The organism is Nocardia carnea, from assembly GCF_029868325.1.
Taxonomy (GTDB): Bacteria; Actinomycetota; Actinomycetes; order Mycobacteriales; family Mycobacteriaceae; genus Nocardia; species Nocardia carnea_C.
Genome location: NZ_JARWNW010000138.1, coordinates 1 through 51,606, shown reverse-complemented (window position 1 = coordinate 51,606; position 51,606 = coordinate 1). Strand labels below are relative to the sequence as shown.

The following is a 51,606-nucleotide window of genomic DNA, read 5'->3' as shown; positions in this document are numbered from 1 at the left end:
GCGCGGGGCGCGGCCGCGCGCCCCCGGCTCCCCGCCGGGCGCGGCCTGCTGCTGTGTGGAGTCCGGGGTGTTGCGCCTCGACTGTTCCGGCCGGGTCGTGAGAGTCTGCTGGGGTTCCCGGGGACTGGTGTGGCAGGCGGTGCAGTTGCGTTTGCTGAAAAGGAACTGGACCCCCGCGATTGTGATCTGGACCACGGTGAATTCGGCGTGTCGCAACGCTGTCCTGCGTCTTACAGCTGTGAAATCACATCGTTGTGACTCGCAACATCTCGTGTTGTTTCGGAATGTCGGCCACTAGGTGTAGTGTCATCGGTACCCGAAGGCGGCGGTGTGAAGAACCCGCCGGCGGCGGGCGGAACCGGCTCGGACGTGCTGTTTCAGGGCTGGTCCTCGGAGTTTGCGCAGGATCATCCGATCGTGCCGGCACCGCGCCCCACAGGCGGAACACAACCGCTGTGGATCAGTCACGCGGAGGGCTCGACCCGGAGGCGGCGGTCCGTCACCGACGAGACCGCGAGACACCGCACATTGGCACAGGAGAGAGGGACTCGAATGATCACCGTGTACACCAAGCCCGCTTGCGTCCAGTGCAATGCCACCTACAAGGCTCTCGACAAGGCCGGGGTGGATTACGAGGTCATCGATATCTCCGAGAACGCCGATGCCCGCGACTATGTGATGGCTCTCGGCTACCTGCAGGCCCCCGTTGTCGTCTCCGGTGACGAGCACTGGTCCGGCTTCCGGCCCGACCGCATCAAGGCGCTGGCGACCGTAGCCGCCTAGCGAGACCGCGCGCCCGATCCGGTCGGGGACCAGGGGAGGTGAAATGTCCGAATCGCATACCTTGGTGTACTTCTCCAGCGCTTCGGAGAACACTCACCGATTCGTCGAGAAGCTGGATCTCCCGGCGCTCCGGATCCCCCTGCACACCGCGGCCGAAACGTTGCACGTCGACGAACCCTACGTGCTGATCGTCCCCACCTACGGGGGCGGTCGGCACGTCCTGGGTTCGACCCGCTCCGATAAGGAATTCGTACCGCGCCAGGTCGCCAAGTTCCTCAACGATCGGCACAACCGCGCCCTGTTGCGCGGGGTGATCGCCGCCGGGAACACGAACTTCGGCGACACCTTCTGCTTCGCAGGTGATGTGATCTCCCGCAAATGCGGGGTGCCCTACCTGTACCGCTTCGAACTCATGGGAACCGCTGAGGACGTGGCCCGCGTCCGAGAGGGATTGGGATTGTTTTGGCAGCAACAACGACAGCACCAGCAGGTATGACGGCCCGGCTGGAGCAGCCCCCGCAGCGCGAAAGCGTTCCCGGTGAGGTCTTGGACTACCACGCCCTCAACGCGATGCTGAACCTGTACGGGCCGAACGGCGAGATCCAGTTCGACAAGGATCGCGAGGCCGCCAACCAGTACTTCCTGCAGCACGTCAATCAGAACACCGTCTTCTTCCACAACCTCGACGAGAAGCTCGACTACCTCGTCGAGGAGAACTACTACGAGCCCGAGGTGCTCGAGCAGTACAGCCGGGCGTTCGTGAAGAAGCTGTTCCAGCAGGCCTACGACAAGAAGTTCCGGTTCCCGACCTTCCTCGGCGCGTTCAAGTACTACACCTCCTACACCCTCAAAACCTTCGACGGGAAGCGTTACCTCGAACGTTTCGAGGATCGGGTGTGCATGGTCGCGCTCACGCTGGCCGCCGGTGACGAGGTGCTGGCGCGGCAGCTGGTCGAGGAGATCATCGACGGCCGCTTCCAGCCGGCCACCCCGACCTTCCTCAACTCGGGTAAGAAGCAGCGCGGCGAACCGGTGTCCTGCTTCCTGCTGCGGATCGAGGACAATATGGAGTCCATCGGGCGTTCCATCAACTCCGCGCTGCAGCTGTCCAAGCGTGGGGGCGGAGTTGCGTTGCTGCTCACCAATATTCGTGAGCACGGGGCGCCGATCAAGAAGATCGAGAACCAGTCCTCGGGTGTTATCCCGATCATGAAGCTGCTCGAGGATTCGTTCTCCTACGCCAACCAGCTCGGGGCGCGACAGGGCGCGGGTGCGGTGTACCTGCACGCTCACCACCCCGATATCTACCGCTTCCTCGACACCAAACGGGAGAACGCGGACGAGAAGATCCGCATCAAAACCCTCTCGCTGGGTGTGGTGATCCCCGATATCACCTTCGAACTGGCGAAGAAGAACGAGGACATGTACCTGTTCTCGCCCTATGACGTGGAGCGGATCTACGGTAAGCCGTTCGCCGATATCGACGTCACCGAGAAGTACTACGAGATGGTCGACGACAAGCGGATCCGCAAATCGAAGATCAAGGCGCGCGAGTTCTTCCAGACCATCGCCGAGCTGCAGTTCGAATCCGGCTACCCCTACATCATGTTCGAGGATACGGTGAACCGGGCCAACCCGATCGCCGGCAAGATCACCCATTCGAACCTGTGCTCGGAGATCCTGCAGGTCTCCACCCCCTCGGTGTACAACGACGATCTCACCTACGCCCAGGTGGGTAAGGACATCTCCTGCAACCTGGGGTCGCTGAACATCGCCAAGACCATGGACTCACCGGATTTCGCGCAGACCATCGAAACCGCGATCCGGGCGCTCACCGCGGTCTCCGATCAAACGCATATCTACTCGGTGCCCTCCATCGAACAGGGCAACAACTCCTCGCACGCCATCGGCCTGGGGCAGATGAACCTGCACGGTTTCCTGGCGCGGGAACGGATCCACTACGGGTCCGAAGAGGGCCTGGATTTCACCAACATCTACTTCTACACCGTGGTCTACCACGCCCTGCGGGCCTCGAATCGGCTTGCGCAGGAACGTGGTACGCGCTTCGGCGGGTTCCCGGAGTCGAAGTACGCCAGCGGTGAATACTTCGACAAGTACACCGATCAGGTGTGGGAGCCGAAAACCGATCGGGTCGCGCAACTGTTCGCCGACGCCGGGATCCATATCCCCACCCAGGACGATTGGCGGCAGCTGAAGACCGCGGTCATGGAACACGGCATCTACAACCAGAACCTGCAGGCCGTACCGCCGACCGGTTCGATCTCCTACATCAACCACTCCACCAGCTCCATCCATCCGGTGGCGTCGAAGATCGAGATCCGCAAGGAAGGCAAGATCGGCCGCGTCTACTACCCGGCCCCGTACATGACCAACGACAACCTGGACTACTACCAGGACGCGTACGAAATCGGCTACGAGAAGATCATCGACACCTACGCCGCCGCCACCCAGCACGTGGACCAGGGCCTGTCGCTGACACTGTTCTTCAAAGACACCGCCACCACCCGCGACCTGAACCGCGCCCAGATCTACGCCTGGCGCAAGGGCATCAAAACCCTCTACTACATCCGCCTCCGGCAGATGGCGCTGGAAGGCACCGAGGTAGAGGGCTGCGTGAGCTGCATGCTCTGAGCGGACCCCGGAACATATAGTGGCGCGCAACAGCTCCGGAAGCTGGTGCGCGCCACTGCTGTTCGTGGCTCAATCGCCCAGCCACTGCGTCGCATCGAGTCGGAAAGCATTCGATGCGGCGACGGTGCGTAGACCGTCTTCCATCGTACGTAGACGCTGCTCGCCCAGAGCTTCTGCCCACTGCTCGCGCAGCCGGTCGAAGATCGCGGCCGAGAGGGCGAGCATGTCGTATCCGAGCGTGGTGAGGCGAACGAGCCGGCGGCGCGCGTCGGTGGGATCGGCGGCGCGTTCCGCATAGCCGAGGGCGATGAGGCGGTCGACGGTTTTGCCTGCGGCCTGTTTGGAGATGCCGAGCCGGCGGCCGATATCGCTGGCGGTTGCTCCGTCGGGTCCGATCGCCTGCATCGCGAAGCCGTGGGCCGGCCGCGCGTGGGGGTGGCCGCGGCGTGCGAGTTCGTCGTGTAGTTCGTCGATGAGAGTGCGGAATCCGGCCAGGAGGAGCAGCGGGAGTTCGTAGCCTGCCCGGGGGCGGTCCATGTCTTCCCCCGTCATTGCACGACCTTGGCAGGATGGACAACCTGGTTTACCATCATTTCGTCAACCATGTTGTCCATACTAGGAGGTCCCGATGTTCGCCCCGCATACGCTCGAAACCGCCCCGGAGGGATCGCACGCAACGATGGCCGCCATGGCCGCCGGTGGCGGAGCGGTGCCCGACGCGGTCGCCCGGCTGGCCGCCTCACCGGAGCTGCTCACCGGATTCCTGGATATGACCGAGCGTTTCGACCGGTGCACGCTGGATCCGATCGCGCGGGAAGTGGTCATCATGACGGTGGCGGTCCACAACGACTGCCATATCTGCATTGCCATGCATACCCGGAAACTGCGCACACTCGGTGCCCCGGCCGAACTGGCCGCGGCCCTGCGTGCGCAGCGGGCACTCGACGACAAGCGCCTCGAAGCGGTCCGGGTGTTCACCCGCGAGGTCATCGCGACCGCCGGAGCCGTGGATACTCGGGCGCTCGACGCCTTCTCGGCGCACGGCTTCACCGAACGCAACGCGCTCGAAGTCGTCCTGGGTATCGGGACCTATACGATCTCGACGCTCGCCAACCGGCTGGTCAGGGCTGCGTAGGGGTGGCACGTTCGCGGGCGACGGGAGTTCGGTTCGTCCAGCAGACACCGATCGCCCTTCGTGCACGAAAAATCTGGTAGCACCCGATAGCGTCGCGCGCTATGAAGGGTCCATGACGCGCACAATCAGCCAAGCCGAGCTATGCAACGACAGCGCGGATGTTATGGACGCGCTGGAAGCGGGTGAGGATTTCGTCGTCACCCGCAATGGTCGACCTGTCGGCCAACTGCGTCCTTTCACTGCGCGGAACAATCTCACGACGGCCGAGCCGAAAAGTCGACTGGCCAGGTTTGCGGGTACTCCTGACGCTGCGGACGAACTTGCGGAAATCGACGCCGCGTTCGGAGAGGACGAGCTGGATGACTGAATGTCTGGATCCGTTGCCGACGGTGGTCTCCGCTGTGAAAGGCCGGGAGCGTAGTGATTTCCCGATGTACTGTCGGCCGGGGACCGGCCGGCCGAACGAACGGCGGGGCGGCGGATGGTGATCAAGGGGGCACAGTGGCTGAAACCACGCCGGTATTGCCGGTAACCGAACATCGGTTGGACGGTGTTCGGTGCGCGGTGTACGACAGCGGGCCCGCCGACAGCACGGAGGCTGTGGTGTTCGTGCACGGCAATCCGGGGCCGATGGACGATTGGGCGGAGTTGATCCCCGCGGTGGCGGGATTCGTGCGGGTGATCGCCATGGATATGCCCGGTTTCGGGCGATCGGAGCGGCCGCGTGTCTTCGAGCACAGTATTGCGGGGCATGCGCGATACCTGGGCCTGCTGCTCGACCATCTGGGGGTCGAACGCGTGCATCTCGTCCTGCACGATTTCGGAGGGCCGTGGGGTTTGCGGTGGGCACTGGACCATCGCGACAGGCTGGCCGGGCTGGTCCTGATCAACACCGGGGTACTCGACGGCTACCGTTGGCATCGGTACGCGAAGGCCTGGCAGACACCGGTACTGGGCGAGCTTTTCCAGCTGGTGAGCAACAAGCGTGCCATGCATATCGCCCTCAACCGCGACAATCCCGTACCGCTGCCGGACTCCTATATCGACCGGGTCGATCGGTACGCGGACCGGGCGCACAAGCGAGCGGTGCTGCAGCTCTACCGCAACTCCCGCGACCCGGTCAGTGCCTTCCCGGAAATGAACACCGGTATCGCCGAGAACGATCTGCCGGTCTGTGTGATCTGGGGGGACGGGGACCCCTATATCCCCGTTCGGTTTGCGCGACTGCAGCGAAACGTCTTCCCCGAAGCGGAAATCCATATCCTGGAAGGCCTCGGCCACTGGCCGTTCATCGACGATCCGCAGGCCGTTCGCATCCCGCTGACCGCGTTCCTCCGCAGGCACGTGCGCGCATGAATCCACGACTCTGCCCTGTCGCTGCTGCCGGGGAAATGGGGGCTGCGGGGCGTTGCCTGCCGCTGTGAGTATTGGCTCGCTGGACAATGATTCGGCTTTCTCCTTTCGCCGGGCAGCTGGGAGCGCTCCCGGAACGGTCGGGCCCGGGCCGGAACGCGCAGATATGCCGTCCCGTCCGGAGGCCCGGTGTCCCTGGTCTCGTAGGCCGCTGCCGTGGCGCTCAAGACAGCGCCGGAAGCACTTCCCGTTCCAGGAGTTCGATACCGCTGGTGTCGTAGGCGGCTTCCGGGAAGTTGAAGATGGCATAGCCCAGGCCGCGATCGCGGACGGCGGACAGCTTCTCCACCACCTGTTCCGGGGTGCCGACGGCAGCACCGCCGGTGGTCAGGTTGTCGATGTAGGCCCGGGCCTTCTCTTCGCCCAGGACCGGGGCCAGCCGCGCCGCGTTCTCGGAGATGCGCTGCGCGACCTCGGCTTCGGTGGCGCCGATGACGACATTGAAGTTGGCGCTGCGCACGATGGCGTCGAAATCGGTGCCGACATCGGCGCAGTGGTCGCGCAGGATCTCCGATTTGCGGGTGAACTCCTCGGGGTTACCGGCGAAGTTCGTGTAGTTCGCGTATTTCGCGGCGATACGCAGGGTTTTCTTCTCGCCACCACCGGCGATCCACAGCGGGATCCCGCCGTCCTGCACCGGCAGCGGTCGCACGATCGCGCCATCTACCTGGTAGTACTTGCCGTCCAGGGTGGCGGTGCCCGAACTCCACGCCTGCCGGAAGATCTGCACGCCCTCGTCGAGGCGGCCGAGTCGTTCCCCGGCGCTGGGGAAGCCGTACCCGTAGGCGCGCCACTCGTGTTCGTACCAGCCGCCGCCGATCCCCATCTCGGTGCGGCCGCCGGAGATCAGGTCGACGGTCGCCGCGACCTTAGCCAGGTAGGCCGGGTTGCGGTAACTCATCGCCGTACACATCTGCCCCAGCCGCACCCGCGAGGTGGTCGCGGCGAACGCCGACATCAGGCTCCACGCCTCATGAGTGGCTTCCTCGGTGGGCTCGGGGACGGTGTGGAAGTGGTCGTACACCCACAGCGATTCCCACACCGGGTTCGCATCGGCCCGCGCCGCGAGACCCCGCATCACCTCCCACTGCGCGGCAGGTTCGATACCCACCAGATCCAGCCGCCAGCCCTGGGGGATGAAGATTCCGAAGCGCACAGCACTCTCCTCCGTTGTCCGGGCCCGCGGGCCGCACGAGATATACCTCGACCTCCACTCTGTCGGCCGGGCGGCGTCCGGGCAATGATTTCCTGCGGGCCTTGACTGCGACGTAGCGTCACACCCCACGCTTGACGGTATGAGGATCAGTGAAATCGCCGCGGCCGCCGGAACCACCCCGCGCGCCGTCCGCCACTATCACCGGTTGGGCCTCCTCCCGGAACCCGTCCGCCCCGACAACGGCTACCGCGATTACGGCATGGCCGAACTGACCCGGCTCATGCGGATCCGCTGGCTTGCCGACAACGGCCTGCCGCTCGGTGCGGTGGCCGCTGTCTTCGCAAACGAGCACGGTGTCTCGGACACCGACGACCTGCGGGCCGATCTCGCGGCGTTGCAGGAGGACATCGCTCAGCGCATCACCCAGCTCAACCGTAAACAGGAAGGTGTGGCCCGAATGCTGGCCGCGGTGGACGCCGGACGCCGCCTGACGGCGCTCCCGGACGAGGTCGCCGATGCCTTCGACCGGGCCCGCGAGCAGGCCGACGAATCGGAGCGCGCCGCGCTCGACCAGGAACGAGACATGCTGGAGGTCTTCTCCCTCGCCGGTGACACACCCGCCGAGATGTTCACCTGGTTCACCCACGCCCTCGCCGACCCGGCCGCCCGCACCGGCTACCGGCGGCTGATACGCGGCTGGGAACAATTGCACGGCCGCCCGGTGGCGCAATCCGCCGAACTGATCGAGCGGCTGGCGCAGGATATCGCCGCCCAGTTGCGGCGGCTCGATTTCGACAGCGTGGTCGCGGCGACCGCGGATATCCCGCACAGCGCACCCGCGCTGTCGGAGGACACCCTCGTCCCCGACCCCGCACAACGCGAGGCGGTCCGCCGTGCAATGGAACTGCTGACAGACACCAGTGGGGGACCGTCGTGACCGGGCTCGGGAGACGCCTCCGCAACCAGGTCCGGCTGTATCGCGGCCTGTGGCTGTGGCTGCGCCGCACCACCGACCGTGACAGCCGCGAACAGCAGCCGCTCACCGCCGGCCGCGGCGTCCTCGCCCTGCCGATGGCCTTTCTGGCGGCGACCCTGATCGAAGTGGTCGTATTGCATCTGGTGATCCCCTGGGCATGGCTCAGCGTCACCCTGGCTGTGGTTTCCGTGTGGTCCCTGGTGTTCCTGTTCGCAGTGGTCGTCGCCGATATCGCTTATCCGCACTACGTGAGCGGGCAGGAAGTGGTGCTGCGCCGAACCGGTCGCGTGGTCGCCCGGATACCACTCGACCGGATCGCGGCCGTCGCCGAATGCCGCCGCTACAACCACACCGCGACCGCTTTCGAGGACGGCAGACTGTTCCTCGCCGGCCCCGACGGCACCACCGCCGACCTGACCCTGCACGACCCTGTCGCCGTGCACATCGACTCGCTGCTACCCAGTGGCCGCATCACGTCCCAGACGACCCGGATCAGCCTCTTCCTCGACGACCCCGCCTCGCTGCGCACCGCGCTGAACGCGCCGAACACCGCGACGGTCGCGTTGAACGTGCCGACCCGCGCCACCGCACCGGGCACCCGGCCGACCGTGCCGGGCACCCCGCCGGCCGCGGATGTTCAACCGAGCCGGTAGAAACGCCAGAAACCGAAATCCTCGATCGGCAGCACATCGAAACTCGTGAAACCCGCTTCGAGCGCGTAACCCCGTAAGGTCGCGGCCCGCATCACCGTGCCGGTCCCGGCGCTCGGCCCCGGCGGAGGTGTGGTGGTTCCTGGCCACCGGTGCGGGCGCGGCAGATGTCGGACGGAGGGAATTCCGGAAGTCGGATCCGCCGGGGCGCGATCGTACGGTTATCCACGGCGAAGTTGTCACCGGGCCCGGGGCTGATTCAACGCCAGGGTGCTGGTCCGCCGCGAGGAAAACAATTCGCCGGGCGCGGGCGTCCGGCGGACAATGGACCGGAAATGAATACAGGTGAACCGGGACTCGGGATCGATTTCGGCCGAGTGATACAGGGGGCCGCGCTACCCGACGGTGGCGCGGATACCGTCTTCCTCTCGGGCGGCCACGAGGAAGCGATGCGTACGCCGCCCACCGACAACGCCTTCGAGGTACTGAACCGTCTGGTGAGCCGGTTCGAGGGGCGGGCGTGGGTGATTTCCAAATGCGGCCCGCGGGTGCAGGAGCGGACGCGGCAGTGGCTCGACCATCACGACTTCTACGCGCAGACCGGGGTACCCCGCATGAATGTGCGGTTCTGCCGCCGGCGTGCCGACAAGGCGGTGCACTGCGCCGATCTGGGCATCACCCATATGATCGACGACCGGCTCGAGGTGCACGAGGCGCTGCGCGACCTGGTGCCGCACCTCTTCCTCTTCGGGGTTCACAGCGCGACAGTCCCGGCCTGGGTAAACCACAGCCGCACCTGGCCGGAAGCCGAACAGATGATCGCGGCGACCCTCGCGCCCGGACCGGGCCAGTGACCCGGCAGACACGCCCGGGAGTGTGAAACGCCGTGTGACGAACGTTGCGATGCCGGTTTCCCGGCCCGGGGATGTATCCTGCACAAGGATGCGTTCGCATTCATAGACTATTGACCTGGATGAGCGGCGCGTTCCGGCGCGCGGCGGTGACCGAGAAGGAGGTGGTGTTGCAATGCGCAGCGAACCTCCCAGTCGAAGGCCGCGCGGCGCCGTCCTCCCGCGTTTCCGCTAGCGATCTCTGCCGGCGGAGCGGCCCGGTTCGGCGCCTCGCGGTGTGACTTCTTTCGAATCACTCGCAAACAACGCTGTGCCGAGGACTTCTCATGTCGCAGATCGAACTCATCGAAGCGCCGACGACGCTGTCGGAATCCCTCCAGAACGTGGTCGAAAGCCATCGCGTCGACGCCGCGCTGCACTGGCTGGACAATCATCCGCCGCATGTCATCGCCGACGAGCTCGCGCGTATGGACGCGGTCGAGGCCGGCGTGGCGTTCCGCCTGCTCGACAAGGATCTGGCGCTGGCGGTGTTCGAGGAACTCGAACCCGTCGATCAGCAGCAGATCCTGCAGGGGCTGCGTGACCAGACCTTCCGCGAACTCGTCGAGGGGATGGCCCCCGACGACCGTGCCCGCATGCTCCGCGAAGCCCCCGCCAAGGTGGCGAAGAAGGTGCTGGCCGGGCTGAGCCCCCGGGACCGGCGGATGACCGCCGCGCTGCTGGGCTATCCGGAGGGATCGGTCGGGCGGTACATGTCGCCCGAGGTCGTCGCGATTCCGGGCACGCTTTCCGTCGCCGATGCGCTGCGGATCGTGCGGGTCAAAGGCGAGAACGCCGAAACCGTGTACACCCTGCCCGTGGTCGATGCCGGCCGCCGTTTGCAGGGCATCGTCGAACTGCGGGAACTGGTGCTCACCGGCCCCGACACGATGGTCGCGGATCTGGTGGTCACCGAACCCGCGTTCGTCCGTGCCACGGATTCGGCGGAGAAGGCCGCGCGCCTGATGCGCGAAACCAACGACATCAACCTGCCGGTCGTCGACAGCGAGGACCGGCTGGTCGGGTTGCTCACCATCGACGACGCCGTCGAGGTCATCGAGGCGGCCGATAGCGAGGACGTCGCCAAGCAGGCCGGTTCGGCGCCGTGGGAGGGCCACTACATGGCGGCGGGCGTTTTCCAGCTCGCCCGCTACCGCGCGTTGTGGCTGATGCTGCTGCTGGTCGCCGCGACCCTCACCGTCAGCGTGACCGGTTTCTTCGAGACCACCCTCGAACAGGCAGCCCAGCTGGCGCTGTTCATTCCGCTGCTGATAGGTGCCGGCGGTAACGCGGGCGCCCAGGCCGCCACCGCCTGCGTGCGCGCGGTCGCGGTGGGCGAGGTCCGCGGCGGCGACCTATTCAAGGTGATCTGGCGTGAATGCCGGGTCGGCCTGGTGCTGGGCGGGATGCTGTCTGCTGTGGGCCTGGTGATCGGTGGACTGTTCGTAGGCCCGAAGGTCGCGGTGGTCGTCGCGGTTACGCTGGTCCTGATCTGCGCCTGGGCCGCCACCATCGGCGGCACCATGCCGCTGCTGGCCAAGCGGCTGCGTATCGACCCGGCGGTGGTGTCGGCCCCGATGGTCACCACACTGGTGGACGCCACCGGGCTGATCATCTACTTCACCACGGCGAAATTGGTCCTGGGGATCTGAGCAGCCGACTATGCATTACGTAGGGTTTCGCCCTGCGTAATGCATAGTGACCGGCCCGCGGGTGGATCCGCTGCGCGGTGCTGCGGCCCCGTATTCACCGCATATTTTGCGGTGAATACGGAGTATTATCACCGCATGGCCCCCGAATATCGCAGGTACATCTGGCAGCATGCCGATTGGCCTGCGTTCGGGTACGACGCCGGGCGACTGATAGGCCCGCTTGCCGAAGTCGCTCACCAGCAGGGGCGTCTGCTGGGACGCTTCGCCGAGACCGCCGAAGGGGTGAAAGACGAGGCGAGCCTGTCCGTGCTCACCCAGGATGTCGTAAAAACCAGTGAGATCGAGGGCGAACTGCTGGACGTGGCCTCCGTCCGGTCCTCTCTCGCGCGGCACCTCGGCGTGGATATCGGGGCGCTCGCTCCTGCCGACCGGCATGTGCATGGTGTCGTCGAAATGATCCTCGACGCCACCGCACACCACGATCATCCGGTTACGGCGGATCGGCTGTTCGGCTGGCACGCCGCGCTCTTCCCGACCGGATACTCCGGCAGAACCCGGCTCACCATCGGCGGCTGGCGCACCGACGCCGCTGGTCCTATGCAGGTGGTATCCGGTGGTTACGGTCGGGAGCGCGTGCATTTCGAAGCGCCTCCCGCCGCGCGGCTGGACACCGAAATGCGGGAATTCCTGGAATGGGTGAACGCCGACGCGACCGAATCTGCGCTGGTCAAAGCTGGCTTGGCACATCTGTGGTTCGTCACTGTGCACCCGTTCGACGACGGAAACGGACGGATAGCCCGCGCCCTCGGCGATCTGTGGCTGGCCCGCGCCGACCACAGTTCCCGGCGCTTCTACAGTCTTTCAGCGCAGATCCAGCGCGACCGCGCGGCGTACTACCGAATCCTGGAGCGCACCCAGAAAGGCACTCTCGATGTGACGGAGTGGCTCATCTGGTTCCTCGAGACGCTGCGGCGGGCGATCCAGCATTCGGACGAGACGGTCGACAAGGTTCTCCGGAAGTCCCGTTTCTGGCGTCTGCGGCAACCGGCCCGGATGAGCGACCGCCAGATCGCGATGTTGAACCGGCTGCTGGAGGGGTTCGACGGAAAACTCACCACACGGAAATGGGCGATCCTCACCAAATGCTCACCCGACACCGCGCTGCGAGATATCAACGAGTTGGTAGACCTCGGTGTTCTGGAACGCTCGACCTCGGGCGGCCGTAGCACCTCCTATGACTTGGCCGCGTTCTGAGCCGGTTTGCGCCTCACGCTACGTCAGGGTTTACCGTCGGCTCGGTGACCATCACTGTTCTCGACTCCTACTCGGCGATGAAGCAGATCCTGCAGGCACCTGTGGCCGAGCGCGAAGACCTGCTGCGCGCGATGCTCGAACCGACGACCGGGATGTACCGGTACTTTCCGGGCGAGGTCGATCTGGTGGCGTTCCACCGCCAGTCGGCCGGGTTCCCGCTCGATCGCGACGAGCAGCGTTGCCTCAATGCCCTCGAAACGCTCGCGGCGGCCGATGCCTGGAGGCGTATGCAGCGGGCGGTCGACGACGCGGCGGAGGTACTGCTCGCCGCGACGCCCGGATTCGAGGCCCCGGACATCACCGTGCTCCTGGTGCTCGGCGACCCGGGCGACACCAATTTCATGGTTCCGAGCCTCGGCGTCACCGGCTTCGGCGGTATCTCCGGTTACATCACGATCACCCTGTGGCCCTACCCGGAGAACCTGGAACGCCTGGAATGTACTGCGGTGCACGAACTCCACCACAATCTGCGCTACAGCCCCGGCGGTGTGGTGTGGGATCCGATGACGGTCACCGTCGGCGAGCATGTGGTGGGCGAGGGTCTGGCCGACGCATTCGCCCGCGAACTCTACGGTGACGACCTCGGCTATGCCCGTCTCGGCGTGCCCACCCTGCACGACGACGAGGCGTTCGCGAAAGTCGTTTCCGGTCTGGATGTCACCGGTATGCAGAACTTCTCGGCCTGGGTGCACGGCGACACCATTGCCGAGCACCTGGGTGTGACCCCGGTCGGAGTGCCGACGGGGGCGGGATACTCCGCCGGTAACCGGCTGGTCGATGCCTACCTCGCGGAAACCGGAAAGACCGCGGCTCAGGCCCTGCACGCCGGCAGCGCGGAAATCATCGCTACCGCGCTCGCGGCGAATCGGTAGGTGCGGTCGCCGTGGTCCGGCGGTCGTGACCGGTTTCCCGGCGGCAGCACTCGTAGTCTTGATCCGGGACGACAGCACCCCTGGTCTCGAGGTATCGCGTGTTCGAAGGCGGTTTCCGATCAGGGTGTGAAGCGGTGGAATGCCGCCAAACGTTGGCGATGGTATTCGTGATCGTCGTCGTCGTGTTCGATTCCACGCGCTACAGCGATGTCGAAGTAGGCGGCCTCTCTGCGTAGCCGATGCCGAATGAGCTGGCTGACCGAGAGGTCGTCGAGTTCGCCCGCCGTGCCGCCCGCCGCGTGATATGCGGCGACGAAGGCGCGAACGCCGGTAAGGTCACCGCGGACTTCATCGGTGAATTCCAATGCAGCCGAAGCGAGTTCGAGTTCAGGAGGGCCGATCAGGGCTTCGTCCCAGTCGAGAACGGTGGTGACGTGTCCGTTGTGGCACAGGAGATTACCCGCGTAGTAGTCGCCGTGCAGGGGCTGATGGCGGACGCTGCGGGTGAATTCGGCGAGCCAGCGGTCGAGATCGGGGTCGGGCAGGTGCGCTGACGGTGCGCCGTCGAGCCCGATTTCGAGAAACGATCGCCCCGGCCGGGGTGGTGGCCGGTACGTGGCGAGGGCGCGATGTAGCCGGGCAAGGAGGCCTGCGGCCTCGGCGAACTGAACAGGGTCCTCGCCGTCGGCCCACTGCCCGCGGGCCAGTGGCCATACCGTGATCGGATGGCCGGCCACCACGGTGACCGTGGAACCATCGGCGCGGGGTAGCGGTGCGATGGCCTCGGGGACCGAGCGCGCCGCGGCCGCGGCGACGCCGTTGCACCATTCGATTTCGGCGGGATCGCGGTCGGGCGAGCCGATACGGACGACGACCTCGCCGAGACGGTAGGCCGCGGATTCCTCGCCACCGTGTAGTCGTTCGCCGGTTCCGCGGTGGCCCCACTCGGCGGCGACGACGTCCAGAATGTTCTCGGTCAGCGGGATATCGGTGTACACCACGAAGCCACCAGTACCTATACCGGTGGCCGGGGTGCAACTGATTTGTCACACCGCGGTGCGCGTTACGAACCTCGAGGTGCCTTCTTCTGCCCGGAAGCCCGTTGCCTGAAACTGTGCAGGGGCAGAAACGCCCCGGACACCACGTGGAAGGTTGATACGAGTGACTGTCACACCGACAACACTGCCCGGCGGCACCTGGACATCGGGGGGCTTCACGGTCACGAAGTTCGGGTACGGTGCGATGCAATTGGCAGGTCCCGGCGTGATGGGGCCACCGGCAGACCATGACGGAGCGCTGGCGGTTCTGCGCGAAGCGGTCGATCTGGGAATCACCCATATCGACACCAGTGCCGCATACGGGCCCTTCGTCACCAACCAGCTGATTCGCGAAGCCCTGCACCCATACCCGGACGGCTTGCATATTGTGACGAAAGTCGGCGCGAACCGGGACGCGCAGGGTGGCTGGCCGCCGGCACGGAAACCGGACGAGTTGCGCCGCCAGGTCGAGGAAAACTTGGAAACCCTCGGACTCGACGTTCTGGACCTGGTGAATCTCCGCCTCGGCGACGCCGCCGGACCGGTGGCTGGTTCGATCGCCGAAGCGTTCGAGACGCTGGCCGGTCTCCAGCAGCAAGGGATGATTCGTCACCTGGGCATGAGCAACGCGACCGCTGAGCAAGTGGCCGAAGCGCAGCAGATCGCTCCGATCGTCTGTGTACAGAACATGTACAACCTGGCGCACCGGCACGACGACGAGCTGATCGATCGTCTTGCTCGCGAGAACATCGCGTACGTCCCGTTCTTTCCGCTCGGCGGTTTCAGCCCCCTGCAATCCTCGGCGCTTTCCGCCGTCGCTACTCGCCTGGAAACGACTCCGATGGCGGTCGCACTGGCCTGGCTGCTCCAGCGCTCACCGAATATCCTGCTGATTCCCGGCACTTCGTCAGTTGTTCATCTTCGTGAGAACCTCGCCGGCGCGGCCATCGTGCTCTCCACGGCCGACCTCGCTGCCCTGGATGGGATCGCCGGGTAGGTTTCCGGATTACGCGTCGCCAGACCTTGTGGACATGGCTATATCAACGTCTTGCGGGGCGAGCGCGAGTGCAGTTCATTCGGTGGTATTCGGATGTCCTGTACCCGCGTAGGTAATCCATGCTGTTCGGCGAGTGTCGTCGATCAGGTACCAGATGCGGCCGCCGCCGGTTACCTCGTACTGCCAACGTTCCATAGTGGCGCCCTTCCAGGAACCTGAGGCGAGCGTGCCTTTCAGCCGGTGGTGCCGCTCCGGTGAAGCCGTCGATCGTGGGTTGGCACGAATTGTTTCGAAGGCACGGCGCAGATTCGCGGGTGCCTGCTTGGCCAGTTGTTCCCAGCCGCTGCAGGACTCGGTGCATGCGAACCGTAACTCGAACTCAGTGCCCACTGCCGGTGGTGCCGCCCGATCACCACGTTTCGGACTCACTCTCCGGGACCTCCTGGTGCCGGGACCGGGCCGAGATCGCCTTCCGGTTCGCTCGTGAGGAGGTCCAGCAGGGCGGGGTCGGCGTGCACCTCGGCCGTGTGCCGCCACTGCGCGAGCAATGTCGCCACAGGCGCGAGGTTCTGCAGCGTGGCTGCCCCCTGTACGACGGCGACCAGTTCGGTAAGGAACTCGTCGACGTCTTCGTCGGGTAGGAAAACCACCCAGGGAAGCGCGTCGGGTAGCACCTCGCGCACTGCGTCGCGGTCCACACGTCGAACGAGGCCGGCGAGGAGCCGCGCGGTGAAGTCGACGACGACACCTTCCGAGTCGAGCTGTTCGACACGCATCAAAGCCAGGTCGCCGGCGTCGCGCCGGCGCAGTCGGAGGGCGCGAACGCGGTCGAGGAAACCGACGGTGACCGCAGGGCGGTGCAGCAGGTCGCTGAAGGGAACGATGTCGTACGTCGTGCTCATAACATCCACACTACCTCGGATGTCAATCCTTGCAGGTCGCACGCACCGTATCGGCAAAGCCGGCGTTCGCGCGAAGGTGACCGTTTGGACCGAGCGAAGGTGTACCGCTTTCGCTGTCCGGAGGTAGTTGAGTGGATGTGGGCCGGATCAAGAATTGGTCGGAGCGGCTTCTCGGGCTGCGAGACGGAGTGTTTCCAGGTTCAGTTCGGGGATCGAGAATCTGCGAGATATGGCGTGGGTGACGAGATCTGGCTCGGGTAGGGTTCCGTGTTTTCTGAGGTAGTGCGGTACGGAGCCGGGCCAGATCCACACTCCGTCGGTTCGGAAATTGAGGGGTACATCTATGTCCGAGGGGATGAAGATATCCGCTGTGCAACTACGCGCGGCGAGGACGACGGGGGCGGATTCCAGGTAGGACAGCAACGGGGCGAATATATCTCGCGTGGCGGGTGGCCGGTTGACGATGGGCCGGCCATGGTCATCGAACCCGTCGACCGGGCGTGCGTGACGGAAACGGGGGACTGTGGTCACGAGACGCCTTTGGGGTTTGTGCGGTTGCCTTCCAGTTTGCGGCGCAGCCAGTCCGGGGTGTGTTCATCGTCGCGGCGGAAGTAGTCGTAGTCGAGGGCGTAGGCTCCGTCGGTCAGTTGTGGGACGAAGGCCGGTTCGTTGTCGTAGTCGTATTCGATACTGTATTTCCCGGAGCGTTCGATCGTGAGGACCGCGGTGAACCATGTTCCTTTGCCTTTCTGGCGCATTCCGTCGCGGAGCTCTTCGAACATTCCTCGAACCGGCGGGGGAGTAGAAATTCGAATGAATTCTCCGTTGATGGGCTTCCATTCGAAGGAGTTGGAAGTTATCTGCACCGTTCCGAGGTGTACGTGCCTGATTTCATCCCAGGTTTCCGGTGCGTCGTTCACCAGTTCCCTGGCTATACCGCGGACGATCTCGTCCTGTTGTGCGGCATCAAGTTTTCTTCCGTCACGTACCATGATTATTCCTCCATCCTCGGTGGCAGATTGCTATAGCAATTTTCCGCCACCTGTACTCCTTGCACGGTGTATGCTGCGGTGATTCTTATCGGTGTTCTCGAACCACCGTCGTTGGGATCGTATTCGAGTTCTATGCGTACGTTCACCTCGGGTGGTGGGTCTTGACCGAGTATTTCGCCCCAAAGACTTTCCAGACGTCGCCAGTTGTCGAGCGGTGTATTGTCGCCGCCGAGGTCGCGGTTGAGGCTGGTGAGCATCGGCACCATATTTATGGCTTCGCCCGGTCCGTTGAATTCGGTGGCGAAGAGATGCCCCCCGTCGAACGTGACGGCTTGATAGAGGTAGACCTCGGTGTTGGTGGGTGACCGGCCGTATTCGTTCTCGAATTCGGTGATGACCTCCCGGTTTATTCCGGCGTACTCGGTCTGTCCATGGTGTCCGATGCGGGTTTGGTCCGGGCCGCGGCGGCGATCGTCGGATGCGGTGAGATCGAGTGAGCCCTCGGCGCGGACGACACGGCCGTGCTCGTCCGACGAATAGATGAACCGGTTGTCGACGGTGTATACGGCGTCGGGGAACGGCGTGCGCAGGTCGGGGTTGAACCCCTCGCCCTCCATCCGTTGCGCCTCCGTGTTGCGGGTCCGGCGTTCGCCGGAATCGGTGACGACTTCTTGGATGGTTCCGTCGGGGCCGGTGATGAACAGTCCTCGGTCGCGTCCGGACCGGTCGGTGACACGGTAGGCGGTGTCGGGTTCGAGTGGGACCGGGTTGCCGCTGCGGTCCCGTCCGAAAGGCCTGCTCCGCCTCGGCGACAGGGGATCGTCCGGCGTAATGGTGCGTGAGGGACGGCCACTCGTGAGGTCTTCGTAGGGCACCCGGGGGTGCGGATCCTGGGGGCGCCGGAATGCGCTTCGGTCGCGGGCGGATTCGGCATCGAGTGTGCCCGGTTCAGGCGTGCGGGTACTTGGCGGGTGGCCGGTGCCGGCGGGGGTGGTGGTGCCGTCCGGATGGTGGGTGTTCCAGGCGCCGTCGGGTGGGATGCGCGGGTTGCGGGTTCCGGCCGGCCCGGTGTCGACGCCGGTGGTGTAGAGGTTGCCGTCGATATCGGTCCAGGCAGGGGCGGTGGGGGCGAGGACATCTACGCCCAAGTCCCGGGCCAACCGGTCGGCGAAACCGCTTGTGGAGGCGTCGCATCCGATGAGGCGGACGGGGGTGGCGCCGTCCCAGTGGCTCCGGCGGATCAGATCGCCGTATTGCTCGGGAGTGAGGACGCGGTCGCCGACTCTGGCATGTCCGTCCGGGGTGAGATGGACGTCGGCGGTGAAACGATGCGGGTCCCGCGGCACCCGATGTGGGAGGTCGCCGATCGATGGGTCGCCGCGATGGTGCGAGATCCCTGCGGGTGTTCGCTCGGCGTGGTGCGCGTGCAGGTCATCCAGTGACCGGCCGGTGGGGTCACTGCCGGGTGAATCCGGATCGGTCGGTGTGGTCCGCGGCGGCGTGTGGGGTTGATGTGATGAGTTCCAGATCGGATCGTCAGGGCGAGATGCGTTCTGATTCGGTGAGTTCCAGATCGGGTCGCCGGGACGCGGGGCGTTCGGGTGGGAAGGTGGCAACCAACTGTGATCAGAGTTGCGCCCGTCTGTAGTGCGTGCCGGTGCGGTGGGAGTCGGCCGATCGGTGTGGGCGGCCGGTGGAGTATTGCGTGCCGGTGCCGGATTCGATGGGGCTGCTCGGTCCGCTGGGGTGGCCTGGTGCTGTGTTCGGTGCGGCCGGTCGTGGGCCGGGGTGTGATGGCCAGGCCTTGGTTCGGTGTCGGTGGGTCGGGTGGGAATGGGCGGACGGGCAAAGTCGGCGAGGAAGCGGGAGTGGTTGGCGGGGTCGTAGATGTTGTAGTCGTAGCCCGGTGTCTTGGGGCCGGATGGCCGGGGAGAAGGGGCGTTGGGTGGGCGCGCGCTGTCGGGCGTAGCCGGATTGTCGTTGTTTCGTGAGGTGGAGCGGGGTGGGTTCGCCGGTGTGGTGGCGGCCGGCGTCGATGGGGCCGTCTCGGCCGGTGCGGTTGCGCGAGGTGTATCCGCCGGGGTGCCCGGGCCGGTCGTGGGCAGGGGCGGCGCCGTGGTGGAGGCTGATGTCGTTGTGGCCGGGGTTACCGGTGTGGGACCAGGGGTGGCGGTTTCTTGGCTGGTCGAGCTATCGGGGGTTTGCGTCGTGCTCGGAGTGTCCGGGGTGTTTACCGGTGCCGCAGTTTCCGGGCCCAGATCGAGACTCGACGTCGATTGCAGCGGGGGTGGGTCCGCCGGCAGGTTCAGGCTCGAGGTGGGCTGATTCTGGGATACGCCGACATCGGGTGACTGCGGGGTTCCGGTGGGAGTATTGCCGGGCGAGGGAGTTTGGTTGCCGGCCGGCTGTGCTGGTGACGAGTCGGGCGTGCCGGTGCCGGAGGGCTGCGACGCCGAGGACTGTGATGTGCTCGAGTCAGGGGTCTGGGGGATGCCACTGTCGGACGACTGCTGTGACGTGCTCGGGGAGCCGGAGTCTGTTTGCTGCGGGTTTCCGGATTGGGAGGGCGCTGGTGATTCCGAACTGGAGGGGTCGCCTGTCGGCGGCGCCTGGCCGGGGCCGGCGGTAGAGCTTTCCTGGGAGGGTGCGTTCTGACCTTGTTGTGGTTGCTGGGCGGCGGGTTGGTCGCTGGTGTCGGACGGCTGACCGTTGGCCTGCGGACCTGGCGGGTGCCGGCCTTGGGTTTGGGCTGGGCTGTCTGCGGACGCCGGCTGGGTATCAGTCGGCGGGGATTGACTTGTTTGTTGGTCTTGCGGTGGGGTTTCGGTTTCCGGAGCGCCTGGGGATTCGTTCCGGTCCCCGGGGGCACCGGATTCGGCGTCGTCGCCCGGCGGGGTGTCGCGGTCCTGCGACTCGTCGGTCGAATCGTCGTCTGAGTTGTTGTCACCGGCGTCGCTGGAGTTGTTCTCGCCCAGCGTTTCCGTGCCACGCTGGACGCCTGCGGCGGCGGAGGAGGACAGGTTTTCCGGGGAAAGTGCCTGTTCGAGGCTGAATTCGCGGTCGTTGAGGGCGGCGTCGGTGGCTTCACCGGCCACCTCTCCGGCCACTCCCGCGACGGTTTCTTCGGCAGCGTCCTTCGCGGCGTCGGCGAGCGGGTTTCCGCCCTCTGGCCCGCCGGGGACGTTGCGGGTGGTGAGTCCGTCGGGGCCCATGGCGCCGGTGACGGCGCCGGCAGCTGCTGCGGTGAGCGCGGTTTTACCGGCCTCCTTCACATCATCCATCGTGATGTCGTCGCGACGGCCGGCGGCGACCTGGACCGCTTTGATACCCAGGTCGAGAGCGGTTTCTTCCAGGGCTGCCGCCCAGGCGCCGCGAACAGCGGCACGGGCAGCCGCTTTCAGTGCGGCTTTGGAGACGAGTCGTTGCAGGAGTTGTCTGATCGCGGTGCGGACCGCGATACGGGTCGCGGTTTGGGCCACCACCGCTTTTGCTCCCGCGGCCGGTGCTCCCACCCCGGTGGAAGCAGCAGCGAGCAGGATCGCCATTTCGACGGCGAAGATCGCGAGACTGGCGAGGATGACGAGTTTGGTGTGTTCGATATCGGCGGCGCCGTCACCGATCTCGTCACCGAGCGTTTCGATGTGTTCGATCAGCCCGTCGAACGCGCCCTGGCCGTGGCCGAGTTCGGTCCAGCGGTCGGCGATGGCCTGGGCGGTGTCGCCTTCGATCGCGGCGAGGACCTGATCTATCGCATGATTGGCGTCGGGGCCTATCTCCTGTAGATCGGACGCCAAGGTGACCCATGCGGTCTCCACTCGCCGCATCGCTGTCTCGTCACCCTCGGGCCAGTCACCGGCGCCGACGACGTATTTGCAGACCCACTGCAACGCTTCGGGGATCTCGATACCCATTCAGCACACCACCACCGCGATTACCTCCGGTTCCACGCTGCAGTGAGAGCAAGCTCCCGTGCCCACGGAATCGAGCGGCGCATCGCGGGCCCCTCCATGTCGACAGACAGATCCTTCACCCGTATCCGACGTAGCCGGAGGGCAGTTGGTTCCCTCGATCCGAGAAAATCTCCGCGGGCCGACCGAACTTGCGAAGTCTGCCATCCTCGGTGCGGAGTAGGCGAACCTCCCGCAGGATCGTGGGGTGCGGACCGGCCTGTGCGGCGGTTGCGCGGGTTCGTGACCGTCGGTAACGTCTGCCGGGCCGGCAGCAGGGGGCGGAGACGCCGGTCCTCCCCGGGGCCGGACTACTGGTGGTATCGGCGGTGGAGGTCGGCATTGGTGATCGCGGGGAAGCGACGGCTGCTGATTGCGCTGGTCGGTGGGGCGGTGCTGGCGCTGACGGGGTGTGAATCGTCCACCACCGAGGGGGAGGCGACGGCGACGACTCCGAGTATGGCGGCGAGTGTGCCGACGGGGTTCGATCCGTGCACGGATATCCCGCAGAGCGTGCTGGACGCGGAGGGGCTCCGGATGAAGACCGACGACGATTTCGGCGCGGGAGGGGTCGAATGGGAAGGGTGCCAGTGGGCGAAGGTGGATGGCTACGCAGCCAGCATCCAGACCACAAATCTCACTATCCAGATGGTGCGTGACAAGGGCTTTCCCGGCACAGTCGAATTCACGGTCGATGGCAGGCAGGCAATTACTTCACAGCGGCAGGAAACCCACACTGAAGCCGCTTGTAGCGTGAACGTGGAATTGACCGGTGGCAGTCTGGAATTCTCGTTGAGCAACCCGCCGTCTCGCAGTGAAACCGGGCACTTGGACACGTGTGAACTGGCGCGATCGCTGGCCGAAAAGGTGGTTCCGTCGATACCGGCGGGCGCGTAATCGATGGGGTATCCACTCTACTGGGGAGGTAAAGGTAATGAGTGAGGAGCCGGCACCCCGGCCTATGGCCAACATGCTCGCTGCTGCGAACGAAGGACAAGTGACGGTCCAAATGTCGCCAGAGGAATTCATCTACCTTGATCGTGACTGCGAAACTTTCAAGTTGGCGATACAGCAGGTCCAGGGCAGCGCAGAACAGATATCGCAAATGGAACATTGGGGTTTGGGGGAGGCGAACGATGATCTGTATTCGGCGCGGGCAATGGTGGGGCGCTACAAGGTGAAGGCGAAGGGTGCGCCGGATGGAAACGGTGTATGGGAGATAATGGAGCAGCACTATCTGATCGTCGAGGATATCCAGAATGTTTATCGCACCATCCGTGATCGCATAATGCAGGCTGATAGCGAATGGGCGGCCGCATACAACTCGTTGAGCGCCACTCTCCCCGAACGTCCGCCCGTCGGACCTACTCCCGGTCCACACATCCTCCCTGACGGATCCACCAGGTGAATAACGTGCCCGACTATGAGGAACCGATAATCCATGGTGGCGGGGAGGTCCCCGAAGGCTGGGATCACCCCAAGATCAGTAGGGCGTTCAGCCCGCTCGACATCAAAGACGCGACCGATCAGGCAGACAAGTACTGGCAGATGCGGAATGTGTGGGAGGAGGGGGTCGAGACCTTTGTCCGGTCCGCTGAGGCCTCGCTTGCGGAGGCATGGTCCGGACCAGCCGCCGAACAGGCCAAACAAGCGATCAAGGATTACATAGATAAGCATGCCCGTCCGGTGACCCCCGCGCTCGAAATGCTGTCACAAGGTGTTCGCAGTGCAGCTACTTCCATCGAGAATACGAAAAAGGGCATCCCTGAACCGATGGACGCCGGAGATAGTTGGGTAAACAGGACGTGGAACGGGTTCTGGCACGACGAAGAGATCAGTCGGCGAACCGATGAAGCGCGTGAGGCGATGAAGAGCCGATACGTTGAACCGTTCGGGACACTCGATACCCAGATCCCGGTGATTCCCGTCCCGATCGGCCCCACCTCGACCGCCGATATCCCCGCACCCCCGCCCGGCGGCTACAACACCGATACGGGAAACCCCTCGACCACAACCTCGGGCAACCCCAACGGCACCGCGCCCGGCGAAACCCCCACCGGTGAAACGCCGGGCACCACCGAGGAAGAGACGCAGAGCAAAACTCCCGGGGACGACCCGACGACCCCATCGACCACCACATCTCCGGGTGAAACAGCTACCGCACCGGCCGGGACCCAACCACCGACCACGCCCACGGTTCCGGCAGGCACGACGCCGGCTGGGGTCACCACCGGGCCTGGTTCGCCGGGTGGCGCACCGCCTGGAACAGAGACCCCTGGGCCGGGGCGTACGGTCCCTGGTGCCCCGAACGCTGCTCCTGGCGGCCCGGCTGGTGTCGCCGCCGCCACCGGGACCACGGCAGCCGGAACACGCGGTATGACCGGTATGCCCATGGGAGGGGCGGGCGCTGGTCGGGGCGGCGGCCAGGACGACGAATCGAACCGCTCGATACCCGACTACCTGATCAATCAGGAGAATACCGACGAACTCTTGGGTGATATTCCCCCGACCATCGAGGGCGGCGTGATCGGCTCCAATCCGGAGTAATTGCGGCGGTTTTCGATAGGGCCGAGGATCGCCCGGCCACCGGGAGCGCCTCCTCCGGCGCGGGCGCGCCCGGGCATTGCCGATTTGCCGGAAGCGCTGTTTCGGATTTGGAAAAGGGAACGACAGATGTCCGAGTGGACCTGGGAGCAAGACGATTTCGCGGCGCTGTGGTACAGCGACGCCTACGACAGGTTTCCCAGCCCGCTGCGCTACACCAGCCGATTCACGTTCAACGATGAACTCCGCGCGCATCGGGTCGCAGTGCGGGAACGGTATTCGCGCGAAGAGCGTGCCGCGATCCAGGTGGCGCTGGACACGCTGGGTACATCGGGAATGCGTATCGCAATATTCGGCGGCACCGTTGCGCACAAACGCAGCACCGGACGTACTGATATGCGTGACTACCGAATCATCGGCGCCCGCACGGACGCCCATGCCGTAACGTTGACCCAGGCCGGAAACGCAGACGATTTCGGTTCCATCCAGCTGCGACTGTTCCGTCCGGAGAATCTTGCGGCCCGATTGGTCTCCGCATTGCCCGGCTGCGCACCGGGGTCCGCTGAACCAGCGACCTTTCATCCCGGCGATCTCGAACCGCGCACGGAGCAGTTCGAAGATCCCCGGCGTACTCGCTCGCGTGACGCGTACCGGCGGCTGGTCGGCCGGGAAGCCGATGGAGGAGGGTGCGCGGTCCTGCGTATCGGGCGGTACGACGCGGCTACGGATCCGATTCGCACCCTGGAGTGGTACGACATCACCGGCGACGGCCGCTACACCGAACAGCGTGGCAATCATGTGACGGTGCGTCCGGCTACACCGGCAGAGTTCACCCGGCATTTCAGCAGGTGGCTGGACTTCGCTTGGAAGCGGTTGGAAGAGGAACGCGCCGACGTCTGGTGAGCTGCCCGGCAGCGCGGGTTCCGCTGCTCGAAATCTGCCGCCGCCGGCGGGCGAACGCCGACCGTCGCCGCCGTGTCCTTCCGTTACGGCGCTCACCGGGCCGAACTCGAATCCGGGTGCGTGGTACCCAGGCGTAGCAGCGCGGCATGGTTGTTCTCGTCGAGGGCGAGCGCGGCGGTCCACAGGGAAGCATCCAGGCTTTCGGGGATCCGCCAGCTCTCCGGTGGGGTCGCAGGCAGGTGGAGGAGGATCGGTTCCAGGTCAGGGACGTGCCGGGGAACGACCGCCCACCATTGCCGACCTGTTGCGTCGATGATGACGGCCGCAATCAGGTCCTCGGTGTCGGGTAACCGGTCGGCCACGGTCCGGACCGGCTCGGGAATATGGCGGTTATTCGCACTCGGGTCCAGCTGATCGGCGAACACCGGAAAGACGAATCCGAATCCGAACATGCCGGCGCCGAGAATGGTTCGTAGTTGGGCTGCTTTCACGTGAAGCGGATTAGGCTCGTCCGCCTTGCGATCGTGATCCAATTCGACTCGTACGCAGTCGGTGTCGATCGAGTGGCCGTCGAACCGGAAGCCGTACAGCATGGGTAACAGTCCAGCGGGCATGGCGAGCAGATAGTGCGCGGTGATCTCCGCGATGGATTCGTCGTCCGGATACTGGATGGTACTCATCCGGTGCGGCCTTCCGGCATGGCATTCGCCCAGAACTCGTGGCGGATCGCATCCCATAAACGGGGGTGCTCGGGGAACCGTTCACGCATCTCGGCCAGGTCCGGGATGTACGGGCCGACTATCGACAGCTCGACCGGGGCGCCGGACGACAAGCGCACCCGGAGGATGCGGATACTCGCGCGATCGCAGCGCCATGCGGCCGACCAGCCGTCGACCTCGGTGTACCGGGTGCCTTGATCTGCCGGACGTGTCGCGCGCGGGAACCTTGTGATGGTCCGGTCGGCGAATGCTCCACTGCGCGGACCGGTGTGCGCTGGGGCCGCCAACCCATTCGCGTTGATTCCGAACCAGGTCCGGTTCGCTCGGCCGGTACTGCGCATCCGCGGTAATGATCCTTTGCGCCAACGGCTTCCGTGTCTCTCGGGCATGTGGTTATGTTGCTGCACGTCAGAGGCTTGGAATATCTCGATGAGGGGCCCTCGCAGGTTTGGTGTATCTGCCCAGCACGACTCCCAGGGCACGCCTACGATGATTCTCGACCTGAGAAACGCCGAGCGATTCCATTGAGAAACAAGGGGAGGCGCTATGCCGAGCAAGGCGGATCTCAGCGGCACCACGCTGCCGCGGCGGCAACTCGGGCGGGCGTTGCGCGATGCCCGCCACGCACTCGGGTCCACGTTGGACCAGGTGGCGCGGGAGACCGAGTTCAGCCGGGCTACGCTCAGCCGGATCGAGCTGGGGCAGTACGAGAAGATCAAGGTCCGAGAGGTCGAGTACCTTTGCCGTTACTACGGTCTGGCGGAGCGACGGGCCGAGTATCTGATGGATCTTGCCTCAGAGGCGAGTTCCAAAGTCTGGTGGCAGGACTACCGGCGGTACCTCAGTGATGGATTCAGTTCCTATCTCGAACTGGAGCACTACGCTACGGATTTGAAGTTCTATCAGCCCCTGGCTGTCTCCGGGTTGTTGCAAACACCCGACTACGCCAGGGCAATCTTTCGTGCGTTCGCCCCTGATGATCCGCAGTCCGAGATCGACAGGCGTGTCGAAATGCGGATCCAACGCAGAGCGCGCCTACTCAAGCGGCGCTGCGATATTCAACTCGAGTTCGTCCTGCACGAGAGCGTCCTGCACACCGTTGTCGGATCGAACCGAGCCATGGCTGCTCAGTGCCGCCATCTTGCCGATCTGGGCACTCGCGACGGTCTCGTCATCCGGGTCATGCCCTTCTCCGCAGGTCTCCCCACCGGCGGGGTAATTCCACCGTTCATCGTCCTCGACTTCCCGGACACCGAGCCTTCTGTGGTGCACGCCGAGGGCGCGATCGGCGGGATGATGTTCGAAGACGACGACGATATGAAGCGGTTTCGGTCGCTGTATGAGCAGTTACGGACGGCATCACTCGACGAACAGATGTCACGTGATCGGATCAGGAAAATAGCAAGGAGATATGAGCAATGACTATCGGTCTATCTGATGCAGAGTGGTTCAAGTCGTCGTACAGCGGCGGAGATGGAGATTGCGTCGAAGCTGCCTGGCTCGACGCGGGGCTTGTCGGTGTTCGCGATTCCAAGAACCCGACCGGGCCCGCGCTGGTGTTCAGCCCGGCAGAGTGGACGGCCTTCACTGCCGGGATGAAGGGCCATGGGGGTCTCCGCCTTTCGCGCTGATCACCATCGGCCGGGATTATCGCGGGCCGACGAGCTTCTGTACGCCCGCGAGTTCATCGACGAGTACGGCATCACGGCTCGAGAGTGGTGTCATCAACTGATCGGCGTCGCGCCGGTCACGGCGAGAGACAGGGACCAGAGCCGGGCCGCCTCGTCCGGTGCGATGGCGTATGCGCGGACGCCACCGTCGTCCATGGGTGTTCCTGGGGCGGAAACATAGGCAACATCGCAGTCCTCCAGATAGAGGCCGCCGCGGTTGTCGAGGAGCGGGGACGTGGCGGCCCACAGGCCGGTGGCGGCCCCCTGGGAGGGGGTCTTGAAACCATCGCCGATGACGTTGCCGTGTTCGTCCACCCAGCCGCGGTCGATCTGCTCCTGGAGGGGCATCTCCCGCTGGAGCCCGGTGATGATCTTTCCGGGATGGAGGGCGAATGCCCGGACGCCGTCGCCTTTCCCGAGGGTGTCGAGGTGCACGGCGAACAGAGCGTTGGCGGTTTTGGCCTGGCCGTAGGCCAGCCACTTGTCGTAGCCGGTACGGAAGTGCGGGTCGTGCCAGCGGATGCCGGTCAGGGTGTGCCCGGCCGAGCTGTTGACGACGACGCGCGCGCCGTCTGCGGCGGCCAGGAGCGGGTAGAGCTCGCAGGCGAGGGCGAAGTGCCCGAAGTGGTTGGCGGTGAGCTGGCCTTCCCAGCCGGGCCCGACCCGCCGCTCGGGGGTGGCCATGACTCCGGCAACGCCCATCAGGAGATCGAGCGCGTCGAGCCGGTCGCTGAGGTGCGCGCAGGCTGAACGGACGCTGTGGATGTCGGTCAGGTCCATGGGGATGACCTCGCAGTTTTTCATCTCCTTCAGAGCGGCACGGGCAACATCTGGGCGGCGGGCGGGAACGATGACCCGGACTCCGGCGGCCGTCAGAGCCCGGGTGGTCTCCAGGCCGAGCCCGGAGTAGCCCCCGGTCACCACGGCCGTCTTGCCGGAGAGATCGAGGCCGGCCACGACGTCCTCGGCGGTAGTGGAAGCGGAGAAGGCCGAGCCGAGCGGCTGCTGATCAGTAATGGTCATGCCGCCGACGCTACGATCTAGAGCGAGGTCTAGATCAAGTCCAGGAGTGAGCGGGATGACGACCACCGAGGCTGCCGGGCAGTCGCTGAGCATCGGCGAGGTAGCCGAGCGGACCGGACTGAGCGTGCACGCGCTGCGCTTCTATGAGCGCAAGGGCCTGCTTGTCGGGCCGGTCCATCGCACGTCGGGCGGCCGACGGCGCTACACCTCTGTCGATGTCGAGTGGCTGCTGATCTGCGTCAAGCTCCGCGAATCCGGTATGCCGCTCGCCGACCTCGAGCACTTCGCCGAACTCGTGCGCCGAGGACCGGGCAACGAGGAGGAACGTTTGCGACTGCTGGACGCCCATCGGCAACGCGTCGACGCACAGATCCAGGCGCTGGAGGAGTGCCGGTCCGTCATCTCCTGGAAAGTCGGCGTCTACGCCGAGCACCTTGCCCGCGGTGAAGCCGACGGGCTTTGGGACCCGACGATCTGAAGCAAAGGCAACCGCGTCGGTGAACTCTCCGTGGCCGCAAGCGGTTCCGCCATCCCCGGATCGGGGAGCTCGCCCTCGACTACGTCGCCATATGCGCACTCGACGACCCGGATATGCCCATGATGATCAACAGCACGCCCACGGGATCCGATACCGCCGCCGACCTGCGGCTGCCGGCAGCGCTGACCGCGTCGGCCGAGGTAGCGCGAAGGTAGGCTGCGGATGGTGGCGGCGCCGGGCCGTCCGAGGCGAGGTTGGGGAGGACAGTGCGTAAGAGGTTCAATACCACCGGGCCGTGTTCGCCGAAGCGGCATTATATGCTGCCCGCGCTCGAGCGTGTGCCCGATGCTCGCCGGTACATCGACAACGGCGACTACTTCGTTGTGCACGCGCCCCGGCAGACCGGTAAGACCACGAGTCTGGCCGATCTTGCGCGTACCCTCACCGCTGAAGGCGACTACTTCGCGGTGCATTTCTCCTGCGAAGCGGCCAGTGCATTCGGGAACGACATCAGTGCCGTCGAGCAGGTAATCCTGGACCGGATCCGCGCCGCGACCCTGGCGGCTACCGACCGACCCGAATTGCAGCCGCCGGACCACTGGCCGGATGGCACGCCCGGTACCGCTTTGGCCAACGCGCTGACCGATTGGGTTTCCCGATGCCCGCGCCCGCTTGTGCTGTTCTTCGACGAAATAGATTCCCTCACCGGTGCCGGATTGATCAACGTGTTGCGGCAGCTTCGCGACGGCTACACCATCAATCGTGAAGGTTTCGTGCATTCGGTGGTGTTGTGCGGGTTGCGCGATGTGCGGGACTACAAGGCCGCAGCTGGTGGAGACCCCACTCGGCTGGGGAGTTCGAGTCCGTTCAACATCAAGGTCAGGTCGATCCGGATCGACGATTTCACGCGTGCTGAAGTGGCCGCGCTGTACGCACAGCACACCGCGGAAACCGGGCAGGAATTCAGTGACCGGGCACTGGATTTGGCGTACTTCTACACCCAGGGTCAGCCCTGGCTGGTCAACGCGCTGGCTGCCGAGGTCATCGAGGAGATGGGTATCGAGTCGACGATCACCGAGGACCATATCGATCGGGCCAAGGAGCGTTTGATCGTGGCTCGTGCCACCCATCTGGATTCGCTGGCCGACAAACTCACCGAAGCCCGGGTACAGCGTGTGATCGAACCGCTCATCGCCGGTGTGCACCCTACTGTCGACTCCACTTTCGACGACGCATTCGGGTATGTGGCCGATCTCGGGCTGATCGCCCCGGACAGTCCTGTGCGGATAGCCAATCCGATCTACAAAGAGGTCATCGTCCGAGTTCTGGGCTCAGGCATAGAACGTGTGATCACTGCGGCACCGGCCGGTTTCCGGCTTTCCGATGGCCGCCTGGATTTCTCTCTGCTGCTCACCGAGTTCGCCTCGTTCTGGAAACTGCACGGCGAAATACTCTCCGGCGACCAGAAATACCACGAGGTCGCACCACAAATGGTGCTTATGGCGTTCCTGCATCGAATCGTCAACGGCGGCGGTTACGTGGACCGCGAGTACGGTGTGGGCCGCGGCCGGATAGACCTTCTCGTACGCCAGCCCTACACCGACAGTGCCGGCCGCCGTGCCGTTCAACGTGAAGCGCTCGAGCTCAAAGTCTGGCGGGATGACGACCAGACAGACCCGCTGGCGCAGGGGTTGGTCCAACTCGACAGCTACCTCGACCGGCTGGAACTGTCTACCGGGGTCTTGGTGATCTTCGACCGTCGTCCGAAAGCCGCACCGATCACAGAACGCACACAGTTCAGCGACGTCATCTCACCTGCGGGCCGCAGCATCGTCCTCCTGCGCGCCTGATCGGCGCTCCGATCCGAGACGGAGGGCTGGTTCGCCGTCCGTACGGCGCTGGGGTGACGGTTGCGGAATTCGGCTCGTCCGGACGGAGTTCCGGTGCCGGGTCCGAACTCGGGTCGCCGGCAGTTTCACGTTCAGGACATCGTCGACTGCCCCAAATTTGCCGGCGGGGTCGCGGCGCTTCTGGCGGGATCTTCTCTCGAAGAGGCTCACTCGCAAGTTCATTCGCAGTGACCTCGACATGGAGGCCCTGTTTCGCGGCATGCGGGATTGTTGCCACGGAGGGCTCCCGACCTTGATCGCCCAGTGGTCATCGACTTCGGCACCTGCGGGGTCGGCGACCCGGTCTTGTCCGACCGTCGGCGGACCGATGACGGCGGGGCCGACACGCCCGCCACCGTCATCCTCCGGGACTGGTGGGCCGTGGCCCCGCTAGGCAAGTGACAGCGCAGACTATTCGGCCAGCCATTTCGCGATCCATCCTTCGTTCTGCGCTGAAATCACCTGTTCGCACTGCTCGACGAGGGCATCGTCGGTGTCGGGTACGCCACTGCGATGACCGATCGTGATCGCCTCCAGTTCGGCTGCGGCCCGGGAGAACTCCAACTCCTGGTAGGCGTATCTGGTGGAGGCGACGTGCGCCGCGACAGCCGCGGTCACAGTGGTTACGGTTGCCACCCATGCGGAGGCCCATCCTGCCGCGAAGACGACGGAGATCGCACCGAGTACGACGGCGATCGCGGCCAAGGTCAACTCACACCGGCGAATCCGGCGGATGCGCCTATGCACCTGGGCGGCCCTGGGGCGGTAGTATCCTTCGATCTGGCCGGCCACTCGGGTGCCGATGTAGGAATCGACATCGGAAACCTCAGGCAGAGAGCGTGCTAGAGGCGTAATTCCGATGGTCCAGGGAAGCAGGTCGGCGGCTTCGTCGGCGCTCCGGCCTACACGATCGAGGAGTTCAGCGGAGGCATCGCCGTCGCGATAGGCGCCGACTCCCGCCAGCGCCATGTACACCTCGCTTTTCAGTCTCTCACTCACCGAACGCAGGCGGGTCCACTCCTGAATATTCTGCGGTCCCGCATATTTGGTGGTCAACGGAATGAACCCCACAGCGACAGCGGATAACAACGCCAATGCCTTCCCGGTGCCGCTGCTCCACGCCATCAGCTGGGTCGCCGCGGTTGCCGCACATGCCCCGATAATCCCCAGGATCAGACCGGCCGCTCGATATCTCTCGATCGACCGCTTCACTCGATCAGCCGCCTGTGACCACACGCTCTGGCGATCCCATGCCCACCGCACAGCGGATTCCGTCGCACCTTCCACCCCGCCATTGTCTCAACTACACTGCCAAAAAGCAGTGGGGTGCAACAGAATACGGGAGGGCGGCACATTGGTTTCGCCGAACACAACCGAGGAAGGCCCGCAACCGGCCGCCCGTTCCGCTCGTCCACCAGCGACGATCGAACAATCGCCGGGACGGGGTCGCCGGTACGAAACACTGGGCTGGGTCGCTCTCACAATCGGCGCAGCGGGGATCGGTGTCCAGGTCGGAGAGGCGACGACGTCCGATCTCGTGATCTGGATCATCGGTGCGGTGCTGACCGTCGTCGGCGCCTGGGCCATACTGCGCGGACGGCAACACCTGGCGCCGGTTCTGCCCTCTCTGCAGAGCCTGCCTCCCGGTGAGCGAACCGTGTTGTTCCTGCGCGCATTCAACGCGGACGCCACATTTTTCCGGCCGGTCGCCGCCCGCTTCTACTGGCTGCGTTCCGTGCTCACCGGTCAGCCGACGACCGCCGCGGACCTGCAAACCGAAGAACAGCAGATCGCCACGGCTGTCGCCTCGTTCGGCCGCATGGTTGCACTCGGCAACCCATCGGAGACCTTGCCACCGCTGGGTGCGCAACGCTCGTATGCCGACGACCACACGTGGCAGGCCGAAGTGCTCGGCGCACTCGATCGCGCCGAACTCGTGGTCCTGGCGATCGGAGCGACCCGCAACCTGAGCTGGGAGGTCCAGCAGGTGGTGGGCCGGAACAACCCCACCCGCCTGGTCCTGACGGTGGGCCACGACCGCGATGCCTACTCCTACTTTCAACAGGCGCTGGGCGCCCAGTTCCCGCGCGGGCTACCGGATTACCCGGCCCTCAGCATCCGCCAGAAACTTCTGAAAGCCCCGTCGGTACGCGCGGTGATCTGGTTCGACGCCGACTGGACACCACACGTCGAGGTGCTGGCCGCGTGGGTGCCGATCATCAACTTCGCGCGCCGAACACAGCGGACCATGCGCCGTTCCCTCGGAGAGGTCTTTCATCGGGCGGGGCTGCCGAGACGTCTCACGCCCACCACCCCGCGCCCATCAGCCGTGCCCGTCGGAATCGCACTGGTCGTCGCGATGTGGGTTTTGCCGTTCGTTCTGTTCGCTGCCGCCGTCCGGGTTGCCGAGCGGCTGATGGCCGGCGCTGTCGACGAATCCTCGGGGCTGGGAGATCTGTCGTCGAGCATATCCGCAATGTTCTACGTGGTTGTTCTGGCTTCCCTCCTGCCCTGGTTCCTGATCCTGATCCTGTGGATGTGGCGGGTGTGGCGCGGTGGCCCGCTGGCGATCGGCATCGCTCGGATCTGGGGTGTGTGGGTGGCCGTCCTGCTGGCTACTCTCATGTTCTGGCCGATGCCCAGCAACGATGATTCCTCGAGCCGAACGGAGAACTCCTACTCCGAGGAAACGAGTTCACCACCGACCATTTGGGATGATTCGGAGGAATTCCCCGGCTCCTGGACCCTCGACGGTTTCGACGACTCCGGAAACAGCGGTAACAACGGTTACAGTGGAGTCCCCGACGACACCGGCACCTCCGACCAGAACGGCTTCCTCTTCGAGGACGAAGAATCCACAACCACCTCGGCCGGAGGGGCGAACGAGTTCCTGCCGCTGATCCCACTCGGGTTGATCCTGTGCGCCTTCCCACTCGGCGCGACCTGGTTGCTCACTCGCCGGGAGGTTCGCGAGTGGGTGGACTCCCGGCTGTGACCAGGTTGAGCTCGATCTCGAGTATTCGTGATTGTGCTGATGGCTCCGTGCTGCACGCCTGCCTTCCCGTATCAGTCGCACAGGGCGTGGGTGAGCCGGCTGCGACTATCGATATCGCCGGGTGTCCCGGTGTAGGAGAGGGTGACCGCCCGCCCGGACGACGTGGCGCCGCTGATCGCGGAGAAGCCGAAGATCCCACCGTTGTGCCCGATGAATTGTGTCCCGCACGGTAGTTCGGTGTATCCGAGGCCGAGACCGTAGAACATGCCGTCACCGTTGCCCATATCCACACCGTCCAGCATCTGCTGCAATTGGGGTTGCGGCACAACCCGCCCGGCCGACAGGGCGGTGTAGAAGCGGTTCAGATCGGCGCCGGTGCTGACGAGCGCGCCCGCACTCCACGGTAGCGACGGTTCGATGTGAGTGACATCTGTGAGCACGCCGTCGATCGTCCGGTATCCGATGGGATGTTGGTCGCGCAGATCGGTGTCACCGGCAGCCGGCAGATAGGTGCCGGACAGGTTCAGCGGCGCGGTGATGCGGTCGCGAAGCTCATCGCTGTAGCGGTGGCCCGTCACCACTTCGATCAGCCGTCCGGCGACGAGGTAATTGGTGTTGGTGTATTGGAACCGTGCACCTGGGGCGAACTGCGCGGGATTGCGCAACGCCAGCGCAATCACCTGATCCGGGGCGAAAGTGCGGCCATCGTGCGCGGCGCTGTATTCGCTCTCGCCAGGAGAACCGGTCAGTTCGGGCAGTCCGCTTCGGTGGCCCAGGATCTGCCGGACGGTGACGGCCTGCCCGTCCACGCCGGTGCCGGTGAACAGGTCGGGCAGGTAGGTGCCGATCGGGCGGTCGAGATCGACTTTGTGTTCCGCTGCCAGTTGCAACACGATTGCGGCGGTGAAGGTTTTGGTGACGCTGCCGACGCGGACGTGCTGCGGACGGTCGGCGGGGATCGGTGACCGGGCGCTGATATCGGCGACTCCTGAGGTCAATACGGTTTCCGAGTCCCCTTCGGTGAGTGTGGCAATTGCACCGACAGCACCCGAACCGACCGCTGAATCCAGGTCTGCTTGCACATTGTTCACACGATCGGCGGACACGACGGGTGCAGTGGATTCCCCGGCTGTGCTGCAGGCGGTGAGCAACACCGCGGCGGTACAGATCGAGAAGGCGGCAGCCTGTATACGCATGAAGCGACGGTAGGAAACTGTCACCGCTGTGCGCACCGGACTGCAGTACGACATCGGTGTGGCACCGGAGTACGACGGGAGAGGTATGTCCGATTATCCGGTTCAGGAGCTGGGCGGGGTGCCGCCGTCCGCTTCCAGCCTTGCCCGGACCTCCGCGATATGTTCGGCCAGTTCGTCTTCGCCGATGACCTTCCGGGCGATCAACGAATGCGCCAGCGCGACAAGCTGATTCTCTGGAAAGGGTAGCGCCGGGTATACCTCCCCGGTGAGACGATCCTCCTCGTCACGCCGGGCGAGCAGCGGCAGTGTGGTTCCTTCCCGATCGAGCGCGTCGCATACGCCGTCCAGGCTCGATTTCCAAGGCGGAGAGGGGTTCTCGACACCGTACTTATCGGCCATCCGGGACCACACCTGCCCCCGGGCGATCATTTCCTCCAGCAGCCGAACCCTGATCCGGGTGACATCCTGGTCCACTGGCATCTGTTGTCCTTCCGGTCGGTCAGTGGTTCTGCGCCGGGTGGATCGCGGCATGTACCGGGCGATCCACATCCGCGGTTCTTCCGGGCTTGGGCAGGGCGACCCCGATCAGGCAGTCACGCGTCACGATCTGCGTGAGCTGCTCCTCGTTCCATCCGTGCGTACCGTCCGGGCGCACCGGTAACACCATGAACCGGTGCTTGGAATTGGAGTCTTCGACCCGGATCCGGACGTCCTCGGTGAGGTAGAGGCCGAACTCGGCGAGAACCTGACGCGGCCAGCGGACGAGCCGGCGGCGGTAGTTCGGCGTCCGATACCACTCGGGTGAATTTCCGAGCAGCGGGCGGGGATAGCAGGAGCACAGGCTGCAACAGATCACGTGATGCAGCGTCGGGGTGTCTTCGAGGATGTGGAGCGCCGTGAAATCGCTGGGGGTCCCGAACCCGGTCGGCTTCAACCAGTCGATACCGACTTCGTGGCAGGCGGTGACGGCGTCTTCCAGCGCCAGCTGCTTGAAATCGGGGTCCGACCACGCCTTGGCGACGAACCGGGCGCCCGGCGCCGGGCCCAGTTGCTCGAAATACTCCGTGTACCGGCGGTGATCCTCGGCGGTGAACAATCCCTTCTCGATCGCCAGCTCGCGTAACGCGATTTCGAGCACCTCGAAATCGGTGACCTCCTCGACCATCGGTGCCGCATGCCGAGGAGCCGCGTCGTTTTCGCCTTCGTTCGGTATCCCGCCCATCGTGTTCCTTTCCTCGAGGCGCCACGGGATCTACGAGATCGGCCGAAGCCAGGGTTCCGATATTTCCGCTTGCAAAGTGTCGCCGGCGCACCCTCGATACGGGTCCCACAGCTCTGTCATATCGAAGCGGACGATGTAGAACCACTCGGGCCGACGGTCCTCGCGGTCGAACGCCTCGTCCTCCGGTATCGGGCTTTCGTAGGACACCTTGACGACGGTGCCCTGTTTTCCGCGCAGATACTCCTGGGTGCGGGTGTAGAAGATCGTCGGAAGATCCCGCACCGAAACCCGGTCACCGACCGCGAATCGGGGAGTGCCGGCTTTCCCGGCGAAGCATTGGGGGTCGCCCAGACCGACCGCGTCCCGGTGATGACTATTGCGGGCCACGTCGGCACCGTCCCCGACGCTACGGGGCGCGGCTTCCAACGGGCCTGGCCGGCCTGCGTACCGCTCACGGACCTCCTCTGTGCGTTCGAGCAGTTCACGCAGCGTGATATGCCGTTTGTCGATGAGACAGCGGGCAATGGCGAGCACCCAGCGGCCGTAATACGGAAACCCGAGATACTGCGTCCGCCCGATATCGACGTTCCCGATCCGCCGGCGTTCCTCGGACGTCCAGATACCCCGCCAGCCGAGCACTTCGCAGGTGACGAACGTATTGAGCTCCCAGACCTCCTCCTCTTTGTCCTCGAAAACAGCCGGTGCATCGGGTTCGCCGCCCACGTCGTGCGGGGTTTTCATGAATGCGCGGAAGAGTTCGTGATCTATCTGATCGGGGTAGGGCCAATCGCGGATCTGATGGAGCGCTACGCGCAACTGGCTGACGTAGTCGTCCATAACCGAATTTGCCATGTCAACCATCTCCCTGAAATGGGTAGGCCGCCCACCAACCTTAATGGGAGCAGGCCGGGTTTCCCGGTTTCGAAATCATCAAGTCTGTGACTCGGTACCGACCCAACTAGGCTGCCCGAGGTGCGCATCGCGGCCTCCGTCGAACTGACGGAGTTCGGTTCTCCATAGCGTGCCTACGCCCAGGGCAGGAAAACCACGGCCTGTTTCGAGACCATCAGTGACTCGCGCCGGCCCGATCGGCCTCTGTTCGGTGGGGAGGGGTAGTTCCCTGCGCAGGCGGAGAGGGGCGCGTTGCCTCCCAGGCTGCCTCGATCATGCGGAATATTTCGTCCAGGGCAGCGTCGGGGTCGGGGGCTTCGCGCGCAAGTGAGTAGGCGTCGATCACGAATCTGGCGATTGTCCGGGCGGCCGTGGGGGTTTGGGCCAGGCCGGGGTCGGCGGCGATGGCGGCGGCCAGCGATTCCGCATGGCGTAGCCGCATGGAGTCCTCGTATTTCCGGAGGGCCGGTGAGTCGTCGATCATGCGCCAGAGGGGGGCGGCGCCATCGGCTGTGCAATGCCGTACCAGGGCGTGGATTTCGGTGCGTAACGCCGGGATGAGTGGGGCGTGGGGGGCGCGGGTGGTGACCGCTCGGGTGAGGCGTTGTTCGAAGTCCCGGTCCTGGTCGAACACCAGGGCTTCTTTCGAGGCGAAGTGGGAGAAGAGTGTGGTGACGGCGACGTCGGCCTCGGCGGCGATATCGCGGATGCCCACCTCGTCGTACCCGCGTTCCAGGAAGAGCCGCAGGGCGGTATCGGCGATTTTCTGGCGGGTCGCGGCCTTCTTGCGTTCGCGACGTCCGGGCGGCTCGGTCATCCGCTAACACTATCAAGGCCAAAAGTGCAACAGTTTCAAAACACTAACCGTTAGTGTTAGTGTCGGCGATATGAAGAAGGTGAGCTTCGCCGAATTCGGCGGCCCGGATGTCCTGCAACTCGTCGATGCCGAGGAACCTCACGCGGGCCCCGGCCGGATCCGCATCGCCGTGCGGGCAGCGGGCGTGAATCCCATCGACTGGCGGATACGGGAAGGCCAGTTCCGGCAGACCCGTCCGGCTCAGCTGCCGGCGGGGGCCGGGTTGGACGCCGCTGGGGTCGTGGACGAGGTCGGGCCCGGTGTCGAAGGGGTCGAAGTCGGCGACCATGTGTTCGGCGAAGGCGTCGACACGTATGCCGAATTCGCCGTGCTGTCGGCGTGGGCCCGGATGCCCGAGGGGCTGTCCTTCGAAGAGGCGGCCGGCTACCCCTCGGTTGTGGAGACCGCACTGCGTATTCTTCGGGAGTCCGGTGTGCAGCCGGGGCAGACGCTGCTGGTCAGCGGCGCATCCGGGGGAGTCGGGTCGGCGGTCCTGCAGATCGCCCGCGACCGCGGCATCAGGGTGATCGGCACAGCCGGGGCCGCGAACCAGGATTACCTGCGCAGCCTGGGTGCCGTCGCCACCACGTACGACACGGGCTGGGTCGGACGAGTGCGACAGCACGGCCCCGTGGACGCCGCTCTCGATCTGGCCGGCTCGGGTGTGCTCCCCGATCTCGTCGAGCTGACCGGGGATCCGCAGAAGGTGATCTCCATCGCCGAATTCGGTGCCGCGGACTTCGGTGTGCGATTCTCCGGTGTGGCCGGGAATCTGTTCGATGCGCTGGCCGAGGCCGCGAGCCTGATCTCCCGGGGAAAGCTGCACATTCCGATCGCGAAGTCCTATTCGCTCGCCGACGCTGCATCCGCCCATATCGACAGCCGAGCCGGTCATACGCGTGGGCGTCGGGTCGTAGTCATCTGAATGCTTCCCATGCCGGGCGGGGCCACGGCGTGATGTCCATGCTCATCCGGTGGCCCCTGGCAGCAGCGACCGCCTGCGCGATCGCAGCGCACGAGGGAGCCTTGCCGGGAAGTATTCGTTGCGGAAATGGCGACCGCCGATACGCTCGGTCGAATGGACGATTCGGGTCGAGCGGGGCTGGTGCTCCGTCCTTGCCATGGCACACAGGAGTGGCCCGTTCTCGTGCGGATCTGGCGCACCGCGGTAGAGGCGACGCACCACTTCCTGACAGCTGAAGATATCGACTACTACGAGCATCGCGTGGCGAGCGAGTATCTCGGTGCTGTCGACCTGACAGTCGCGGAGTCGGACGAAGTCCCCGTCGGATTCTCCGGAGTCGCGGCAGGGAAACTGGAGATGCTCTTCGTCGACCCGGTGCACCACGGGCACGGCGCGGGCTCTGCCCTGCTCGGCAAAGCGCTGGCCCGGATTCCCGGCCTGCTGGTCGACGTCAACGAACAGAACCCGCAGGCACTCGGTTTCTACCGGCGCCACGGCTTCGTCGTACTCGATCGCTCCGATACCGACGCCGACGGCCGGCCTTTCCCGATACTCCACCTCGGCCGGCGCGGCTGAATCGAATCAGATCGGGCGCCGATCCGGTCCTGAGGTGCCGGGCTCCTCCGAAGTCCCGGTTACGGTTTCGGAGGAGCCCGACGGGTTCAGCGAGCGGGCCGGTCGTCAGGAGCTGGGGACGGGGGTGGCGGCCGAGCTGCCCGCTATCGCCGAAGCCACCAGGTTGCTCTTGGGCAAAGGTGTGCCGAAGGGCAAGGTTTCGATCCATTCGGCCGTTGTGGCGACGGCCGCGTAGTTCGATTGCAGCAGCACCATCAGCGTCGTGTGCAGAACTTCCGCCGAAACCTGCCCCGCCTCGTTGGCGAGGTGGATGGCGCCGGTGGCGTCCGCGAGGATCTCCGCGGTGAAGCCGTAACCCTCCGCTTCCACCGCGGTGCCGAGATCGCAGTTGTTGGTCATGTAACCGACGATCGTGACGGTGTCGATATCGCGGGCGCGCAGCCACTCCACGAGGCCGGTGCCGGCGAAGACGCTGCTGTACTGCTTGTGCAGATGTTTGCTCGCGGCGGCGGTGCGTTCCTCGATGGCGGGGTGCAGCGCCCAGCCCGGGGTGTCCTCCACGAAAGCCGGTGCGCCGCTGGGACTGCGGTGTTGAACGACGACCACCGGAATGTCGTGGGCGCGGGCGGTATCCATCGCGCGGACGATATTGGCGAGTGATTCGGTGCGCGGCGGGAACTGGACCTCCAGGGGTCCCGCGAAGTATTCCTGCTGGACATCGACGACGATGAGGGCGCGGCGGGCGGTCGGCATGGGGAATCTGCTCCTCGGAAAGTCGGGATCGGACGCCGGGAGGGCGTCCACTTCGATTGTTCGCCGCCCGGCAGGACCACCGTGAGTGGCACGAATGCATACTTTCGATGAGATCAGGCCACAATGGGAGCCCGTATGCGAATCGCGATCTTCACCTTCGACGAGATCACCATGTTCCATCTGTCCGTACCGCTGATGGTGTTCGGCGAGGTGAGCCGTCTCGGGCTCGCGACCGATTGGGAGACCCGGCTGTGGTCGTCGGACGGTGGGTCGATCCGGACGGCCGAGGGGTATCCGATCGGTGGTATCTCCGGTCCGGAGATCGTGGAGGACGCCGATATCGTGATCGTTCCGTCCTGGTCGCTACCGATCGCGCCGGCCGGACCCGAACTGCGCGAACAGCTGGCCGCGGCGCACGGGCGCGGTGCGACGATCGCCGGGCTGTGCCTGGGCGCGTTCCCGCTCGCCGACGCGGGCCTGCTCGACGGGCGCGCAGCCGTCACCCACTGGACGGCGATGTCGCTGCTGGCCGAGTGCCGCCCGGGGGTCCAGGTCGACACCTCGGTGCTCTATATCGACCACGGCGATGTCCTCACCTCGGCGGGCACCGCGGCGGCGCTCGATGCCTGCTTGCACCTGGTCCGCACGCATCTCGGCGCCGCAGCCGCGACCCGGGTGGCGCGGTCGTTGGTGGTCGCACCGCACCGAGAGGGCGGGCAGGCGCAGTACATCGAACGCCCCCTCGCGCGACCGGCTACCGGGAGCGCGCTGGGGGAGGTACTGGACTGGGCCCTGGCCAGGCTGGACCAGCCGCTCACCGTCGATATGCTGGCCGGACAGGCGCGGATGAGCCGGCGCAGCTTCGTCCGCCATTTCCAGCAGACCACCGGCACCACACCGGCCCGCTGGATCCTGGAACGCCGGCTCGACGAAGCGCGGGCGCTCCTGGAAACCACCGACTGGGGTATCGAAAACCTGGCAGCGGCCTGCGGGTTCGGCAGTGCGGTCACCTTCCGGCAGAACTTCACCGCCGCATTCGGCACCACGCCCACCGCCTACCGCCGGCGATTCACCACCGAATCGGCCGCTCGGTGAGCGTTGGACCGGGGTCGTCACGGCCCCGGTTGCGCGGCGCGAAGCCACCTCGATCAACGCTCGCGAGCCCGGGACGTAGCATCGGGGGCATGGTCGGTCCTGCGAAGCGCAATGGTCCCCTGAGTGGCGGTATGGGAGCCGGGCTGGCAATCGGGCTGGCGATCGGCGTGGCCGTGGGAACCGCGCTCGGCAACCTCGCCATCGGTGCGGGGATCGGTGTCGCGATCGGGATCTCCTTCGGCCTGGCGATGAAGGGCGACTCCGGCGCCGACGGCGACACCGCGCCGGACCACCGGGACAAACCCGAAGTCGACAGCTGACACTTTCGCTGCGCGCGGTCCGAGCGTCGGCGGAAGCTACCCGGAACTGCCCTCCGGCACTGCCGGCGGCGATGAGCCGAACTGCACGCGCTCCCCTCGGCGCCTCACCTGACTCCACCGCCGGGCATGCGATGCCGGCGGCCCACTCGAGTGGCCGCGTGGGCCAGGGCGGCCGACCACGCGATGATCGATGCGGCCAAGGCGAACGCCGCGGTGAAGGAGGCGCCGACGAGGGGGACGACGAGTAGGGGTCCGAGGACCTGGCCGGTCGCGTAGGCGGCGGTCAGCACGGCGGCGGCGTGGGCGATACCGAGCCGGCGCGCGATATCCAGTGTCAGGACCACGACAGCCATAAAGGTGCCACCGAAGGCCACGGCCGCGACCACGGCGGCGGCGACGCTGTCCGATAGTGCGGCCGCCGCGGTCCCCGCGGCCTGGACGAGCAGCGCCGTCACCAGGGCCGGGCCGGTGCCGATTCGCCCCGCCACGGCATGCCAGGCCACTGTGCTCACCGCCGCAGCGAGTCCGACCAGCATCCAGACCGAAGCGCCCGCCGACGCGCTACCGGCGCCGGACACGGCGGCAACGAGGAAGGTGCCGACGATGATGTAGCCGACGCCCTCGGCGAAATAAGAACCCAGGAGCAGCCGCCACGCTCGCCGTGCCACCGGACCGCCGCTGCCGGTGTCGGCGGTACCGACCGGGCGGGATTCCGGGCGGATATCCAGCAGCAGTGCGGGAAACAACAGGATCGTGGTGAGCACGGCCGACCCGATCCACAGGCCCTGCCAGGACAGGTGTGGTGCCGCGAGCAAGGTGTAGATGCCGGTACCGGCAATACCCGCGCCGACCCCGGCGAACGCCACACCGGGTGAGGCGCCCTCGGCTCGGTGCTGCGCGACGGTCGACGCGCAGGCGATGAAGATCGCCGCGCTGGCAACGCCCGCGAAGAAGCGCAGCCCGATATGCGCCCAGACCGCAGCTGTCGCGGCCATCGCGACCTCGCTCGCGACCAGCAGCAGTGACCAGGTCAGGAACGGTGCGCGGGTCCCGAGCCGGGGCCGGCGGGCCAGAAGCAGAGCGCCCACGAGGTAGCCGGCGTAGTTGCCGGTGGCGATCAGCGCACCGTCCCCGGCGCTGATCCCCGCCGACTCGGTCATGATCGGCAGGAGTGGGGTGAAGACGAACCGGCCCACACCCATCGCGGCGGCCAGCCCCGCCGCCGCGGCCACCCCCACCATCCGGCCCCGCATCGGCGGAGCGGCTATCCGTACATCGCTCACGTCCCACCACGCTACGAGGTCGCGGAAGTACGTGGAAATGCCGGTTGATCATGAGGTATACGCTGAACGTATGGAGTTGCAGGTGCGGCACCTCGCCGCGTTCGTCGCGCTGTGCGAGGAAGGCACCTACACCGGCGCCGCCGCCCGGCTGCATCTCACCCAGCCGTCGCTCACCCGCACCGTGCAAGACCTCGAACGGATCCTCGGCACCACCCTCGTCAACCGCGGTACCCGCCGCCTGGAACTGACCGACGACGGTCGTGAGTTACGCACCCGAGCCGAGCGCATTCTCACCGACCTCACCGAACTCGAGGCCGATATGCGCGGCCGCGCCGAAATACGCCTCGGCTTCGCCTGGCTACTGCCCTCCGAATGGTTCGGCCGGGTGCGCGCCGCCTGGGAAGAACTCGGCGGTCGCCTCGCCATCCACCGCACCGACGACCCCGTCGGGGACCTCGCCCGCGGTCACCTCGATATCGCGCTCGTCCGCAACACCCGCAACGGCAGCGACACCATCACCTGGCAGCGCATCGGCACCGAACGCCGCGTCCTGGCAGTCGCCGCGGATTCGCCGCTCGCCGCCCGCCCCGGCCTCCGCTGGTCCGAGCTCGCGGCCCAGCCTCTGATCGTCAACCCGCGGTCCGGGACCACCACACCAGACAGCTGGGCCGAGCCGCACCCCGGGCGGGAAATCGTCACCTGCCGGAATTTCGACGAATGGCTGGAACTCGTCAGCGCGGGACGCGGTATCGGTGCGGTGCCTGCCATCGCCGTGCACCGCGCACCCCACCCGGGCGTGGTCTACCGGGAGCTGCCGGATATCCCCGATTCCCCGGTGTATCTCGGTTGGCGTCGCACGCCGGCGCAGTCCCGCTCCACCCGCCGCTTTCTCGACACCGCCCTGCGCCCGGAGGCAACGGGCCTTCTGTAACCCGGGGACCCCTGCGTCCTGGTCGCGGGCATCGCACGCGGTCGAGTCGCGGATCGATGCGCGTGCGAGGATGGGGGTACACAACGGAGGGAATCGACCGTGGTCATGGGCATGGTGCTGGGCGACAACTGTCCCCGCGCTTCGATACGGGGTGCGCTCTGCCCGGTCCGTACAGCCGCCGCCGGATAGTTCCTGCCGTATTCCTGCATCGAAGCGATGCCGACCCGAGGCACCTTCGTTTCCCCAGGAGTACGACATGATCACCATCGGCTGGACAGAAAACGAGTCGATGTTCTCGGCACGCTGGCATTCCGAGAACGCGTCCCCGGCACCCGCCCGATTCATCGTCATCGATGACAGCACCACGGCGAACGCCGCGCATCGCCTCGCCAAGGCCGGAACAGGGCTGTTGTGGCGGGGTGATTTCCACAATGCCCGCCAGCTCATCCGGGCTCTGGAACGTCGCCGGCAACGGAGTCCGCGCGCCGCGGTGACCGGAAGTGATCCGGCCTCGCTCTTCGAGCGCCAACGCGTCGAACGAGCGGCGCGCGCCGAACTGCTCGGCAGAGTGCTGGTGGTACTGGAACCCGGATATGAGCTCGGGCTGCGCCGGGCGCCGGATGTGCGGGCGGCCTGCGAGCACGCCTATGGCACCGCCCCGGACGGCCCGGCCGCCGGTGGCACCGAACGGATCTGCGTATCGCTACCGGAACTACTCGGTGTGCTCAGCGCCCACCAATGGCATCTACGGGGCGTGCACATACCCGCGCTGGGCGCACGTATCCACCCGGACTACGGCGTCTTCTCGCCGGTCCGCGGTGAATACATCGACCTCGTCGCCCGCGCACCGCTACCGCCGGGTGCCGAACCGCCACGGGTATTCGATCTCGGCACCGGCACCGGCGTGCTCGCCGCCGTCCTCGCCCGCCGCGGTGCCCGGGTGGTGGCCACCGATATCAACCCGCGTGCAGTGCACTGTGCCCGCGCGAACCTGCACCGCCTCGGTATCGCAGACCGGGCGCGGGTCGTCGAGGCCGACCTGTGGCCCACCGGCCGCGCCGACCTGGTCGTATGTAACCCGCCGTGGCTCCCCGCCCGGCCGACCTCCACCCTCGAACTCGGCATCTACGACCAGGACTCCGCGATGCTGCGCCGCTTCCTGCGCGAACTCACCGATCACCTCACGCCCGGCGGTGAGGGCTGGCTCATCCTGTCCGATCTCGCCGAACGCCTCGGCCTGCGCGCCCGCGACGAACTCCGCACCCATATCGCCGAGGCCGGCCTCCGCGTCGCCGGCCGCTACGACACCTCGCCACAACATCCGAAGGCGACCGACGCCGCCGACCCACTCCACGAGGCACGGCGCCAGGAAATCACCTCCCTGTGGCGTTTGGTGCCGGGCTGAGCCCTGGATCGCTGCCTCGGCACGGAAAACCCGTGCGCCCTACATAACCGGCCGTCCGTGTCGATCGGCCCGGAACCAGGTAACAGCGGCCGGTCGGTGACGAAGCGGCGATCCACCGCACCGGCAGGTACGAGGCGACGCTCCCCGCGGATCCTGCGCAACCGTGGCGTTCGAGTCGGTTGCTGTGGCGTTTCGGTCGCGTGCCCGGCGCTGACCGCTTGTTGCATCGAGCATGACAACGAGCACTTTGCCGCCCGGCGCGCCGACAGCGGAATCGACCCGGCGGGCGTGGCCCGCCCTGTTCATCATGTTCCTCGGCAGCTTCTCCCTGGTGACCGCCGAATTTCTGCCGCCCGGCGTATTGACCACGCTCGCCGACGATTTGAACGTTGCCGAGGGAATCGTCGGACTCTCGGTGAGCGCGACCGCGCTGACCGCCCTCATGGCGGCACTCGGGCTGAGTTCGTTGTTCCCCCGGGTCGACCGGCGCGCGCTGCTGGTGGCGCTCACCGTCGCCGCCGCGGTCTCCAACATCGTGGTCGCCGCGGCGCCGAATATCGTCCTGTTGCTGATCGCCCGGCTCCTCCTCGGCGTTGCCGTCGGCGGCTACTGGTCGATGGCATTGGTGATCGCGTCGCAACTGGTGCCGGCGGACCGGCTCGGCAAGGCAATGATGATCGTGAACGCCGGAACCACGGTCGCGACGGTGGCCGGAGTACCGCTCGGGGTGCTGCTCGGCACCGTCGCCGGGTGGCGGGTCGTTTTCGTGGTCGCGGCGGGACTGACCGTGCTCACCGCGGTCGCGGTGCATCTGGTTCTGCCGCGTATCGCCCCGACACCGGGAATCGGCCTGTCCGCGATGGGCAGCGCACTGCGCGCACCGGGAGTGGTTCTGGGCCTGGTCAGCGTCGTCGCCGTGATCGGTGGGCACTTCGCCGGATACACCTATGTGCGGCCGGCGCTGGCCGAACTGCTGGGTGCCGGGCCGGCCGTGATCCCGGTACTGCTCGCACTGTTCGGAATCGGTGGTCTGATCGGCAATTTCGTACTCGGCGCGCTGGCCGATCGGCAGCTGAGCGTGCTGCTGCCGGCGGTCCCGGCCGTTATCGGGCTGTCCCTGATCGCGATCATCGCCTCCGGTGCTTTTCCGCCCCTCGGTTACCTGGCGATCATGCTGTGGGGCGCGGCGTTCGGCGGCATCCTGAACCTCGTGCAGGTGTGGATCTCACGGATGCTGCCCGACCGGATGGAAGCCGGAAGTGGGCTGGTGGTCGGCGGTTTCCAGCTCGCGATCATCCTCGGCTCCGCGGTCGGCGGGCGTGGCGTGGACGGTCTCGGCCTCGCCGCGACCTACGGTCTGGCCGCCGCGGCGGCGGTGATCGGCGGCATCCTGATCCGGATCTCGCTCAGCCGGGCGCCGCGCTAGCCGGCTCCACGGCCGGTACCCGGGCCGCCCGCCGCCACTCCGACGGCGTGCGGCCCGTATGCCGGCGAAACGCCCGCCCGAACGCGGTCTCCGACCGGTAACCGAGTTGCCTGGCCAGGGCACTCACCGAAATCTCCTGCTCGGCCAGGAAGCGTTGCGCCCGCTCGATCCGCAGGTTCGTCAGATAACGCCCCGGTGTGCGGCCCGTCGCCGCCTGGAACCGGGCCGCGAACCCGGATCTCGACGCCAACGCGACACGTGCGAGCGCTTCGACCGTCCAATCCTGCCCGGGGTCGGCGTGCATGGCCGCCACCGCCCGCGCGATTCCCGGCTCGTTCACACGCAGCAGCCACCGCTTCGGGGCGCAGCCGCGGGCATGCCAGGTTTCGATCGCCATCGACGCGATCAACGTGGAAACCCGGTCGCCCTGCACACCGTGCGGGTCGGGGCATTCCTCGACAAGATGCTGCAGCATCGTCGCGGCCAGCGGCGCATGGCGGGGGAACTCGGTCAGCAGAACCCGCGGCGGCAGTGCGTCCATGGCACCGCCCGCGGTGACCGGCGCGAGCTCGATTCGCAGCACCCGTGCTTGCGCGAGGGCGTTGAGAGCGAAACGGCCGGTCCGCGGGACGAACAGAAAATCCCCGGGCGCGAGGTCCTCCGCCTCGTCCAGGCCTTCGACCCGGACCAGCCCGTCGGTGACGAGGAGCGCACTCGGCTCGCCCGTCAGGAACTGCCATCCGCCCGGCTCCAGCACGAACACCTCGCGGCGGACGAACCGCCACCGCAGATCGGCCAGAACCTCATCGAGACCACCGGGGCCCGGAGCGACCAGTGTCACTGTGCACATCCTTCTCGTGCCGATCTTGCCGACTCCACGGTAGCCGGACTGCGGCGCGCTGCCGGCAAAAGGTCAGTGGCCCGATGGGAAATGCGACCGGCGGCCGGGCCCGGCCACTCGCCGTCGGCGGCGAGAGTGGACGGGCTGCCGCAGCGGACGGTCAGTGATTCGCGGGCCGGGAGCGACCGAGGAAGGCCGCGAGTCGTTCGGTGGGACCGGCCTCGGCGGGTGGGTCGAGGCGCGGGCCGAACGGTGCGCCGGGGCCGCGGGAGGCGTCGCTGAGGGCGCGGTCGGCGACGGCCTGGGCTTTGGCGACGAGCGCGGGGTCGGCTTCGGGATCCTGGCCGGTGGCCACGGCGAGATCCCAGCCGTGGGCGACGGTTTCCATCAGGTATCCGCCGAGTGCGAGACCGCCGGGTGCTTCGCCCCAAGGGGCGGTGACCGTGCGGGTGAGGAGGGAATCGTCGGCCCATTCGTCGAGAGCGGCGGTTGCCCGTTTCAGGTAGTCCTCGCCGGGGTGGTTCTCGTCGATATCGGCGCGGGCGGGCAGCGGCCGGGGGTCCCCGCCGGTGGCGGTGGCCGTGATCTTGGCCGGATGGCAGGACAGATGTTCCAGCAGGGCACGGACATCGAAATCGGTGCAGGGGGTGGAGGCGGCCCATTGCTCGGGCCGGACAGCGTTCATGAGTCCGGCGACCCACTGATGGGCGGCGGCGAGATCTGCTCGGAAATCGGGAATCTGTGTCATGACACCAGCCTGCGACCCCTGCGGTGACATCTCATGTCACCTTTTCGTGGAATCCTGAACAGATGCGTGCGGACCGGCTCCTTCAGATCGTCCACTTGCTGCGCCGGCACGGGCGGATGAGCTCCGCGGAGCTGGCCCGCCGGCTGGAAGTCACCAAACGGACCGTGCTGCGCGATATGGACGCGCTGTCGACCGCCGGTATCCCGGTCTATGCCGAGCACGGCCGCGGCGGTGGATTCGCCCTGGTGCCCGGTTACGAACCGGATGTCGAACAGCTCACCAGCGAGGAAGCGCGGGCATTGTTCGTAGCCGGTGGGCGAGGCACGGCGGAGGCACTCGGCCTCGGCGGCTCGTTCAATACTGCGCTACGCAAACTCGCCTCCGCGCTGCCCGAACACGAGCACCGGCTGGTCGACCACGTCCGGGACCGGATCGTCCTCGACGCCGGCGGCTGGCACCGCGATCCCGATACCCTCGACGCGCTGGCCGAGGTCCAAGCGGCAGTACTGGACGACGAACGGATCCGCATCCGCTATCAGTCCAGGGCGGCCGCCGCTCCGGGGGAGCGGACCGTCGACCCGTGGGGGCTGCTCCAGGTCGGCACCACGTGGTACCTCATCGCCACCCACCGCGACCGCCCGCGCAGCTACCGGATCTCCCGGATCAGCGCGGTCCGCCGGCTCGGCACACCCGCGAAACGGCCGCCGGATCTGGATCTGCGCAGCGTATGGGAGCAGATGCGGGACGACTTCCGCAGTGTGCCCGGCACCGAGATCACGCTGCGGATCCACCGGCCGCGGTTGCCGATGGTGCTGCGATCGCTATCGGTCACCATGCTCGCCGATCCGCAACCCGCCGCCGGCGATCCGGAAGTGTTCAGCATGCAGGTGCGCAGTCTGCGGGCCGCAGCCGCCATGCTGGTGGGTTTCGGGCCCGAGGTCGAAGTGATCGCCCCGGATGCGCTGCGCGGGGAAATCGTCGCGATCGCAGAAAGTTCCCGAGAACACCACCGCAGAGGACAGCCGACCGCGGGGCCGCAAGCGCCGGCGCATGTTCGAACTCCGAATATGCTGTAGGACAGCGTAGTCGCGTGAACTCGACGCCCGGGTAACTACTCGCCGATCAGCCAGGTGTTCGCACCGGCAGCCTGCGCCGCGGTCGCGTTCGGCTCCGGAGACCGCCGCGACACTCACGTCGGTGGTGCCGCCGCCTCGAGGCCGGCGAGATCGCCCGACATGACGGTGCGGATATGTTCGGTGAGGTGGTCGAGCGGCCAATCCCACCAGGCAACCGCCAGCAGCCGGGCGATATCGGTGTCGCCGAAGCGTTTCCGGATCAGCCGGGCCGGATTACCTCCGGCAATGCCGTAGTCGGGGACGTCGCCGGTGACCACCGACCCGGTGCTGATGATCGCGCCGTTGCCGATCCGCACACCGGGCATCACCGTCGCGCCGTTACCGAACCAGACGTCGTGGCCGACCACGGTGTCCCCGCGGCCCGGCAGATCGGTGATCAGATCGAAATGCTGCGACCACGAGCCGCCCATGGTGGGGAACGGGAACGTCGACGGGCCATCCATGCGGTGGTTGGCGCCGTTCATGATGAACCGGACCCCGGTGCCCAGGGCGCAGAATTTTCCGATGATCAGTTTCTCCGGTCCGTAGTGGTAGAGGACGTTACGGGTTTCGAAGGCGGTGGGGTCGTCGGGATCGTCGTAGTAGGAGAACTCGCCGACCTCGATCAGCGGCGAGGTGACCAGTGGTTTCAGCAGCACCACGCGCGGTTGGCCGGGCATGGGGTGCAGCACGGTGGGGTCGGCGGGAACAGGGGCGGGCTGGTCGGGCAATGCGGAAACTCCTTCGGGAAAGCCTGGCGTGGATCGAGTTGTCCGCTGTGGATCAGCAGACACCGGCGGGTGCGGGGGCCTGCAAAGTCAGGTGGGCACCGTGCCACCGGCTGCGCAGCCGCCGGTCGTGGCTGACGATCACGAGCGCACCCGGGTAGTGGGTCAGGGCGGTCTCCAGATCTTCGACCAGGCCGGGGGAGAGGTGGTTGGTGGGTTCGTCGAGCAGCAGCGCCGCCGCGGGCTCGGTGACCAGCCGGGCCAGCGCCAGCCGTTGCCGCTGGCCGGTGGACAGCTCACCGACTCGGGTCGTGAGCTGGGCGCGGGTGAACAGGCCCAGCGCGAGTAGTTGCTCGGCATGCTCGTCGGCAACGCCTGGGCGGTCGTGCGCGAAGGCGGCCAGGAGGGTGCGGCCGGGATCGCCGGTGCGGGGTTCCTGTGCGAGATAACCGATTCGGCCGCGACGGGTGACCGCTCCGCTGTCCGGTTCGAGTTCACCGGCCAGCACACGGAGCAGCGTGGTCTTACCGGCGCCGTTCGGCCCGGTGATCAGCACACGCTCACCCGCCGCGACCGCGAAACTCGTGGGCGTCAGCTTGTTCGCGACGCTGATATCGGTGGCATCGAGCACCGCGCTGCATGCCCCGGCGGGGAAGATACTCGGCGTCCTATCGGGCGCGTCGGCGTGTGCATTGTTGCCTGCGTTCTGTGTTCTGCCGGGCCCGAAGCCCTCCGGATAACCGGGCCCGGCGCACTTCTCGTGTCCGCCGCCATGCGCCTTGCCGGCCGAGTCGCCGTGCCTGGTCTCGTGGACGTCGCCTCGCGGCTCGAACGCGTCACCCTGCGTTCTGCCGGGCACGTCGATCCGAGCCGGCTCGAGCCCGGTGTCCGATGAGCCGTCGAGGGCACTGCGGTCCGCCTTCTCGGGTGGCATGCCCGGCGCGGTGGCCTGTTCCCGAGCTGTCCGAGGGATCGCGCTGAACCGCAACGGATCCGGAGGTGGCGGCACGGGATCGTCCAGGAGGCGGCGCAGCCGTTCCTCGGCATTGCGGACCCGGCCGGCCAGCGACTGCTGAACCCGCCCGCCTGCCCGGTCGTAGGCCATCTTGTTGTTGTCCTTCATCGCCCGGCCCGGGGCCACGCGGCGCGCCGTGGTCGCGATGGTTTCGCGTAGCCGCTCGGTATCGGACTGCCATTGCGTATACGCCTGAACCCAGCGCTGCCGCGCCGCGGCCTTCTCGGTCAGGAAGCCTTGGTAGCCGTTGCCGTAGCGGATCACGCACCGGCGGTCCGCGTCGACCTCCAGCAAGGTGGTGGTGACCCGCTCCAGGAAGACTCGGTCGTGGGAGACCGCCACCGTTGTTCCCCGCCGAGTCCGCAGATGCTCCTCCAGCCAGGTCAGGGCATTGTCGTCGAGGTGATTTGTCGGCTCATCCAGCAGCAGTACCTCGGGTGCGGCCGCGAGCAGGGCGGCCAGCCGCAGGCGGACCTGTTCGCCGCCGGACAGCCCGGCGACGGTGCGTTCCCGGGAAACCAGACCCAAGCCGAGCCCGTGCAGGGCCCGCTCCACCCGGGCGTCGGGGGCGGGGCCGCCCCGCCGGTCGGAAAGGGTGGGGCCGGAGGCACTGCCATGAATACGGCGCTGAAGAGGCACCTACTAGGGTGGT

At 66.2% G+C, this 51,606-nt stretch carries 53 protein-coding genes and 2 pseudogenes; 31 read left to right on the top strand and 24 right to left on the bottom strand.

The window, feature by feature from the left end:
* Positions 1-216 (bottom strand): hypothetical protein (locus tag QH196_RS10335; protein WP_280415543.1); only part of this gene is annotated, 216 nt, incomplete at its 3' end.
* A gap of 336 nt (positions 217-552) precedes the next feature.
* Between QH196_RS10335 and QH196_RS10330 the strand changes: the two genes are divergently transcribed.
* The 3 genes from QH196_RS10330 to nrdE are packed head-to-tail and all read left to right on the top strand — an operon-like array spanning position 553 to position 3,435.
* On the top strand, positions 553-783 hold the full coding sequence (locus QH196_RS10330; protein WP_033242116.1) for a redoxin NrdH: 231 nt from the start codon (positions 553-555) through the stop codon (positions 781-783).
* A gap of 43 nt (positions 784-826) precedes the next feature.
* On the top strand, positions 827-1,279 hold the full coding sequence (gene nrdI, locus QH196_RS10325; RefSeq protein ID WP_280415542.1) for a class Ib ribonucleoside-diphosphate reductase assembly flavoprotein NrdI: 453 nt from the start codon (positions 827-829) through the stop codon (positions 1,277-1,279).
* Complete coding sequence (nrdE, locus tag QH196_RS10320; RefSeq protein WP_280415541.1) at positions 1,276-3,435, top strand: class 1b ribonucleoside-diphosphate reductase subunit alpha; 2,160 nt, start codon at positions 1,276-1,278, stop codon at positions 3,433-3,435. Before nrdI ends, nrdE begins: the two co-directional genes overlap by 4 nt.
* Before the next feature lie 69 nt (positions 3,436-3,504).
* On the opposite strand, the gene QH196_RS10315 is transcribed toward nrdE, so the two are convergent.
* On the bottom strand, positions 3,505-3,987 hold the full coding sequence (locus tag QH196_RS10315; RefSeq protein WP_280415540.1) for a MarR family winged helix-turn-helix transcriptional regulator: 483 nt from the start codon (positions 3,985-3,987) through the stop codon (positions 3,505-3,507).
* Positions 3,988-4,063: 76 nt separating this feature from the next.
* Between QH196_RS10315 and QH196_RS10310 the strand changes: the two genes are divergently transcribed.
* The 3 genes from QH196_RS10310 (at position 4,064) to QH196_RS10300 (ending at position 5,926) form a co-directional block, all read left to right on the top strand.
* A complete protein-coding gene (locus QH196_RS10310) occupies positions 4,064-4,570 on the top strand; it encodes a carboxymuconolactone decarboxylase family protein (protein WP_280415539.1) in 507 nt (168 codons plus the stop codon).
* Positions 4,571-4,682: 112 nt separating this feature from the next.
* Positions 4,683-4,937: a type II toxin-antitoxin system Phd/YefM family antitoxin gene (locus tag QH196_RS10305; RefSeq protein WP_280415538.1), complete on the top strand. Its 255-nt coding sequence runs from the start codon at positions 4,683-4,685 to the stop codon at positions 4,935-4,937.
* Positions 4,938-5,071: 134 nt separating this feature from the next.
* Positions 5,072-5,926 (top strand): alpha/beta fold hydrolase, encoded by an 855-nt coding sequence (locus QH196_RS10300; RefSeq protein WP_280415537.1) that lies wholly within the window; start codon positions 5,072-5,074, stop codon positions 5,924-5,926.
* 220 nt (positions 5,927-6,146) lie between these two features.
* Here QH196_RS10300 and QH196_RS10295 read toward each other — a convergent pair whose 3' ends face one another.
* Positions 6,147-7,139, bottom strand: coding sequence for a TIGR03560 family F420-dependent LLM class oxidoreductase (locus QH196_RS10295; RefSeq protein WP_280415536.1), 993 nt, complete (start codon positions 7,137-7,139; stop codon positions 6,147-6,149).
* 139 nt (positions 7,140-7,278) lie between these two features.
* Between QH196_RS10295 and QH196_RS10290 the strand changes: the two genes are divergently transcribed.
* Together QH196_RS10290 and QH196_RS10285 are read left to right on the top strand one after the other, a co-directional pair.
* Positions 7,279-8,076, top strand: a complete 798-nt coding sequence (locus tag QH196_RS10290; RefSeq protein ID WP_280415535.1) for a MerR family transcriptional regulator — start codon at positions 7,279-7,281, stop codon at positions 8,074-8,076.
* The gene (locus QH196_RS10285) at positions 8,073-8,768 is read left to right on the top strand and encodes a hypothetical protein (protein ID WP_280415534.1); all 696 of its coding nucleotides are present in this window, start codon (positions 8,073-8,075) and stop codon (positions 8,766-8,768) included. The genes QH196_RS10290 and QH196_RS10285 overlap by 4 nt, the downstream gene beginning before the upstream one ends.
* Here the strand turns inward: QH196_RS10285 and QH196_RS10280 are convergent.
* Positions 8,753-8,884 (bottom strand): annotated as a pseudogene (locus QH196_RS10280) (SAM-dependent methyltransferase); the annotation flags it as partial. The gene QH196_RS10285 and the pseudogene QH196_RS10280 overlap by 16 nt on opposite strands.
* Before the next feature lie 216 nt (positions 8,885-9,100).
* Here QH196_RS10280 and QH196_RS10275 point away from each other — a divergent pair.
* The 4 genes from QH196_RS10275 to QH196_RS10260 all read left to right on the top strand — a co-directional run bounded on the left by QH196_RS10275 (position 9,101) and on the right by QH196_RS10260 (position 13,493).
* A complete protein-coding gene (locus QH196_RS10275) occupies positions 9,101-9,619 on the top strand; it encodes a hypothetical protein (protein WP_280415533.1) in 519 nt (172 codons plus the stop codon).
* Between the two features lie 323 nt (positions 9,620-9,942).
* Complete coding sequence (mgtE, locus tag QH196_RS10270) at positions 9,943-11,307, top strand: magnesium transporter (protein ID WP_280415532.1); 1,365 nt, start codon at positions 9,943-9,945, stop codon at positions 11,305-11,307.
* A gap of 135 nt (positions 11,308-11,442) precedes the next feature.
* Positions 11,443-12,561 carry a Fic family protein gene (locus QH196_RS10265; RefSeq protein WP_280415531.1) on the top strand — a complete coding sequence of 373 codons (1,119 nt, stop codon included), beginning with the start codon at positions 11,443-11,445 and terminating at the stop codon, positions 12,559-12,561.
* Between the two features lie 44 nt (positions 12,562-12,605).
* On the top strand, positions 12,606-13,493 hold the full coding sequence (locus QH196_RS10260; protein WP_280415530.1) for a DUF2268 domain-containing protein: 888 nt from the start codon (positions 12,606-12,608) through the stop codon (positions 13,491-13,493).
* A 119-nt stretch (positions 13,494-13,612) separates the two neighbouring features.
* On the opposite strand, the gene QH196_RS10255 is transcribed toward QH196_RS10260, so the two are convergent.
* The gene (locus tag QH196_RS10255) at positions 13,613-14,494 is read right to left on the bottom strand and encodes a phosphotransferase enzyme family protein (protein ID WP_280415529.1); all 882 of its coding nucleotides are present in this window, start codon (positions 14,492-14,494) and stop codon (positions 13,613-13,615) included.
* Between the two features lie 160 nt (positions 14,495-14,654).
* On the opposite strand from QH196_RS10255, the gene QH196_RS10250 reads away from it, so the two are divergent.
* Positions 14,655-15,527, top strand: a complete 873-nt coding sequence (locus QH196_RS10250; protein ID WP_280415528.1) for an aldo/keto reductase family oxidoreductase — start codon at positions 14,655-14,657, stop codon at positions 15,525-15,527.
* 75 nt (positions 15,528-15,602) lie between these two features.
* On the opposite strand, the gene QH196_RS10245 is transcribed toward QH196_RS10250, so the two are convergent.
* The 4 genes from QH196_RS10245 to QH196_RS10230 form a co-directional block, all read right to left on the bottom strand.
* Positions 15,603-15,917 carry a hypothetical protein gene (locus QH196_RS10245; protein ID WP_280415527.1) on the bottom strand — a complete coding sequence of 105 codons (315 nt, stop codon included), beginning with the start codon at positions 15,915-15,917 and terminating at the stop codon, positions 15,603-15,605.
* Between the two features lie 35 nt (positions 15,918-15,952).
* Positions 15,953-16,429: a DUF6247 family protein gene (locus tag QH196_RS10240; protein WP_280415526.1), complete on the bottom strand. Its 477-nt coding sequence runs from the start codon at positions 16,427-16,429 to the stop codon at positions 15,953-15,955.
* A 527-nt stretch (positions 16,430-16,956) separates the two neighbouring features.
* Positions 16,957-17,421 (bottom strand): immunity protein YezG family protein, encoded by a 465-nt coding sequence (locus QH196_RS10235; protein ID WP_280415525.1) that lies wholly within the window; start codon positions 17,419-17,421, stop codon positions 16,957-16,959.
* A gap of 2 nt (positions 17,422-17,423) precedes the next feature.
* Complete coding sequence (locus QH196_RS10230; RefSeq protein WP_280415524.1) at positions 17,424-21,332, bottom strand: DNA/RNA non-specific endonuclease; 3,909 nt, start codon at positions 21,330-21,332, stop codon at positions 17,424-17,426.
* Positions 21,333-21,713: 381 nt separating this feature from the next.
* On the opposite strand from QH196_RS10230, the gene QH196_RS10225 reads away from it, so the two are divergent.
* The 4 genes from QH196_RS10225 (at position 21,714) to QH196_RS10210 (ending at position 24,815) form a co-directional block, all read left to right on the top strand.
* A complete protein-coding gene (locus QH196_RS10225) occupies positions 21,714-22,265 on the top strand; it encodes a DUF3558 domain-containing protein (protein WP_280415523.1) in 552 nt (183 codons plus the stop codon).
* Between the two features lie 37 nt (positions 22,266-22,302).
* Positions 22,303-22,776, top strand: a complete 474-nt coding sequence (locus QH196_RS10220) for a hypothetical protein (protein ID WP_280415522.1) — start codon at positions 22,303-22,305, stop codon at positions 22,774-22,776.
* Positions 22,773-23,915 carry a hypothetical protein gene (locus tag QH196_RS10215; RefSeq protein ID WP_280415521.1) on the top strand — a complete coding sequence of 381 codons (1,143 nt, stop codon included), beginning with the start codon at positions 22,773-22,775 and terminating at the stop codon, positions 23,913-23,915. Before QH196_RS10220 ends, QH196_RS10215 begins: the two co-directional genes overlap by 4 nt.
* A 126-nt stretch (positions 23,916-24,041) precedes the next feature.
* Positions 24,042-24,815: an ESX secretion-associated protein EspG gene (locus QH196_RS10210; RefSeq protein ID WP_280415520.1), complete on the top strand. Its 774-nt coding sequence runs from the start codon at positions 24,042-24,044 to the stop codon at positions 24,813-24,815.
* Positions 24,816-24,907: 92 nt separating this feature from the next.
* Here the strand turns inward: QH196_RS10210 and QH196_RS10205 are convergent, their stop codons facing one another.
* Together QH196_RS10205 and QH196_RS10200 are read right to left on the bottom strand one after the other, a co-directional pair.
* Positions 24,908-25,495, bottom strand: coding sequence for a hypothetical protein (locus tag QH196_RS10205; protein ID WP_280415519.1), 588 nt, complete (start codon positions 25,493-25,495; stop codon positions 24,908-24,910).
* Positions 25,492-25,875 (bottom strand): hypothetical protein, encoded by a 384-nt coding sequence (locus QH196_RS10200; protein ID WP_280415518.1) that lies wholly within the window; start codon positions 25,873-25,875, stop codon positions 25,492-25,494. Before QH196_RS10200 ends, QH196_RS10205 begins: the two co-directional genes overlap by 4 nt.
* Before the next feature lie 205 nt (positions 25,876-26,080).
* Between QH196_RS10200 and QH196_RS10195 the strand changes: the two genes are divergently transcribed.
* Positions 26,081-26,956, top strand: a complete 876-nt coding sequence (locus tag QH196_RS10195; protein ID WP_280415517.1) for a helix-turn-helix domain-containing protein — start codon at positions 26,081-26,083, stop codon at positions 26,954-26,956.
* A complete protein-coding gene (locus QH196_RS10190; protein WP_280415516.1) occupies positions 26,953-27,165 on the top strand; it encodes a DUF397 domain-containing protein in 213 nt (70 codons plus the stop codon). The genes QH196_RS10195 and QH196_RS10190 overlap by 4 nt, the downstream gene beginning before the upstream one ends.
* 93 nt (positions 27,166-27,258) lie before the next feature.
* Here the strand turns inward: QH196_RS10190 and QH196_RS10185 are convergent, their stop codons facing one another.
* Positions 27,259-28,227, bottom strand: coding sequence for an SDR family NAD(P)-dependent oxidoreductase (locus tag QH196_RS10185; protein ID WP_280415515.1), 969 nt, complete (start codon positions 28,225-28,227; stop codon positions 27,259-27,261).
* Between the two features lie 55 nt (positions 28,228-28,282).
* On the opposite strand from QH196_RS10185, the gene QH196_RS10180 reads away from it, so the two are divergent.
* The 3 genes and pseudogenes from QH196_RS10180 to QH196_RS10175 all read left to right on the top strand — a co-directional run bounded on the left by QH196_RS10180 (position 28,283) and on the right by QH196_RS10175 (position 30,555).
* Positions 28,283-28,705 (top strand): MerR family transcriptional regulator, encoded by a 423-nt coding sequence (locus QH196_RS10180; protein ID WP_280415514.1) that lies wholly within the window; start codon positions 28,283-28,285, stop codon positions 28,703-28,705.
* 41 nt (positions 28,706-28,746) lie between these two features.
* Positions 28,747-28,920 (top strand): annotated as a pseudogene (locus QH196_RS32510) (hypothetical protein); the annotation flags it as partial.
* A gap of 123 nt (positions 28,921-29,043) precedes the next feature.
* Positions 29,044-30,555 (top strand): AAA family ATPase, encoded by a 1,512-nt coding sequence (locus tag QH196_RS10175; RefSeq protein ID WP_280415513.1) that lies wholly within the window; start codon positions 29,044-29,046, stop codon positions 30,553-30,555.
* A 450-nt stretch (positions 30,556-31,005) separates the two neighbouring features.
* Here QH196_RS10175 and QH196_RS10170 read toward each other — a convergent pair whose 3' ends face one another.
* Positions 31,006-31,830: a DUF4231 domain-containing protein gene (locus tag QH196_RS10170; protein ID WP_280415546.1), complete on the bottom strand. Its 825-nt coding sequence runs from the start codon at positions 31,828-31,830 to the stop codon at positions 31,006-31,008.
* Between the two features lie 301 nt (positions 31,831-32,131).
* Here QH196_RS10170 and QH196_RS10165 point away from each other — a divergent pair, with 301 nt between their 5' ends.
* A complete protein-coding gene (locus QH196_RS10165; RefSeq protein ID WP_280415512.1) occupies positions 32,132-33,589 on the top strand; it encodes a hypothetical protein in 1,458 nt (485 codons plus the stop codon).
* A 71-nt stretch (positions 33,590-33,660) separates the two neighbouring features.
* On the opposite strand, the gene QH196_RS10160 is transcribed toward QH196_RS10165, so the two are convergent.
* The 5 genes from QH196_RS10160 to QH196_RS10140 form a co-directional block, all read right to left on the bottom strand.
* The gene (locus QH196_RS10160) at positions 33,661-34,785 is read right to left on the bottom strand and encodes a serine hydrolase domain-containing protein (protein WP_280415511.1); all 1,125 of its coding nucleotides are present in this window, start codon (positions 34,783-34,785) and stop codon (positions 33,661-33,663) included.
* Positions 34,786-34,887: 102 nt separating this feature from the next.
* Entirely contained in the window at positions 34,888-35,265 is a 378-nt protein-coding gene (locus tag QH196_RS10155) for a thiocyanate hydrolase (protein WP_280415510.1), read from the bottom strand.
* 19 nt (positions 35,266-35,284) lie between these two features.
* The gene (gene scnC, locus QH196_RS10150; protein WP_280415509.1) at positions 35,285-36,007 is read right to left on the bottom strand and encodes a thiocyanate hydrolase subunit gamma; all 723 of its coding nucleotides are present in this window, start codon (positions 36,005-36,007) and stop codon (positions 35,285-35,287) included.
* A 30-nt stretch (positions 36,008-36,037) separates the two neighbouring features.
* Positions 36,038-36,859: an SH3-like domain-containing protein gene (locus QH196_RS10145; RefSeq protein ID WP_280415508.1), complete on the bottom strand. Its 822-nt coding sequence runs from the start codon at positions 36,857-36,859 to the stop codon at positions 36,038-36,040.
* A gap of 214 nt (positions 36,860-37,073) precedes the next feature.
* Positions 37,074-37,715, bottom strand: a complete 642-nt coding sequence (locus tag QH196_RS10140) for a TetR/AcrR family transcriptional regulator (RefSeq protein WP_280415507.1) — start codon at positions 37,713-37,715, stop codon at positions 37,074-37,076.
* A gap of 70 nt (positions 37,716-37,785) precedes the next feature.
* Here QH196_RS10140 and QH196_RS10135 point away from each other — a divergent pair, with 70 nt between their 5' ends.
* The gene (locus tag QH196_RS10135) at positions 37,786-38,679 is read left to right on the top strand and encodes an NADP-dependent oxidoreductase (protein WP_280415506.1); all 894 of its coding nucleotides are present in this window, start codon (positions 37,786-37,788) and stop codon (positions 38,677-38,679) included.
* Positions 38,680-38,832: 153 nt separating this feature from the next.
* Positions 38,833-39,294: a GNAT family N-acetyltransferase gene (locus QH196_RS10130; protein ID WP_280415505.1), complete on the top strand. Its 462-nt coding sequence runs from the start codon at positions 38,833-38,835 to the stop codon at positions 39,292-39,294.
* Between the two features lie 105 nt (positions 39,295-39,399).
* Here the strand turns inward: QH196_RS10130 and QH196_RS10125 are convergent, their stop codons facing one another.
* A complete protein-coding gene (locus QH196_RS10125) occupies positions 39,400-40,047 on the bottom strand; it encodes a cysteine hydrolase family protein (RefSeq protein ID WP_280415504.1) in 648 nt (215 codons plus the stop codon).
* Positions 40,048-40,182: 135 nt separating this feature from the next.
* Here QH196_RS10125 and QH196_RS10120 point away from each other — a divergent pair, with 135 nt between their 5' ends.
* On the top strand, positions 40,183-41,142 hold the full coding sequence (locus tag QH196_RS10120; protein WP_280415503.1) for a GlxA family transcriptional regulator: 960 nt from the start codon (positions 40,183-40,185) through the stop codon (positions 41,140-41,142).
* Positions 41,143-41,231: 89 nt separating this feature from the next.
* Positions 41,232-41,462 carry a hypothetical protein gene (locus QH196_RS10115; protein WP_280415502.1) on the top strand — a complete coding sequence of 77 codons (231 nt, stop codon included), beginning with the start codon at positions 41,232-41,234 and terminating at the stop codon, positions 41,460-41,462.
* 104 nt (positions 41,463-41,566) lie between these two features.
* Here QH196_RS10115 and QH196_RS10110 read toward each other — a convergent pair whose 3' ends face one another.
* Positions 41,567-42,745: a YbfB/YjiJ family MFS transporter gene (locus QH196_RS10110; protein WP_348538059.1), complete on the bottom strand. Its 1,179-nt coding sequence runs from the start codon at positions 42,743-42,745 to the stop codon at positions 41,567-41,569.
* A 70-nt stretch (positions 42,746-42,815) separates the two neighbouring features.
* Here QH196_RS10110 and QH196_RS10105 point away from each other — a divergent pair, with 70 nt between their 5' ends.
* The 3 genes from QH196_RS10105 (at position 42,816) to QH196_RS10095 (ending at position 46,507) form a co-directional block, all read left to right on the top strand.
* Positions 42,816-43,676, top strand: coding sequence for a LysR family transcriptional regulator (locus QH196_RS10105; RefSeq protein WP_280415501.1), 861 nt, complete (start codon positions 42,816-42,818; stop codon positions 43,674-43,676).
* Positions 43,677-43,932: 256 nt separating this feature from the next.
* Positions 43,933-45,081: a class I SAM-dependent methyltransferase gene (locus QH196_RS10100; RefSeq protein ID WP_280415500.1), complete on the top strand. Its 1,149-nt coding sequence runs from the start codon at positions 43,933-43,935 to the stop codon at positions 45,079-45,081.
* Between the two features lie 232 nt (positions 45,082-45,313).
* Positions 45,314-46,507 carry an MFS transporter gene (locus QH196_RS10095; protein WP_280415499.1) on the top strand — a complete coding sequence of 398 codons (1,194 nt, stop codon included), beginning with the start codon at positions 45,314-45,316 and terminating at the stop codon, positions 46,505-46,507.
* Here the strand turns inward: QH196_RS10095 and QH196_RS10090 are convergent.
* Complete coding sequence (locus tag QH196_RS10090) at positions 46,488-47,357, bottom strand: AraC family transcriptional regulator (protein ID WP_280415498.1); 870 nt, start codon at positions 47,355-47,357, stop codon at positions 46,488-46,490. The two genes, QH196_RS10095 and QH196_RS10090, sit on opposite strands and share 20 nt — an antisense overlap.
* A 151-nt stretch (positions 47,358-47,508) precedes the next feature.
* The gene (locus QH196_RS10085) at positions 47,509-48,096 is read right to left on the bottom strand and encodes a TIGR03086 family metal-binding protein (protein ID WP_280415497.1); all 588 of its coding nucleotides are present in this window, start codon (positions 48,094-48,096) and stop codon (positions 47,509-47,511) included.
* Positions 48,097-48,158: 62 nt separating this feature from the next.
* Here QH196_RS10085 and QH196_RS10080 point away from each other — a divergent pair, with 62 nt between their 5' ends.
* Positions 48,159-49,172, top strand: a complete 1,014-nt coding sequence (locus tag QH196_RS10080; RefSeq protein ID WP_280415496.1) for a helix-turn-helix transcriptional regulator — start codon at positions 48,159-48,161, stop codon at positions 49,170-49,172.
* Positions 49,173-49,285: 113 nt separating this feature from the next.
* Here the strand turns inward: QH196_RS10080 and QH196_RS10075 are convergent, their stop codons facing one another.
* The gene (locus QH196_RS10075) at positions 49,286-49,891 is read right to left on the bottom strand and encodes a CatB-related O-acetyltransferase (RefSeq protein WP_280415544.1); all 606 of its coding nucleotides are present in this window, start codon (positions 49,889-49,891) and stop codon (positions 49,286-49,288) included.
* A gap of 103 nt (positions 49,892-49,994) precedes the next feature.
* A complete protein-coding gene (locus QH196_RS10070) occupies positions 49,995-51,593 on the bottom strand; it encodes an ATP-binding cassette domain-containing protein (protein ID WP_280415495.1) in 1,599 nt (532 codons plus the stop codon).
* Positions 51,594-51,606 lie beyond the last annotated feature (13 nt).

Bases quoted from the DNA above. Each gene is read 5' to 3' on its own strand.
- QH196_RS10330 (WP_033242116.1), top strand. From the start codon at position 553: ATGATCACCGTGTACACCAAGCCCGCTTGCGTCCAGTGCAATGCCACC.
- nrdI (WP_280415542.1), top strand. From the start codon at position 827: ATGTCCGAATCGCATACCTTGGTGTACTTCTCCAGCGCTTCGGAGAAC.
- nrdE (WP_280415541.1), top strand. From the start codon at position 1,276: ATGACGGCCCGGCTGGAGCAGCCCCCGCAGCGCGAAAGCGTTCCCGGT.
- QH196_RS10315 (WP_280415540.1), bottom strand. From the start codon at position 3,987: ATGACGGGGGAAGACATGGACCGCCCCCGGGCAGGCTACGAACTCCCG.
- QH196_RS10310 (WP_280415539.1), top strand. From the start codon at position 4,064: ATGTTCGCCCCGCATACGCTCGAAACCGCCCCGGAGGGATCGCACGCA.
- QH196_RS10305 (WP_280415538.1), top strand. From the start codon at position 4,683: ATGACGCGCACAATCAGCCAAGCCGAGCTATGCAACGACAGCGCGGAT.
- QH196_RS10290 (WP_280415535.1), top strand. From the start codon at position 7,279: ATGAGGATCAGTGAAATCGCCGCGGCCGCCGGAACCACCCCGCGCGCC.
- QH196_RS10275 (WP_280415533.1), top strand. From the start codon at position 9,101: ATGAATACAGGTGAACCGGGACTCGGGATCGATTTCGGCCGAGTGATA.
- mgtE (WP_280415532.1), top strand. From the start codon at position 9,943: ATGTCGCAGATCGAACTCATCGAAGCGCCGACGACGCTGTCGGAATCC.
- QH196_RS10265 (WP_280415531.1), top strand. From the start codon at position 11,443: ATGGCCCCCGAATATCGCAGGTACATCTGGCAGCATGCCGATTGGCCT.
- QH196_RS10240 (WP_280415526.1), bottom strand. From the start codon at position 16,429: ATGAGCACGACGTACGACATCGTTCCCTTCAGCGACCTGCTGCACCGC.
- QH196_RS10235 (WP_280415525.1), bottom strand. From the start codon at position 17,421: ATGGTACGTGACGGAAGAAAACTTGATGCCGCACAACAGGACGAGATC.
- QH196_RS10230 (WP_280415524.1), bottom strand. From the start codon at position 21,332: ATGGGTATCGAGATCCCCGAAGCGTTGCAGTGGGTCTGCAAATACGTC.
- QH196_RS10220 (WP_280415522.1), top strand. From the start codon at position 22,303: ATGAGTGAGGAGCCGGCACCCCGGCCTATGGCCAACATGCTCGCTGCT.
- QH196_RS10210 (WP_280415520.1), top strand. From the start codon at position 24,042: ATGTCCGAGTGGACCTGGGAGCAAGACGATTTCGCGGCGCTGTGGTAC.
- QH196_RS10205 (WP_280415519.1), bottom strand. From the start codon at position 25,495: ATGAGTACCATCCAGTATCCGGACGACGAATCCATCGCGGAGATCACC.
- QH196_RS10200 (WP_280415518.1), bottom strand. From the start codon at position 25,875: ATGCGCAGTACCGGCCGAGCGAACCGGACCTGGTTCGGAATCAACGCG.
- QH196_RS10195 (WP_280415517.1), top strand. From the start codon at position 26,081: ATGCCGAGCAAGGCGGATCTCAGCGGCACCACGCTGCCGCGGCGGCAA.
- QH196_RS10190 (WP_280415516.1), top strand. From the start codon at position 26,953: ATGACTATCGGTCTATCTGATGCAGAGTGGTTCAAGTCGTCGTACAGC.
- QH196_RS10185 (WP_280415515.1), bottom strand. From the start codon at position 28,227: ATGACCATTACTGATCAGCAGCCGCTCGGCTCGGCCTTCTCCGCTTCC.
- QH196_RS10180 (WP_280415514.1), top strand. From the start codon at position 28,283: ATGACGACCACCGAGGCTGCCGGGCAGTCGCTGAGCATCGGCGAGGTA.
- QH196_RS10160 (WP_280415511.1), bottom strand. From the start codon at position 34,785: ATGCGTATACAGGCTGCCGCCTTCTCGATCTGTACCGCCGCGGTGTTG.
- QH196_RS10155 (WP_280415510.1), bottom strand. From the start codon at position 35,265: ATGCCAGTGGACCAGGATGTCACCCGGATCAGGGTTCGGCTGCTGGAG.
- scnC (WP_280415509.1), bottom strand. From the start codon at position 36,007: ATGGGCGGGATACCGAACGAAGGCGAAAACGACGCGGCTCCTCGGCAT.
- QH196_RS10145 (WP_280415508.1), bottom strand. From the start codon at position 36,859: ATGGCAAATTCGGTTATGGACGACTACGTCAGCCAGTTGCGCGTAGCG.
- QH196_RS10140 (WP_280415507.1), bottom strand. From the start codon at position 37,715: ATGACCGAGCCGCCCGGACGTCGCGAACGCAAGAAGGCCGCGACCCGC.
- QH196_RS10135 (WP_280415506.1), top strand. From the start codon at position 37,786: ATGAAGAAGGTGAGCTTCGCCGAATTCGGCGGCCCGGATGTCCTGCAA.
- QH196_RS10130 (WP_280415505.1), top strand. From the start codon at position 38,833: ATGGACGATTCGGGTCGAGCGGGGCTGGTGCTCCGTCCTTGCCATGGC.
- QH196_RS10125 (WP_280415504.1), bottom strand. From the start codon at position 40,047: ATGCCGACCGCCCGCCGCGCCCTCATCGTCGTCGATGTCCAGCAGGAA.
- QH196_RS10120 (WP_280415503.1), top strand. From the start codon at position 40,183: ATGCGAATCGCGATCTTCACCTTCGACGAGATCACCATGTTCCATCTG.
- QH196_RS10115 (WP_280415502.1), top strand. From the start codon at position 41,232: ATGGTCGGTCCTGCGAAGCGCAATGGTCCCCTGAGTGGCGGTATGGGA.
- QH196_RS10105 (WP_280415501.1), top strand. From the start codon at position 42,816: ATGGAGTTGCAGGTGCGGCACCTCGCCGCGTTCGTCGCGCTGTGCGAG.
- QH196_RS10100 (WP_280415500.1), top strand. From the start codon at position 43,933: ATGATCACCATCGGCTGGACAGAAAACGAGTCGATGTTCTCGGCACGC.
- QH196_RS10095 (WP_280415499.1), top strand. From the start codon at position 45,314: ATGACAACGAGCACTTTGCCGCCCGGCGCGCCGACAGCGGAATCGACC.
- QH196_RS10090 (WP_280415498.1), bottom strand. From the start codon at position 47,357: ATGTGCACAGTGACACTGGTCGCTCCGGGCCCCGGTGGTCTCGATGAG.
- QH196_RS10085 (WP_280415497.1), bottom strand. From the start codon at position 48,096: ATGACACAGATTCCCGATTTCCGAGCAGATCTCGCCGCCGCCCATCAG.
- QH196_RS10080 (WP_280415496.1), top strand. From the start codon at position 48,159: ATGCGTGCGGACCGGCTCCTTCAGATCGTCCACTTGCTGCGCCGGCAC.
- QH196_RS10075 (WP_280415544.1), bottom strand. From the start codon at position 49,891: ATGCCCGGCCAACCGCGCGTGGTGCTGCTGAAACCACTGGTCACCTCG.